This is a genomic window from Prolixibacter denitrificans (assembly GCF_003014495.1).
In the GTDB taxonomy this organism is placed as follows: domain Bacteria; phylum Bacteroidota; class Bacteroidia; order Bacteroidales; family Prolixibacteraceae; genus Prolixibacter; species Prolixibacter denitrificans.
Window position 1 is genome coordinate 57,672 of record NZ_PYGC01000013.1, and the last position, 52,389, is coordinate 110,060.

General features: G+C 45.8%; 53 protein-coding genes (1 of these 53 cut by a window edge). 29 read left to right on the top strand and 24 right to left on the bottom strand.

What is annotated here, in order from left to right:
* The 4 genes in view from CLV93_RS18035 to CLV93_RS18050 are tightly spaced (at most 21 nt apart) and all read right to left on the bottom strand, a layout consistent with a single transcriptional unit that may run on beyond the window.
* On the bottom strand, positions 1-24 hold the 5' portion of the coding sequence (locus CLV93_RS18035) for a hydrogenase iron-sulfur subunit (protein WP_106543623.1). It extends 372 nt beyond the left edge of the window; only the first 24 of its 396 coding nucleotides appear in the window; the start codon lies at positions 22-24; its stop codon lies off the left edge, out of view.
* A gap of 21 nt (positions 25-45) precedes the next feature.
* Positions 46-297 carry a sulfurtransferase TusA family protein gene (locus CLV93_RS18040; protein ID WP_106543624.1) on the bottom strand — a complete coding sequence of 84 codons (252 nt, stop codon included), beginning with the start codon at positions 295-297 and terminating at the stop codon, positions 46-48.
* Between the two features lie 16 nt (positions 298-313).
* A complete protein-coding gene (locus CLV93_RS18045) occupies positions 314-862 on the bottom strand; it encodes a DsrE/DsrF/DrsH-like family protein (RefSeq protein ID WP_106543625.1) in 549 nt (182 codons plus the stop codon).
* A 3-nt stretch (positions 863-865) separates the two neighbouring features.
* Entirely contained in the window at positions 866-1,288 is a 423-nt protein-coding gene (locus tag CLV93_RS18050; RefSeq protein WP_106543626.1) for a DsrE family protein, read from the bottom strand.
* Between the two features lie 176 nt (positions 1,289-1,464).
* Between CLV93_RS18050 and CLV93_RS18055 the strand changes: the two genes are divergently transcribed.
* The 3 genes from CLV93_RS18055 (at position 1,465) to CLV93_RS18065 (ending at position 3,915) form a co-directional block, all read left to right on the top strand.
* Positions 1,465-2,145 (top strand): Crp/Fnr family transcriptional regulator, encoded by a 681-nt coding sequence (locus CLV93_RS18055; RefSeq protein WP_106543627.1) that lies wholly within the window; start codon positions 1,465-1,467, stop codon positions 2,143-2,145.
* Positions 2,146-2,340: 195 nt separating this feature from the next.
* A complete protein-coding gene (locus tag CLV93_RS18060) occupies positions 2,341-2,976 on the top strand; it encodes a Spy/CpxP family protein refolding chaperone (protein ID WP_146142074.1) in 636 nt (211 codons plus the stop codon).
* A gap of 162 nt (positions 2,977-3,138) precedes the next feature.
* Positions 3,139-3,915, top strand: coding sequence for a glycoside hydrolase family 16 protein (locus tag CLV93_RS18065; RefSeq protein ID WP_170108993.1), 777 nt, complete (start codon positions 3,139-3,141; stop codon positions 3,913-3,915).
* Between the two features lie 5 nt (positions 3,916-3,920).
* On the opposite strand, the gene CLV93_RS18070 is transcribed toward CLV93_RS18065, so the two are convergent.
* The 10 genes from CLV93_RS18070 to CLV93_RS18115 all read right to left on the bottom strand — a co-directional run bounded on the left by CLV93_RS18070 (position 3,921) and on the right by CLV93_RS18115 (position 16,467).
* Complete coding sequence (locus tag CLV93_RS18070) at positions 3,921-5,060, bottom strand: M48 family metallopeptidase (protein ID WP_246187241.1); 1,140 nt, start codon at positions 5,058-5,060, stop codon at positions 3,921-3,923.
* Between the two features lie 155 nt (positions 5,061-5,215).
* Entirely contained in the window at positions 5,216-6,217 is a 1,002-nt protein-coding gene (locus CLV93_RS18075; RefSeq protein ID WP_146142075.1) for a DUF6340 family protein, read from the bottom strand.
* Positions 6,217-7,251, bottom strand: a complete 1,035-nt coding sequence (locus CLV93_RS18080; protein ID WP_146142076.1) for a DUF6340 family protein — start codon at positions 7,249-7,251, stop codon at positions 6,217-6,219. The genes CLV93_RS18075 and CLV93_RS18080 overlap by 1 nt, the downstream gene beginning before the upstream one ends.
* Positions 7,252-7,304: 53 nt before the next feature.
* Positions 7,305-8,372, bottom strand: coding sequence for a DUF6340 family protein (locus CLV93_RS18085; protein WP_106543633.1), 1,068 nt, complete (start codon positions 8,370-8,372; stop codon positions 7,305-7,307).
* A 127-nt stretch (positions 8,373-8,499) separates the two neighbouring features.
* Positions 8,500-10,581: a hypothetical protein gene (locus CLV93_RS18090; RefSeq protein WP_146142077.1), complete on the bottom strand. Its 2,082-nt coding sequence runs from the start codon at positions 10,579-10,581 to the stop codon at positions 8,500-8,502.
* A 128-nt stretch (positions 10,582-10,709) separates the two neighbouring features.
* Positions 10,710-11,840: a universal stress protein gene (locus CLV93_RS18095; protein WP_106543635.1), complete on the bottom strand. Its 1,131-nt coding sequence runs from the start codon at positions 11,838-11,840 to the stop codon at positions 10,710-10,712.
* A gap of 512 nt (positions 11,841-12,352) precedes the next feature.
* Entirely contained in the window at positions 12,353-13,015 is a 663-nt protein-coding gene (locus tag CLV93_RS18100; protein WP_106543636.1) for a DUF2490 domain-containing protein, read from the bottom strand.
* Positions 13,016-13,026: 11 nt separating this feature from the next.
* The gene (locus CLV93_RS18105) at positions 13,027-13,704 is read right to left on the bottom strand and encodes a DUF4956 domain-containing protein (protein ID WP_211297903.1); all 678 of its coding nucleotides are present in this window, start codon (positions 13,702-13,704) and stop codon (positions 13,027-13,029) included.
* Positions 13,701-14,489: a polyphosphate polymerase domain-containing protein gene (locus CLV93_RS18110; protein ID WP_146142078.1), complete on the bottom strand. Its 789-nt coding sequence runs from the start codon at positions 14,487-14,489 to the stop codon at positions 13,701-13,703. Before CLV93_RS18110 ends, CLV93_RS18105 begins: the two co-directional genes overlap by 4 nt.
* Positions 14,490-15,003: 514 nt before the next feature.
* The gene (locus CLV93_RS18115) at positions 15,004-16,467 is read right to left on the bottom strand and encodes an aminoacyl-histidine dipeptidase (protein WP_106543638.1); all 1,464 of its coding nucleotides are present in this window, start codon (positions 16,465-16,467) and stop codon (positions 15,004-15,006) included.
* A 169-nt stretch (positions 16,468-16,636) separates the two neighbouring features.
* Between CLV93_RS18115 and CLV93_RS18120 the strand changes: the two genes are divergently transcribed.
* A complete protein-coding gene (locus tag CLV93_RS18120; protein ID WP_106543639.1) occupies positions 16,637-17,332 on the top strand; it encodes a porin family protein in 696 nt (231 codons plus the stop codon).
* Between the two features lie 143 nt (positions 17,333-17,475).
* Positions 17,476-19,257 carry an SLC13 family permease gene (locus CLV93_RS18125; RefSeq protein WP_246187240.1) on the top strand — a complete coding sequence of 594 codons (1,782 nt, stop codon included), beginning with the start codon at positions 17,476-17,478 and terminating at the stop codon, positions 19,255-19,257.
* Here CLV93_RS18125 and CLV93_RS18130 read toward each other — a convergent pair whose 3' ends face one another.
* The 5 genes from CLV93_RS18130 to CLV93_RS18155 all read right to left on the bottom strand — a co-directional run bounded on the left by CLV93_RS18130 (position 19,258) and on the right by CLV93_RS18155 (position 25,142).
* Positions 19,258-21,165, bottom strand: a complete 1,908-nt coding sequence (locus CLV93_RS18130) for a SpoIIE family protein phosphatase (RefSeq protein ID WP_106543641.1) — start codon at positions 21,163-21,165, stop codon at positions 19,258-19,260. It lies immediately after the preceding gene.
* A gap of 58 nt (positions 21,166-21,223) precedes the next feature.
* Positions 21,224-22,078: a PfkB family carbohydrate kinase gene (locus CLV93_RS18135; RefSeq protein ID WP_106543642.1), complete on the bottom strand. Its 855-nt coding sequence runs from the start codon at positions 22,076-22,078 to the stop codon at positions 21,224-21,226.
* A 252-nt stretch (positions 22,079-22,330) separates the two neighbouring features.
* Entirely contained in the window at positions 22,331-23,077 is a 747-nt protein-coding gene (gene fabG / locus CLV93_RS18140) for a 3-oxoacyl-[acyl-carrier-protein] reductase (protein WP_106543643.1), read from the bottom strand.
* Between the two features lie 205 nt (positions 23,078-23,282).
* Positions 23,283-24,035 carry an SIR2 family NAD-dependent protein deacylase gene (locus CLV93_RS18150; RefSeq protein WP_106543645.1) on the bottom strand — a complete coding sequence of 251 codons (753 nt, stop codon included), beginning with the start codon at positions 24,033-24,035 and terminating at the stop codon, positions 23,283-23,285.
* Positions 24,036-24,059: 24 nt separating this feature from the next.
* Positions 24,060-25,142 carry a mechanosensitive ion channel family protein gene (locus CLV93_RS18155; RefSeq protein WP_106543646.1) on the bottom strand — a complete coding sequence of 361 codons (1,083 nt, stop codon included), beginning with the start codon at positions 25,140-25,142 and terminating at the stop codon, positions 24,060-24,062.
* 165 nt (positions 25,143-25,307) lie between these two features.
* Here CLV93_RS18155 and CLV93_RS18160 point away from each other — a divergent pair, with 165 nt between their 5' ends.
* The 15 genes from CLV93_RS18160 (at position 25,308) to mnmE (ending at position 36,686) form a co-directional block, all read left to right on the top strand.
* Positions 25,308-25,619 (top strand): ArsR/SmtB family transcription factor, encoded by a 312-nt coding sequence (locus CLV93_RS18160; RefSeq protein WP_211297904.1) that lies wholly within the window; start codon positions 25,308-25,310, stop codon positions 25,617-25,619.
* A 75-nt stretch (positions 25,620-25,694) separates the two neighbouring features.
* A complete protein-coding gene (locus tag CLV93_RS18165) occupies positions 25,695-25,934 on the top strand; it encodes a thioredoxin family protein (protein WP_106543677.1) in 240 nt (79 codons plus the stop codon).
* A gap of 2 nt (positions 25,935-25,936) precedes the next feature.
* Positions 25,937-26,335, top strand: coding sequence for a nitrophenyl compound nitroreductase subunit ArsF family protein (locus CLV93_RS18170; protein WP_106543647.1), 399 nt, complete (start codon positions 25,937-25,939; stop codon positions 26,333-26,335).
* 2 nt (positions 26,336-26,337) lie between these two features.
* On the top strand, positions 26,338-27,039 hold the full coding sequence (locus tag CLV93_RS18175) for an aromatic aminobenezylarsenical efflux permease ArsG family transporter (RefSeq protein ID WP_106543648.1): 702 nt from the start codon (positions 26,338-26,340) through the stop codon (positions 27,037-27,039).
* A 4-nt stretch (positions 27,040-27,043) separates the two neighbouring features.
* Complete coding sequence (locus CLV93_RS18180) at positions 27,044-27,265, top strand: (2Fe-2S)-binding protein (RefSeq protein WP_106543678.1); 222 nt, start codon at positions 27,044-27,046, stop codon at positions 27,263-27,265.
* A gap of 34 nt (positions 27,266-27,299) precedes the next feature.
* Positions 27,300-28,343: a permease gene (locus CLV93_RS18185; protein WP_106543649.1), complete on the top strand. Its 1,044-nt coding sequence runs from the start codon at positions 27,300-27,302 to the stop codon at positions 28,341-28,343.
* A gap of 282 nt (positions 28,344-28,625) precedes the next feature.
* The gene (locus CLV93_RS18190) at positions 28,626-29,216 is read left to right on the top strand and encodes a TetR/AcrR family transcriptional regulator (protein ID WP_146142079.1); all 591 of its coding nucleotides are present in this window, start codon (positions 28,626-28,628) and stop codon (positions 29,214-29,216) included.
* Between the two features lie 48 nt (positions 29,217-29,264).
* Positions 29,265-30,017 (top strand): sulfite exporter TauE/SafE family protein, encoded by a 753-nt coding sequence (locus CLV93_RS18195; protein ID WP_106543651.1) that lies wholly within the window; start codon positions 29,265-29,267, stop codon positions 30,015-30,017.
* Positions 30,018-30,030: 13 nt separating this feature from the next.
* Positions 30,031-31,020 (top strand): porin, encoded by a 990-nt coding sequence (locus CLV93_RS18200; RefSeq protein WP_170108994.1) that lies wholly within the window; start codon positions 30,031-30,033, stop codon positions 31,018-31,020.
* A 47-nt stretch (positions 31,021-31,067) separates the two neighbouring features.
* The gene (locus CLV93_RS18205) at positions 31,068-31,670 is read left to right on the top strand and encodes an FmdE family protein (protein WP_106543653.1); all 603 of its coding nucleotides are present in this window, start codon (positions 31,068-31,070) and stop codon (positions 31,668-31,670) included.
* Between the two features lie 215 nt (positions 31,671-31,885).
* Entirely contained in the window at positions 31,886-32,218 is a 333-nt protein-coding gene (locus CLV93_RS18210; protein ID WP_106543654.1) for an ArsR/SmtB family transcription factor, read from the top strand.
* Positions 32,219-32,257: 39 nt separating this feature from the next.
* Positions 32,258-32,683 carry an arsenate reductase ArsC gene (locus tag CLV93_RS18215; RefSeq protein WP_106543655.1) on the top strand — a complete coding sequence of 142 codons (426 nt, stop codon included), beginning with the start codon at positions 32,258-32,260 and terminating at the stop codon, positions 32,681-32,683.
* 6 nt (positions 32,684-32,689) lie between these two features.
* The gene (locus tag CLV93_RS18220; RefSeq protein WP_106543656.1) at positions 32,690-33,499 is read left to right on the top strand and encodes an arsenite methyltransferase; all 810 of its coding nucleotides are present in this window, start codon (positions 32,690-32,692) and stop codon (positions 33,497-33,499) included.
* A gap of 9 nt (positions 33,500-33,508) precedes the next feature.
* Entirely contained in the window at positions 33,509-34,540 is a 1,032-nt protein-coding gene (arsB, locus tag CLV93_RS18225; RefSeq protein ID WP_106543657.1) for an ACR3 family arsenite efflux transporter, read from the top strand.
* Between the two features lie 745 nt (positions 34,541-35,285).
* Positions 35,286-36,686: a tRNA uridine-5-carboxymethylaminomethyl(34) synthesis GTPase MnmE gene (gene mnmE / locus CLV93_RS18230; RefSeq protein ID WP_106543658.1), complete on the top strand. Its 1,401-nt coding sequence runs from the start codon at positions 35,286-35,288 to the stop codon at positions 36,684-36,686.
* Positions 36,687-36,743: 57 nt separating this feature from the next.
* Here mnmE and lplA read toward each other — a convergent pair whose 3' ends face one another.
* The 4 genes from lplA to CLV93_RS18250 all read right to left on the bottom strand — a co-directional run bounded on the left by lplA (position 36,744) and on the right by CLV93_RS18250 (position 41,963).
* On the bottom strand, positions 36,744-37,730 hold the full coding sequence (gene lplA, locus CLV93_RS18235) for a lipoate--protein ligase (protein WP_106543659.1): 987 nt from the start codon (positions 37,728-37,730) through the stop codon (positions 36,744-36,746).
* 206 nt (positions 37,731-37,936) lie between these two features.
* Positions 37,937-39,214, bottom strand: a complete 1,278-nt coding sequence (locus CLV93_RS18240; protein WP_146142080.1) for a hypothetical protein — start codon at positions 39,212-39,214, stop codon at positions 37,937-37,939.
* A gap of 240 nt (positions 39,215-39,454) precedes the next feature.
* Positions 39,455-40,165, bottom strand: a complete 711-nt coding sequence (locus tag CLV93_RS18245) for a hypothetical protein (protein ID WP_106543661.1) — start codon at positions 40,163-40,165, stop codon at positions 39,455-39,457.
* Positions 40,155-41,963 carry a hypothetical protein gene (locus CLV93_RS18250; RefSeq protein WP_106543662.1) on the bottom strand — a complete coding sequence of 603 codons (1,809 nt, stop codon included), beginning with the start codon at positions 41,961-41,963 and terminating at the stop codon, positions 40,155-40,157. The genes CLV93_RS18245 and CLV93_RS18250 overlap by 11 nt, the downstream gene beginning before the upstream one ends.
* A gap of 207 nt (positions 41,964-42,170) precedes the next feature.
* Here CLV93_RS18250 and CLV93_RS18255 point away from each other — a divergent pair, with 207 nt between their 5' ends.
* Together CLV93_RS18255 and fabF are read left to right on the top strand one after the other, a co-directional pair.
* Positions 42,171-42,761 carry a TetR/AcrR family transcriptional regulator gene (locus tag CLV93_RS18255; protein ID WP_170108995.1) on the top strand — a complete coding sequence of 197 codons (591 nt, stop codon included), beginning with the start codon at positions 42,171-42,173 and terminating at the stop codon, positions 42,759-42,761.
* Between the two features lie 73 nt (positions 42,762-42,834).
* A complete protein-coding gene (gene fabF / locus CLV93_RS18260; RefSeq protein ID WP_106543664.1) occupies positions 42,835-44,073 on the top strand; it encodes a beta-ketoacyl-ACP synthase II in 1,239 nt (412 codons plus the stop codon).
* An 81-nt stretch (positions 44,074-44,154) separates the two neighbouring features.
* Here the strand turns inward: fabF and CLV93_RS18265 are convergent, their stop codons facing one another.
* Positions 44,155-45,141 carry a GlxA family transcriptional regulator gene (locus tag CLV93_RS18265; RefSeq protein ID WP_106543665.1) on the bottom strand — a complete coding sequence of 329 codons (987 nt, stop codon included), beginning with the start codon at positions 45,139-45,141 and terminating at the stop codon, positions 44,155-44,157.
* A 176-nt stretch (positions 45,142-45,317) separates the two neighbouring features.
* Here CLV93_RS18265 and CLV93_RS18270 point away from each other — a divergent pair, with 176 nt between their 5' ends.
* From CLV93_RS18270 to CLV93_RS18305, 7 genes are all read left to right on the top strand, one after another.
* Positions 45,318-45,758 carry an SRPBCC family protein gene (locus tag CLV93_RS18270; RefSeq protein ID WP_106543666.1) on the top strand — a complete coding sequence of 147 codons (441 nt, stop codon included), beginning with the start codon at positions 45,318-45,320 and terminating at the stop codon, positions 45,756-45,758.
* Between the two features lie 114 nt (positions 45,759-45,872).
* On the top strand, positions 45,873-46,316 hold the full coding sequence (locus CLV93_RS18275) for a VOC family protein (RefSeq protein WP_106543667.1): 444 nt from the start codon (positions 45,873-45,875) through the stop codon (positions 46,314-46,316).
* A 6-nt stretch (positions 46,317-46,322) separates the two neighbouring features.
* Positions 46,323-46,883, top strand: a complete 561-nt coding sequence (locus tag CLV93_RS18280; RefSeq protein WP_106543668.1) for a dihydrofolate reductase family protein — start codon at positions 46,323-46,325, stop codon at positions 46,881-46,883.
* Between the two features lie 17 nt (positions 46,884-46,900).
* The gene (locus CLV93_RS18285; protein WP_106543669.1) at positions 46,901-47,371 is read left to right on the top strand and encodes a VOC family protein; all 471 of its coding nucleotides are present in this window, start codon (positions 46,901-46,903) and stop codon (positions 47,369-47,371) included.
* Between the two features lie 751 nt (positions 47,372-48,122).
* Positions 48,123-48,605 carry a Fur family transcriptional regulator gene (locus CLV93_RS18295; protein ID WP_246187239.1) on the top strand — a complete coding sequence of 161 codons (483 nt, stop codon included), beginning with the start codon at positions 48,123-48,125 and terminating at the stop codon, positions 48,603-48,605.
* Between the two features lie 102 nt (positions 48,606-48,707).
* Positions 48,708-50,792: a heavy metal translocating P-type ATPase gene (locus CLV93_RS18300; protein WP_106543671.1), complete on the top strand. Its 2,085-nt coding sequence runs from the start codon at positions 48,708-48,710 to the stop codon at positions 50,790-50,792.
* A gap of 1,318 nt (positions 50,793-52,110) precedes the next feature.
* Positions 52,111-52,389 (top strand): hypothetical protein (locus tag CLV93_RS18305; RefSeq protein WP_146142081.1); only part of this gene is annotated, 279 nt, incomplete at its 3' end.

Genomic DNA, 52,389 nt, shown 5'->3' on the forward strand with positions numbered 1-52,389 from the left:
AATTTTAGGAGCTTTATTCGCCATTTTAGTTTTTCGTTTTAAAGCTTACGCTTTGCGCAGATAAATTTTGAAAAAGCCTGATTCTTCAACGGTGCCCATGTATTCATGGTTTTTCTTGGTAGCCCATTTAGGAATATCCTTCTTGGTACCTTCGTCAGCTGATAATACTTCCATTACCTGACCTGAAGTGATTTCAGCGATGGCTTTTTTAGCAGCCAACAGCGGTCCGGGACAAGCAGTACCACGAGCATCAACAACTTTGTCTGCCTGAATGGCAACTAATTCTTCCTGTGACATAACTTTGAGTTTTTTATTATATGAATAACTGAATAGCACTCTCTTCCGCGTCAGCGAGATAGGTTCCAACCCCGCAGTAATTCAGGTCCGGATAATCAATCATCTCATCCTTACTGAGTCCCATCAGGTCCATCGACATCTCACAAATGTTGATCTCGACACCTAACTCTCCCGCGGTTTTTAGTAAATCATCCAGAGAGGCTACATTCTTTTTCTTCATTAATGATTTGAGCATAGATAATCCGGCTCCGGCCATGTTCATTTTCGAAAGCTTCACATCAGAAGTTCCCTTGGGAAGCATGGCTCCGAACATTTTCGACGTCAACTCTTTCTTCTTTGCCCTTTTCTCTTTATCACGCAAAGCAGAAATGGCCCAGAAGGTGAAGAAAAGCTTGACTTCCATATCCATGGCTGTTGCACCGGTGGCAATAATCATCGCAGCCAAAAGCTTGTCGAGTTCACCTGAAAAGACAACCATCGAAAGCTGGTCCTTCTTCTTGGTGGCTTCGAGCTGTTTAATCCGACGCTCCAGTTCCAGTATTTTCTCTTCTGCAACTAATTCCATCTCTTATATAAATAAGTGTACGTCTGATTCCTGGGCAGCGGTGATGTATTCACTGATACCCACGATATCGTCGACTAATTCATTAAAATCCTCCATTTTCTCAGCTCCCCAGATTTTTCCGGCCAAACCGCAAACATGAATTTTCACGTTTGTTAGTTCTTTGGCTTCCCGGAAAAACTCCAGCCAGGGATTGACATTCAGCTTCTTCAGCGAATCCAGGAATTCCTGTTTCAGCTGAGGATTTTCAGCCATTTCCAGTTTTGTTGCGTCTGCAGCTACATCTTTTCTGAAGGCACGCGCTCCCTGTAGAAGCACGTAAATATCGACATCCATGTCATCGGCTGCTGCACCCGTCAGTACCACACCAGCTGCAGTGAGCTTATCGATACTTCCGGAAAAAAGCGCCATGGTCATTCTTTTAGGCATGATTCTCTTGCTTTAATAATTATGTAAACATTGACATATTAACAGGGGTAAAAGTATAGACATACGAAGTAGGGTGAAAAGAAATCGGTGTGAGGTTTATTTTGTTTCGGTGTGACATCGATCACATTTTTTGCTAAATTTGGCATCAATAAGGTTTAGCAATAGTATTTATTACCATGAGTCAGTGTCTGTGCCTGAATTGTAAAGTACGTTCGGCGGCAGCAAACCACCTTTCGATAGATGAGCTTGATCTGCTGGGAAAACGAAGTGTCGAAGTCGAGTTTGACAAAGATGAAGTCATTTTTAAGCAGGATGCATTTGCCAGTAATATTGTTTACCTGCGCGAAGGAATTGTCAAGCTGGTCATGCGCGGACACAACCGCGAGCAAATCTTGAAAGTAGTGAAAGCTCCTACCTACCTGGGCATTCCAACCACCATCGGCGACAAGATAAATAACTACTCAGCTGTTGCTCTTACGCCGGTATCGTGTTGTTTTATCGATCGGGCGACCTTCAAAAATTTTGTGGAATCCAACGGCAAGTTTGCCTACGAAATCCTGGCAACTATCAGCAAGATAGAACTCAGACAATTCCAGAACTGCGTCAACCATATTCAAACACAGGTGACCGGCCGTGTTGCCGGCATGCTACTCGATTTTTCCAAAAATCTTTACGGAAGTAACCATTTTCAGTTAACCCTAACCCGCAATGACATGGCCGATTTGTTGGGAACCTCCAGGGAAACCGTTAGTCGTATTTTGACCGATTTCGTAACCGAAAAACTGATTGAGGTACACGGAAAAGACATTACCATATTGAATGACGAAAGGCTGGAGAAAATCAATCTCGCCGGTTAATTCCCACCCATCTTTTTGTCGATTACGACATAAATTCCTTCAAAAGAGTCCTCTAATTAACGCAGCTTAACAAAATATAGCAAGCTTTAAGACTTCTGCGTCCGTCATTTTTATACCCCACTTGTTCAATATAGCAAAACACAATGCCTTTGTGGGCAGAATCTAATTTTGATGGACTCATAAAATTCAGATATCATGAAAAAGAACGTCTTAACGCTTCTCGTCATGCTCATTATCATGACGTTTGGCACTTCTGCGATAGCAAGCACAAGCACGATTAAAAGAGCGCAAAAAGATACGCTTTCCACAATGATGTACCCGCCTCATATGCTGGGCCCCGGAGTAATGCAGCCTGATATGATGCGCGCCCGCCAAATGATGAATCACGGCCGGGGGATGATGATGTCCCGGTACAACGGACCATCCTACCCGAAGGTTATGAAACCGTACATGTTCATCGTGAACCAAATACCGGAGTTGAGAATGGAGCTTTCTCTTTCCGATAAGCAATATGAAGAACTGGTGGACCTGCGAACGGAGTACCTGCAGAAAAAGGATGGACTGGAAGGCGAACTCAGTAAAATGAATCAGTTGTTACACAACGAATTATTGAACAATACAGCCAATAAAGCCGTGAAAGAGCAACTCAGCTCAATAACTGAAACGAAAGCCAGTGTGATGATGGCTGCCTATTCGACGGTTCAAAAAATGAGAAACGTGATGAAACCTGAGCAACAGAAAAAGCTCGACCATATGATTTCCAAAATGCTAAACGAAAGAAAAGCAAATCGCAATGACCCCAAGTTTTATCAGAGGCCAAACTATGAATGAATTTATACAATGATTCCGGCCACTGGTTGTACATCCCGGCAGTATGTTTCTCGTAGAAGCATCTGTCGGGATTTTAATTTTCCCAAAAGAAAACCTCTATATAACTAAATATTAATCAAGCAAATCACTATTTTTGGATAAATCCAAATGAAACCAATCCTCATGAAATGCTTCCTTGCTTTACTCCTATGCTTCTTTCCATTGATTATCAACGCACAAGAACTACAATTAGTCTGGTCGGACGAATTTGACTACGAAGGACTTCCCGACTCCACCAAGTGGAATTATGAAACAGGGTTGGTTCGAAACAACGAATCACAGTATTACACAGACCATAGACTGGAGAATGCGCGCGTAGAAGACGGGAAACTAATTATAACAGCAAGGAAGGAACCCTATGAAGGTGCTGAATACACTTCGGCCAGTTTAAACACGAAGAAAACTTTCAACTTTACTTACGGAAGAATTGAAGTACGGGCCCGTCTTCCGAAAGGACGAGGAGTTTGGCCTGCCATCTGGACACTTGGAAGTAATATCGATAGTGTGGGCTGGCCAGCCTGCGGTGAAATCGACATCATGGAATACGTCGGTTCCAACCCCGACACCATTTACGCCAATGTTCATACCCGCGATTATAACCACAATCTGGGAACCGGAAGAGGTGACAAAATCCGTCATGAACACGCCTCAGATGAGTTTCACGTATTTGCCGTTGACTGGTACCACGACCAACTCATCTTCTCAATAGAAGGAGTGCCCTACTTTGCCTGCAAAGACAACGGCGAAGGAGAAGGTGCCTGGCCTTTCACTAAACCACAATTCCTGCTCATCAATCTGGCCATCGGCGGTTCTTGGGGCGGTCAGCAAGGCATCGACGATTCAGTTTTCCCTGTCGAGTATCAGATCGATTACGTTCGGATTTACCAGTGGAAAGAATAAACCGGCTATTTTTTCAAATTCTTCAGCCTTGCCAACAACGGCGGATGTGAATAATGGAAAAACACGTAGGCTTTATGGGGAGTAAGATTGCTCAGGTTTTTCACCGAAAGCTTTTTCAACGAATTCCCCAACGCTTCAGCCAGTCCATAACTGGCAGCGAAACTATCGGCCTGGTACTCATTTTTCCGGGAAAAGACGTTCATCCCCATCCCGATAAGGAAAGAAAGCGGCGTATACAAGATTCCGAAAGCAACCAAACCTACATGAAAGCTCGCCTGGTGAGCACCTAACGCTAACGCAGGTTCCGGTCGACCGACAACTAGAGAGAAAATATACAGCATGACCGCCGTGTTCAGCAACGACAACAAGAGGCCGGAAACAATGTGTTTCTTCTTGTAGTGACCAATTTCGTGAGCTAAAACAGCAACAATCTCTTCGTTTTCCATTTCATCCATCAACGTATCGTAAAGTACAATGCGTTTTTTCGCACCAAAACCGGTGAAATAAGCATTGGCTTTCGTCGAGCGTTTGGAACCATCGATAACAAAAATGTTGTCCAGTTTGAATCCGGCTCTTTCAGAAAAGCGTTGAATAGCATTACGTAACTCACCGTCTTTCAGTGGTTTCTGTTTATTGAAAAGTGGAACTATCAATGTCGAATAGAACATGGTCATAAACAGCGAGAAAGCCGTAATGACGATTAAAGTATAGACCCAGAACATTCCCTGCGTCTGCTCATATATCCAAATCACCAGAGCCAATAAACCACCACCGATCACTGCCGCAAGCAACAAACTTTTGATGTGATCGAAAATGAAAGTCTTCACGGTAGTTTTATTAAAACCGAACCGTTCCTCGATAACAAAGGTGCTGTACCAACCAAATGGCAAAGTAAGGATGTCGGAAGCCAAGCCAATAACGCCGAAAAACAACAGTCCCAGCCAGATTGGATTATTGGTCCATTCGCGTAAATAATTATCGAGCCAGCCAAAACCACCCAGGGCAAACATTAAGATAATAACCAGAAAACTCAGGGAGGCAGTAATCAGTGAAAAGCGACTTTTTACCTTTTCATATTCCTGCGAACGGGCATATTGCTCTTCATTGTAAATTCCTTTCAGTTGATCGGGAAGTTGAACCGACAAGGAATTTGAATTTAAATATTCGAGATAACGTTCAAATAGGAAATCCAGAACAATGATTATCAATATGATGTAATAGACAGAGTTATGCATCGGTCGCGAGAATTAATTTGTGCGGAGCGAATGTACAAAATATCGACTTCCACCGCAACCAGACATCAACCGCCAAACTGTTTTTTCAGCTTTCGCTCCTGTTGCAGCCTTGTGGCGAGAATGTTAATATAATCCATGCACTTCTGTTTGTGGTCCTCATTGTCGTACACGTGATATGATTTGGAAACCCACTCGAGTGCCAGCTCAATGTGTCCCAGCATTTCACAAGCCAATGCCATATTGAAAGTTGCTTTCGCCCGGATATTTTTATTGTCACTCTTCGACATTTTAGTCCAGATTTCAGCAGCTTCTTTCCACTGATTTTTCGTTGCCAGAGTATCAGCCTTCTTCATTTCATCGTTTCCCGAATAATAAATCAACCGGTCAGTCCATTTCCAGGAAGGTACAAACAGCATTGCGACCCTGGCACCGTTGTTTTCACCGTAAGTATCAAGTACTTCCACAAAGGTCTTTGGATACCGGTTATTTTTCTCATAAGCAATCGACTCAGTCCGGTTGGGAATCCAAAGCATGGTATCCGTATAGATTTTCCAATAGGTCTTTGAATCTCCAAGAGCGTTGAAGAAACCCCAGCGGGAGCCGAGAACAACCTTTTTTACCAACTGAGTCTTTTTACTGTTATCGCTTAACCAAACAGTATCAAGTGCAACCAAAGTCTGAACTCCCAGCGAATCAGCAAGGGCCGACAACTTATGACGCAACACGGAATCGGGAAACAACAGGCCTTTCGGCATAAAGTCGAGTCCGTTGGAAACTACTTCAACACGGTTAAAATACTGAACACTGTCTGTCTGTGATTTAAATCCTTTTAAGGTTTCTGCAGCATATCGGTCTACAATGCTGTCTGCATTCGTTTTGAGGTCAGTTTCATCTGCTTTCTGAGTTCGGTGAAAGTCGACAATAGCCAGATTCACAATACTGTCAGGCAAGGAAACTGTAGCCGGTTCCATCACCTGCATGTCGACAAAACCAAAATTATTTGTGGTATAACATCCCGAAAGAGAAAATAGAATCAACAGACTAGTTAGTAGACTTTTAGTGGTCATTATTTTATTTGTTGGTTTAGTCTTGAAATTTGTTTTTGGCGAGCCATCAAAATCGCCAGATATTGTCCGGCAACTGGGCCGTACCGCTTGCCGTCCATCAATTTCACTGCCTTTGATGCCCAGCTAACCGCCAAATCAATTTGGTTCAGCATCTCAGCTGCAACTGCCAGATTAAGCTCCGCGATACCGCTATTCCTATTATTGGGAACCGAAGCCAGCTTATTCCAAATGACAGCCGCTTCCTCCCATTGGTTATGCTGCGCCATTTGCGTCGCTTTCCTCCATTCATCGCCCGAAGGTGTAACAATCGTACGGTTCGCTGTCGCCCAGAAAGGTCCCATATGACGGGCATATTGTTCTCCGGCAATTTGGGCAGCCATTTCTACTGCCGCTGTTCGGTCAGGGTTTTTCTTACTCAAATCAAGAACGCCGTCCTGGTTGTAACGGTCCCAAACCAATTGATCCGTATAACGAAAATGGTCGACAGGTTTTTCTTTTCCTGGTAGGTAAAGAGCCCAAAGTGCGTTGATTTTCACAGAGGATTCGCCCGAATCATCCCTCATGCCGGGTGTTGTTTTCGAATAAAAGTAACTAAGCATTTCTAACGCTACCAAGCCGTCAACGTGGCTTTCCTCGCATACTTTGGTAACGAAACCGGGAGAGAGCGGCAAAACATGCTTACCGCGATGTGGTCGAATTGCATTGAAAGGGTAAGTCACAATCGTATCGTAGCGACCGGTTGCCAGCAATTTCTTCTGAAGGCTGCTCAATGCCGACTGAACAGCCAGACTATCCAGCCCTTCATTCTCCTTTTCAGGTGCTTTTTTTAGCTTATAATTGTAGCTGAAGTAATTCCCTAGTGTATCGACCTCATATTTAAAATTTCGGGCTAAAAACGCCAAATTCCGCTTTTGGGCAGGCAAGTTAACCTTACCTGATTTCAACACTTCAATAGGAACCGATTGCGTGGTAGTGCATGAAGCAAAAATCAGCGCACTGGCCATTATCGCCAAAATAAACCGACATGTTTTCATGATTCAAGGTATTTATTTTGACCGGCGAGATGAGCCCCCTACCTGACCGACAACTAATCGGTCTCCTTCTCTTCGTCGATCTTGTTCAGTAATTTTCTTCGTTTATCGAGTATTCTCAGGTATTCGTCAGTTTGATGGCGGTAATAAGTCTTGTAAGACTTAACTCCCCACTCGATTGCTTTTTCGATATGGCCGTTCATTTCGTTAGCCAACGCGAGGTTAAACTCCACTTTACTCCTCCTGCTCCTCGCCCCCTCATCAGCATACTGCTCCCAGATCTTTTGAGCGGCTTCCCAATCTCCCTTCTCAGCCAAAGGAATGGCCTTGTCGATATCTTTCTTCCCGGTAGCAAACAAGCGCCTTCGGGCATCTTTCCACTGCGGTGCAATTTTGCGAGCAAGATCTTGTCCCGTCACCACACCTCCTTCTATCAGGGCTTCCTTGATGGACGGTAGCTTGTAATACATCTCCTCGGCAGTATATCCGTATGAGTCCCAGAAAATCGTATCCGTGACGTTAAAAGTCCTGATCTTTTCGCGGTGTCTCGGATCATAAAGTCTCCACCGGGAGTGATAAGTGAGGTCCAAAGCTCCGTAATAGGTCTCGACCATGTTTCCCGAAAAATCCTGCTCATAACCACTATCAAAATCCGTGTTGACTTCCTCGTTAAAGCTTTCCAACACCAAAAGCGCATCGGTATTGAAGTTCTCGCACATCGTCGTCACGAAATTCCAATCCAGGGGTTCCGGACTAATCGTCGCCGGAAGGTAATTCGTCAGGTTACTCTCTTTGGGAATCACCACGTCGAACCGGCCTGAATTGAACAGCTGATGCGCTGCGACCTGAATCACTGTATCAGCCGCAATACTGTCACGAAGGGTCGTGTCCAGTTCCAAATGGCGATCGGCCAGTAATTGCTCCAGCGAATCGCGATCCCAGTTCTTAAAGTCGGGCGTCATGCTCCGGTTGAAAACCGTCAGGCTCTGAATAGAATCAGAAACAAAAGTGGGAGGCGGCTGCAGCAACTGGATATTGACCGTGCGAACTGCCGAACAACCACCAAGCAGAGAAATACCTGCCAGCATGACAAGAAAATAAAATACAATGCGGATTCTATTCATTTGCAACCTATTCGAGAATTCTTAAAATTTTAAATATTTTATATTCAATTAAAATACAACGCGTTTAGCCAAATTAACAAAACAACTAGTTCAATATATTTATCACCTGATGAAAACTGCTTTTTCATCAATAGCTGCCCCAATAACGACGCAAAAACCATTCAACAGCCAAAAGTGCGATTAAAAGAAACAGAACAAACTCATAGCGGATAGCATCCATCATCACCACCTCCTCGGTTTGCTCACTTCTGCTCTGCAGGAGTTTTTTTAAATCCGGGAACAACTGGTCCAATTGATTAGCAAAATATACTTTTCCTCCCGAATATTGCGCTACAGCTGTCATTATCTGCTGATTGGCCCGTGTCTCCAGCATTTCGGTCCGGGCAGCCATTACCTCAAAATCACCGGATTCTTTCAACGAGTCAGCTCCGACCTTCGCGGTAGCGGAAAAATGATAGCTTCCCGGTGGCAAATGACCGGCATTCAACTCGTAACCATCATTATCTTCCGTGAATACATAGTGAAACAGCTTTCCGGAAGCATTTGTCAAATCCAAAGTAACCGCTGAATTATGAACCGGTTCATATATGGCATTAAACAAAGTAGCCGAAAAATGAACCGCTTCATTGGCTTGCACCATCCGGTTAAAGTGAACATTGAACTGATCTTCATTTCGCTTTAACGCCAGGTACCGCGCCGTGTTAACAATCCAATCATTAAAAAGAGCTTTATCTCCGTCGACTGACCGGGCCGAGATACGCCATCTCCAGATTCCTTCTCCATCAAAAACAGCTTTTTTAACACCACTCTGCTCACCCATGATCAAGGCCGGTTTCTCCTCTCCACTTCCCGACTGATAAAACAACGTCTCCATAAAAGGCTCTGTTTCTACCTTCCCTTCCGGAATAACCAGAGGCGTTTGTGCCCCCAACCAATCGTTCAGTCGTATATCGGGATGAAACAACCCAAAGCCGGGATTAACCTTCATCTGGACATCAGCCAGCTGTTTATTTTCACTAACAATTTTCATACCACCATTCAACTTATTAAAAGCCGAAATACTGCTCTGTGTCCCCAGAAAATACCAGCGGGAAGTTCTGGAATCGATAAATTTCTTTAAATCAGATATGCCAACATCCTTTGATTCAGGAACCTGATAAAATATAAGTAAATTAAATTTCTCCGGAGAATAATCACCAAAATGGCCAAACGGTGCGACCACAACCTTGAACTGGGGATCCGACTCCAACGCCTCTGTGAGCGCACCGATATCGGGATGAGGCGCCCCAGCCAATATCAATATTTTTCGCTGGCTGTTCAATACATCAACCGTAAGTACACGAGTGTTGTTAGCGGTGTTCTGCTCTCCTGAAACAGGGCTTAACTGAATTTGATAATGTTGCAATCCCGGCTTTTCACTTTTCAACCGAAAGGATTCCCGACGAAAAACAGAGCTTCCCGCAATCGGAACGATCCGTTGTTCAACCACCTTTCCATCGTGGGTAATAGAAATACGGGTTTGCCCCGATTTCAATCCGTTTCCGGCTATCTCTACCTCTACCGGGAATGCTTTTCCCGGAAAGGCCGTTGTATTGGCCCGTACCTGGCTGATGCGAATATCGCTGTGCACAGTTGTATCACCTTCGATAACCGAATAAACAGGATATCCCAGTGTTCTTACGGTGTTCACCGGGTTTTGTCCAGCGTTGTAAATTCCGTCACCAACAATCAGCATAGCAACCGGCTTTTCGTAGGCATGCTGCGCTGCAACCGACTGAATCGCATCCGAGTAATCAGACAAATTACCTTTGTAATCAGGAGCAGTCCCCTCCTGAACAGAATCGGCAAACAGGTACCATTTCAAATCGGCTAAGCCCGAAAGATTAGAAGCAACCCGTCTTTTCAGTGAATCCAGCGTAGAACGAATCTTCAGCGAATCGGGATGATTGAGCATGGAAGAGGAATTATCCTGCAGCACCAAAACTACTGGTTTGTTCTTTGTCTTTTTCTTCAGCTTAACAACAGGCGAAAGTAGCAACACGGTCATCAGGAAAAGCACAGCAAACCGCAAGCCCTTTAATGTCCACAATTGCCAACGACCCAGATTTTCAAAAGCAGAAGCATGGCGGTAGAGCAGACGCATCAGGAACCAGGCAAAAGCCAGGCAAAGAAGGATGAATATTTCGGGATATGCTGTAGAGAAAATCACACCTGTCAATCATTCGTTAAGACACAAAAATAACAACAAACCATCATTCCAAACATAAAAAAGGGCCACAATCTCCGCAGCCCTTAAGTATCAATTCAAATCAAACATGCAATTTACTATATTTCAATTCAATCCTTTGAGTGAAAAACCAAAAGCGGAATCGTTGTATGAAACAGCAATTCACGAGCCACACTGGGCTTCAGGATGGATGTAATCAAATTCCGCTTGTGCGTGGTAAGTGAAATAATATCGATCTCTTTGTCCTTGATATATTGCTCGATTCCCTTCACCTGGTTGTCATTCTTAATCATGTCGAAATCCATCGGGACGTCTTCGGGAATCCCGGCATATTTCTCTTTGAAATGATTTAAATCGTAATTGGCAAATGGATTCTCACCGGACGTATCGATATGCACCACGTGAACATGAACATCGAGTGGGCGGGCAATATTCAGCAACATCCGTATCGCAGGACCATCTGATTTGTCGAAGTTGGTCGCATACATGATGCGCTTGAACATCTCATCCTTGTAAGTTGATTTTTCCGGAATAGCCAAAACCGGAATTTTGGCTTTCTGAATAATCTTGGCGGTTACACTACCGTACCAATAGTCGGACCGTGATTTTCCTTTGGCCCCCAGAATGATCAGATCGAAGTTCTCGCTGTCAGCCAGCTCCAAAATGGTCTCTTCAGCAATTCCTCCTACCAGCCTTGTGGTCAGGGTGATGTCCAACAAGTCTTTTTCTTCCATGTAGGCCCGGAGGTCACTCACGAATTTGGTCATTCCGCGGGTAGCATGCTCCTCAATTTCATGGAGTGCATCGGTCACACTACTCGGATAGATATATGTATTGTCGTATCCCCACGGACTAACAATCGGGTTGAAGAAGGCATGAACCAACACCAACTCAGCTTTCTTTTGTTTGGCAACATGAACGGCATATTTTGCAGCATTGAGCGCGAAAGAGGAAAAATCTATCGGCACCAGAATCCTCCGGATGGCAGAAACCATATCATCGGGTTCCTGAAACTCGGGCCCGTACTTTTCGTTTACCTGGTCGATGATTTCCAAAGCTTTCTCCACATCGCCTTCTCTTACCTGAAGTTCAACCCGGTTCTGGGCTTCGGAACGGATAGCATATCGTAATCCCTGGTTCAGGATGCAGCTTTCGATACCGGCCGAATCGAGCCAACCTTTCATCAGGTAAGCGCGGTGCAGATAGCTAAAACGGGCAACGGTAACTAACTTATCAGTCATAGCTTTAGAATTTAGAGTTTACGAACTTGAATGGCCGCAACTGGCTTTCGACAAAAGTGAAGAACGTTGTTTTTGGCTTTGCCTTGCGGCTACTATAAATTTAACAAAATACATTATGAAAATCAACTGAAAACGAAGAAAGAAAACATGCTTTATTCATTTCAATCCTTTGATTTTTCAGGTTGTTCAGTTTACCATAGCACGTCGACAACCAGAAGTCTTCCCGGTAAACATTTGTTTTCCCAACCTTCTATTTTCTAAACGAAAACCGACTAAATCTGGTTGAAAATCAACGCTATATTTAACAATATTTAGCTTGCCCCCAAACCAGCTCAACGAAATCAGAACAACAAACATGTTATGACATATCTTATTACATGTCATCAACTTAAAATGGTTACATAAATAAGAGAATTAATAACTGAAGATTCAAAAAGGGACGGCATCAATCCGCCCTGAACATGATGCTGTTGAGAATTTTCACGCCGAAAAACGGTTCTTGTCCTGAAAATTTACAAACGGTAGGTGTACGCCAAACCAGTAATGAAATCACGGTCGGGTTTAGACACATTGATTCCGTGCTGCAACCTGAAAAACAGACCAAACTGACTCCTTTTATTCAGGGAGAATTTGGTTCCCAGGGTGTATCTTGCTTTGTTGAATTTACCGGCCTTCTCATCTGGCAATTGATAATATATCTCTCCCGAGAAATACGGGTCCCAGGCACTATTCCGGATGTGATATTCCGCCTTGACTTTCTGCCGCAAAAACGAACTGGCATCGTTGCCACCTGCTATAAAATCATCCTCGTTGGTAAAACGCACACGGTATGAGAATTCCATCCGCTTAACATCCTTGCTGGCTTCAGCATCTATAATAAAGCGATGAAGCGTTCGCCAGTCATTGTTTTTATCGCGATCCCGGGCAAACCGATACCCCGCTCCCAGGCTAAACCAGTCTGAAACATCGTATCCGGCACCAATCTCGGTAAAATAGCGCCCCAGACTCGGAGTTTCATCCGAAAATCGAAACTCCTCGTTCAATTCAAATTTCCATTTGTGAAAATCTTTACGGATGCCAGCACTGGTCCACACACCATAATTATCGGCTGCAACCACTGGCCTTACACCAAACAGGAAAAGAATCATTCCTGCGAAAGCAATCATCTTTTTCATATTACAAGTACTTAGGGCTTTCGGGAAGCTTTTTCCTGATAAGGATGGTAAAAGATGGTAATTTCAGCCGTATCGCGAAGGAAGTTAATATCGCCAACTTCAATTCGATTGATTTTTAAACCTGTTCGTTCTTCCAGGTCGGCCAATAAAGCACCGTAGTTTTCGGGCTTGATCAGTTCAATCCGTTCGTATATAATCTTCTTCTGTGTTTCCTGCCGGTACGACCATAAACGCTCCATTGCCCAGGTTACAAGGACGATGGCAACGTTAGTCATAAATAACTCTCCATAGCTGATTTCCGCTCCGGCAAGGGCATTAATAACCGAAATAGCGATAATCACAAAGAGGAAAGTCATTTCTTTGATTGGGATGGTATCGGTACGGTAACGGAGAATCCCAAAAACAGCAAACAAGCCCAGTGCAAAACCAATTTCCAGCTTTACACTTTCCAGCAGAAACGAGATGAAGAATACCGTTGTACCGATGAGGATGTAAGTGAAATAGTACTCTTTCCGCCGCGAAATCCGGTAGTAAAGATACCGGCCAATAATCGTTATTACGAGCAGGTTGAACAGAAACCTGAGTATTAACTCCAGCGTATCCGGTCCGTTCAACCACTCAATGCCGAACATGCCGGTGACGAACGAAACCAAAGGAATGGATGTAAGTAAATGCGCAATGGTAGTCATGATAGGTGTTTAGTTAGTTTATTCAGTAACAGAATCTTCTGTTTCATTCGATTGATTTTCGTGTCGGGATATAACATCGAAACACCGATGCAATATTTTGAAAAGCCAACAGGCCTGATTCCGTGTTTTCGCAAAATACTGGTAAAACCAGCATGCCGGCTGAACTGTTCCTGCTTTAGTTCAATAACCGACACATCGCCCAGTGCTTTCCACTCTTCCTTATCGAGTGAAAAATAGATGTCCGTATCAATCGTAATTCGCTCGTTTACTGTTTTATGAACCAACGAAATTCGATTAAACTTATTGTAGAGTTTCGTTTCCAGATCTTCCCGATTATAAGGCGTTTGTTCCGACACAAATTGATCTTCCACCTCATTTTCTTCCGGAATTCGTTCTTGTCGCGAAATGCGTTTTTTAATGGTCCGGCCGCGGTTCAGTTTGAACTTCGATTCCAGAAAACGCATTCCCGTCAGGGGATATTCCCGGAAACGGACTTTGTAACGATTTAATTTACCGTTGACATGCGCTTTAAACATGGCAAAATCGGGCGTATCGAGGTATTTTGTCCGGTAAGGCAAATTTCGGACTCCATCGATACTAAGCACCTGGTAATCCGACCATATTTCCGACAGGATCTCTTCCAGTTTATCTACAGAAACCACAAACTTCGAATCCACACGATTCATCAAACGCGCTTTGTCTGCATCATTCAAACTAATCGGCTCAAAATGATTAAGTAATTGCTGCAAATCAACTGACATTCCTGACCATTTTTTATCACTCAAAGATGCCTGATTTATTTAACATCAGGAAAAATATTGAGGAAAATGTAATAAGAAAGAAAAGAAATCAAACCGAAAAATGATTCTTCACATAATTCGCGGATACTACCTGCCCGGATTATAAAAAAATCACCGCGAACCGCTCTATCCTCTGGTTTTATGCATGTAAAACATGGCGATATTTATAAAAGTTGTTTTTGAACATAAAAGGATTGGGTGGCTGCCTTTGAAAACTTTACTATTTTGCGCACTCAAATCTAGAAGCTGTTTTACTGTTCGGGATAACCGGAAGCATTATAAATAATAATTATCGGTTATCTTTTCATAATTCAGATTATTACCATAACTTAGTTAAAGTATTGGTAAGTCGAAAATATTCAACATTGTTTCTTAATGATGGCTGTACCAACCAGACAGCCGTCGGTTTTTATGCTTTGGTGTTTTTAGTTTATGATTAGGACAAGAAAGGGGACTGAATAACTTCAGCCCCCTTTTCGTTTTACTGCAATCAAGCTTTTTATTTCGCTTCCGGAATTTTAGTCAATACTTCGACCAGCAAATCCCAGAACTTAGTCACCGTTTCGATTTCAATCTTCTCGTCTGGCGAATGCGCTCCCCGAATGGTAGGCCCAAATGAAATCATATCCAACGACGGGTACTTCTCCAGGAATAATCCGCATTCGAGTCCGGCATGAATCGACCGTACAATGGGCTCTTGCGTAAAGAGTTTGCTGTAAGCAGTACGGGTAATCTCCATGATTTCGGAGTCCGGATTGGGAGTCCAGCCCGGGTAACCTTCGCTGTGGCGAACTTCGGCACCAGCCAACTGGAAAACCGATTTAACCATGGCGGCTGCATCCTCTTTGCCACTGTTCAGGTCGCTGCGCTGGCTGGTTGTTATCTCGATTTGATTTCCTTCCGTGAACTTCACCGAAGCCAGGTTGGTGGATGTTTCTACCATTCCCGGCATCCGGAAACTCATTCCCAACACACCATGCGGACAAGCATACAACGCAAGCAGCAACTTTTGCTGCGTTTCTTCGTCCATTACAGTCGGCGGAGCCTCTGTACTTTCCAGATCCAGTTTCAGTTTGGGTTCGGTAATCGATAACTCGTTCTGCACAGCGGTGCGGAAAACATTAAAGTCAGCCGTCAACTGTTCTTTTTTGTCGGAAGGTACCAGGATAACACCAAACGCTTCGCGTGCAATCGCGTTACGCAAATTTCCACCATCGAACGACGCCAGACGTGCTCCGTATTTCTGCGTAGCATCCCAAATAAAGCGGTTCAGAATTTTGTTGGCATTTCCCCTGCCCTTGTGAATATCATCACCCGAATGACCGCCTAACAATCCGGTTACCGATAATTTAACGGCAAACATCCCGGCAGGAGAAGCTTCCGGTTGATAATTGAACGTAGCAACGGTATCGACGCCACCGGCACAACCAATGAACAACTCCCCTTCGTCTTCCGAATCAAGGTTCAAAAGAATCGAGCCGCTCAAAAAGCCGGGTTGCAATGCAAACGCGCCCGTCAGTCCCGTCTCTTCATCTACAGTGAAAAGGCTTTCGATGGGGCCATGCTCGAAATCGTTGGCCGTCAGAACCGCCATGGCAGCGGCCATACCAATTCCACAGTCCGCACCAAGTGTCGTACCTTCGGCCGTCACCCATTCCCCATCGACATATGCTTTGATGGGATCTTTCTCGAAATCATGCTGGGTATCTGAATTCTTTTCGCACACCATATCAATATGCGACTGTAGAATCACCGTTTTCACTTTTTCCTTTCCGGGAGTAGCCGGTTTGGAGATTAAAACATTTCCTGCCTCATCCGTTTTGGCATCCAAATTATGTTTTGCAGCAAATTCCAGCAGGAACTGAATAATCTGCTCCTCCTTTTTTGATGGCCTGGGAACCTGGCAAATATCTTCAAAATAGTCCCATACAGGCTGCGGAGAGAGCTTATTTAACTTTCTCATGGAAGTAGTATTTTTATTTTCGTTATGCAACGAAAGTACAAATTCGCCGGGGAATGACGGGAATCAATCGTTAAAATTGTTAAATTGGCCAACGAAAATAAGACAAGACACAAAACAATAGCATGTATTGTTTATTCGTTTATCTCTACAAACATTAATTTTTAATCTTATGAAACGACTACTTCTGTCATTCGCATTGGTGGCTCTGACCACCTCACTGTTTGCTCAACTCCCGATTAGCCTTGGTATCAAGGGAAGTATTAACTCTACAAAAATTACAACCGACAATGCCATTGCCGGTGCATCAAGCTACACCCTCAATGACCTGAAGGCAGACGCAGCTAACGGCTTCAATGTTGGTGCATTTCTGCGACTGAAACACAATAAGGTTTTTCTTCAGCCTGAATTGCTGTACAGTGTGCAAAAAGGAAAAACAACTTACACCATTCCTACCTCTACGACGCAAAGTGGTTTGGAAGGAGCTGTCACACAGCACATGGATGTAAAGTCCGTTCAGATACCGTTGTTGTTTGGTGTTAAAGTACTCGACCTGAAAGTTGCTTCCGTCAACCTGATGACTGGTCCTGCCATGTCGTTTATCCTCGATGGAAGTGAGATTACACTGAATAAAACAGATGGTGTTGCAGTTGACCCAAGCCTGTACGACCCGAACAACTTCAAAAATAATACCTGGGACTGGCAGGCAGGAGTCGGTGTCGATGTAGCTATGTTGTCTCTTGACGTACGTTACGCATGGGGATTGACTAACGTATCAGAAGGTGTCTCCAACAATGACCCGACAGTTATTGGCTTTAAAAACAAAGGCAATTCACTGATCTTATCGCTGGGCATCAGATTGTTCTAAGAAAACATTTCATACTATTGATATAACGGCCGGATTGATTCCGGCCGTTTTCTTTGTAATCCTTACGGAAAAAGGTTTTCCGGTAATCACATATTGTTAAAATATTATATCTTCACATTTCGAAGATCAACTGAACCTGGATTTTGAATTTCGAAGTACTCATAGTATTTGTTGTCCTGGCATTCATACTGGTATCCCTTTACTTTGAGATACTGGGGCCATCCTTTACGTTCGTAATTGCCATCTCGGTTCTGGGCGTTTCACGCATTCTCACCCCTGCTGAAATCCTGAGCGGCTTTGCCAATGTGCAGTTGGTCGTCATTTTGCTACTGCTGCTGCTTGGCGATATTTTCCGGCAAACGCCCATCATGGAAATGCTCTTCGATAAAGTCTTCAAAGGAGCGAGAACCTACAAAGGCTTCATGCTTCGAATGATGACACTGGTGGCCGGTTTTTCGGCTTTTTTGAACAATACTCCGTTGGTAGCCATCATGATGCCCTATGTGCACAACTGGAGCAAGCGAAACAACACTTCCCCGTCCAAATTATTAATACCGCTGTCTTACGCAGCCATTCTCGGTGGTTGTGCCACACTGATTGGTACATCAACTAACCTGATTGTGAACGGCATGGTGCTGGATCAGGAAATCATTCCCGGATTACCTTCGCTCGACATGTTTGATTTCTTCCCGGTAGGTGCAGCCATGGCGGTTATCGGAATAGCCTACATGCTTTTGTTTAGCAAGAAATTACTTCCCGAAAGGAAAGATGCCATGTCGCAGTTCCGGTCACGTAACCGCGAATATATTCTGCAAACACAGATCAATGAAGGTTCTCCCCTTGCGGGAAAAGATATCCGGAACGAAAGCCTCGACCGGTTGAAAGGTTTGTACCTGGTAGAAGTGATTCGTGATAACGAACGAATCCCTGCCATCTCGCTCACCACACAGCTTCGCGTTAACGACCAGCTGGTGTTTGCCGGTGACACCGAAACTATTGCAGATATCATTACCCAAACGGACTCAGGACTCTCCTTTCCCACATTAGGCTCACTACAGGAAAGTAAAAACAGCGAGGTGGTGGAGGTGGTCATTTCGCATAACTCGTCCCTTATCGGGAAGACCGTTATGGAAGCCAATTTCCGTGGACGCTACGATGCGGCCATTATTGCCATCCACCGTAATGGAGAACGTATTTCGGGTAAAATCACTTTCCAGAAACTAAAAGCTGGTGACGTTCTGTTGCTCTTTGTGGGTAAAAGTTTCGAAAGTCGTTCAGCCGGAACGCTCGATTTCTACTACATTTCTAAGGTAAAGGCACACAGAAAACTGGCCAACTGGCAATACTTTGTTCTTTTCGGAGGGACCGGACTGGCCATTCTGCTTTCAGCCCTGCGGCTCGTGCCGCTGTTCACGTCACTGCTGGTGCTTATCATCCTCATCAACATGCTCAAGATCTATCCGCCAAAGGACATTCCGAAGAGTATTGATTATGAATTGGCCATGGTGATTGCTTTGTCGCTGGCGTTGGGGACTGCCATGTTGAAAACAGGAGTTGCTGAAATGCTGGCAAATAGTCTTATCTCTATCTTTTTACCTTTCGGGAAAGTAGCTCTTTTGGCGGGCATATTCCTGATAACGTCGTTATTAGCGAACCTCATAACCAACAAGGCCGCTGTTGCACTAATATTTCCCATTTCGCTAACGATGGCCTCCAACCTGAGTCTGCCGCCACAACCGTTTATTTTGGTTGTAGCATTTGCCGCTGCCGCCAACTTCATGACGCCCATCGGCTACCAGACCAACCTGATGGTTTATGGTCCGGGCGGTTATTCATTCCGCGATTTCTTTAAGATTGGATTTCCGTTGACGATACTTTACATGGCAGCGACGGTAACCATTCTGGGACTTACTTACCTTCGGTAATTACTCTTCCTGTCCGATATTTCCAAAGTACTTAACAGCAAACAACGTGGTATCGTCTCGTTGCTCGAGGCGACCACGGAAACTAAGTAGAGAGTCCAGAATGCCTTCCACCATGGCTTCCGGTTCAACCTGTCCCACCTGGGCAATTTCATAGCGAAGTCGATCCTGACCGAACATCTTACCACTCTCGTTTTGCTCTTCGGTTACTCCATCCGTATACGTAATCAACATTTCGCCCGGTTTAAAGACCATCTTCGTTTCATCAAATGTCTGACGAGGCATCACACCTACCGGGATTCCGTGTGAATGTTGCAGCTCCTCTACAGCGCCATCACGCCGGAGCAGATATGGATGTGGGTGACCAGCGTTGCAATAGGTAAAGGTACCGGTCGATATTTCGAGCACGGAAAGGAAAACCGTAACAAACATATCCGATTCGGCATCAGAACACAGCTCTTCGTTCAGACGCTCCATGATACTGCCCACCTGTATATTGGCCGTGGCAATTCCGCGCATCAACGTACGGGTCATAACCGAGAACATGGCCGCCGGAATGCCTTTTCCCAGCGTATCACAAATAGAAATACATAGTTTATCTTCATCCAGGAAAAAGACGTCGAACAAGTCGCCTCCAACCGAGCGGGCCGGAATAAGCTTTCCGAAGCAATCGAACTCTTTCCTATCGGGAAAAATCGGGAAACGCGAAGGCACAATACTCATCTCAATCGAACGGGCCAAATCAAGCTCCCGGTCCAACTCTTCCTGATCCCGCCGGCTCTGAACCCACCGGGCATGGTAGTTCTCCATCCGCTGCTTCATGTGCGCCAGACCTCCGGCCAGCACCTCAAACTCATTTCCGACAACTTCCAGCGGCTCCCCTTCCTCTTCCATAATTCGGCGCGCTTCGTCTGCCAACTGCGTGATGGGAGTTGTTACCGAGCGGGAAAGCAGAATAGTTACCGATACCATCACTCCGGTTCCTATTAAAACAAGAAACATTACCAGTATAATTACCTTCCGCAACTCTCCCAATAATTCGGAATAAGGAACCAGCACCATCATCAACCAACCGTTCTCGGTTACCGGCCAATAAACGGCCGTGGCACGTCTTCCGCCGTAGCAGGCAGGATTCAACAACGTTTTTCCACCCACTCCACGGGAAATAATTCTTTTTATCTTACTCAGATCGCCCAGAGAAAAACAGTGGCTCAGTGTATCAACATTCTCATTCAGAAAAGCCGGCTGCGGATGATAAACCACTTTTCCCTTCGAAGAAAAAAGAATGGGAAATCCGCTCTTGTATATCTGAATTCCTGATAACTCGTTGTAGACATCCTTCAACGACATCACCGAACAAGCAATGGCCGGTACTTCCTTCCCGTTTTTCTTCACATGAAACGGAATAGCATAGGCAATACATTGTGTTTTATGCCCCTCCACCCAGAATGGGTCGGACCAACCTGCCTTACCGGAAACAAAAACCTGATGATACCAGTCCTGCAACTGGGTACACATCGGCAAGTCACTATCCGAGCCGATGATGGTTGAGTCTTTCCGGTAAAAAAAATGGTCAACTTCTTCTGAACTATTGAGATTTTCTTTCAGCTGGACAGCTTCCAGATGAGGATTTGACTTTAAAACGAGCTGCAGCAGATCTTCCATCTCCTGCGCACTATTCATCTGCTTAGTGCCTGATTCAATGATTTCTGCAGATTTACGTGCATGTACAACTGCATCGTTTACTAAGAGCGAAGCCGTGTGTGTGACAGTCTGGGCACGGTCGGCCAGTCCGTCTAGAATGGTGTCACGGGTAAAGCGGTAACCGATGGCCACAATCAGCATGGTTAGCGTAAACCCTGCCAGTAAGAGATAGAAGCTTAGGTGAAAAGCTATATTTTGATTTTTCATAGAAATCGAATTGACTTTTCTAAAATTATGAAAATCAAAATTAACTTCAAATTATAAATTACTGCATCCAGACCCGGGTACCGGCAAACTGGCAGGAATGTGCTGCAATTTTAGCTGCTTTTTCTAGTGCAGGCACAAAATCGTGCAGACGATGAAGGTAGTAAGCAAATGCACCATGAAAAATATCTCCGGCCCCTAACGTATCGACGGGTTCCACTTCAGGAACGGGAAGTTCCACTACATCAAAGCCATCTTTGTACAAAATAGGCTTTCCTCCCCGGGTAATAGCCACGTGGTGAATTCCTTTCTCGGAAAGGTAACGGAACAGCTCTTCTTTATTGTTACACCACGGCGGCATAAATTTTTCGGAGCAGATGGCATAATTTACATGCGGAAGCAGTCGTTCCAAACCATCTTTCCAACTTCCACCATCCAAAATAACAGGGATATCACGTCTCCGGGCTTCGCAGGCAACTTCGATCGCCTTCTGAATGTAAAAGCCATCGAGAAGAACAAAATCGAACTGGTTTTCCTCCATCAAGCCACGGCTGTCGAAACTGACATCATAGTCGGCCGGATGGTTGGTAAAAATTGTTCGATCACCATTATCCGACGTGGTGACCACTGAAGCAATCACAGGCTTTTCCTCGCGCTGAGCGGCCAAATCGTGATGTTCTATGTTGAACTTACGCAGATCTTCTTGTAAAAAAGAATAGAAAGCATTTTGACCGAAAGCGGAAACCAGATGAGCTCTTCCTCCCAGGTGAGAATAAGTGACAGCCGCATTGGTAGCAGGGCCACCTACCAGAATATCGGGTGCATCGGGCGATTTAACTTTATTGTCAGGCGTAGGAAACTGATCAATAATGTGATGAATATCTATCGTGGTCAAGCCTAAGAATAAGCCTTTCATGATGTAACAAAAATGATACAATTAAAATTCAGCCGCGAATATAGAAAATAAAAAGGCCGCCAATCATGACGACCTTCCGAAACTGCATCAAAAACATATTTTTTAACAACAGGCCAATCTATTTATAGATATTTAAATGTTGGCAAACGCATTCAACTAGCGTATTGCCCGGAACCAAACCGGTTTATCCGAACAAAAAAGGGCCGCCCAACGGCAGCCCTGATTCATATAGAATGTAATTTAATTTCGGTATCAGGTATTCATTCCACCGCAAACATTTACCACCTGTCCGGTTACGTAAGATGAGAGATCGGACGCCAGGAAAACGCAGGTATTGGCTACATCTTCCGGAGTTCCGCCCCGACGCATCGGGATTTGAGCTTCCCATGCTTTTTTCACGTCTTCCGGAAGTACACCGGTCATTTCGGTGATGATGAATCCTGGAGCAACCGCATTGTGGCGAATACCCCGTAAGCCCATCTCTTTGGCAGCTGACTTGGTGAAACCGATGATTCCTGCTTTCGATGCAGAATAGTTACACTGATTTGCATTTCCCGAAACGCCAACCACCGAGCTCATGTTGATAACGCTACCTGAAGCTTGTTTCCACATGACCGGCTGAACAGCTTTGGTGAAATTGAAAACTGATTTCAGGTTCACGGCGATTACCGCATCCCACTGATCTTCAGTCATTCTTTTCAATGCACCGTCTTTGGTGATTCCGGCATTGTTGACCAAAATATCGATGCGACCAAAATCTTCAGCGATTTGCTTTACAACCGTCTGAGTTTCCTCGTAATTGGCAGCGTTGGATGCGTAGCCTTTTGCTTTTACACCCAAAGCAGCAATCTCTTTCTCGGTTGCTTCAGCCGCTTCGTTAATTACCAGATCGGTAAAAGCAATGTTGCAACCCTCTTGCGCAAAACGCAGTGCAATGGCTTTACCGATTCCTCTGGCAGCACCGGTAACAATGGCAGTTTTTCCTTCTAAAAGTTTCATGTGTTCTATAGTTTACTTTAATGGTCATCAAGAAATGCCCACATTTCTTTCCGGAAAATAACCGGAAGGATTTTGTTAACGAAAAACAAAAATATAAATCTTTCCCAAGGATAAATTTCCAAGTGGTCATTTCTCGGGATAAATTCATCCATATTGCATCCAAAATTGTCTTTCGCGGTAAAATTCGAACTTACGCGTTGAAAATTCAATCGACCGGAAGTTGTCTTACACGGGCCAACAATTCAGGAAGTACCTCACCTGCTTTTCCTTCCAGGAAAATGTGTGTAATCTGGTTGGTAAAAGGCGTCGTTTCCGGATTGATCTCAATAATGGTCGCTCCACTTCGGGCCGCTTCGTAAGGAACCATCGAAGCTGGCATCACTTCGCCGGTAGTGCCGATAACCAGCATGACTTCCGCTTTGCGGGCAGCTGCGAATGATTGATCATACGCTTCGCGTGGAATTCCTTCTCCAAAGAAAATGAAATCCGGTTTCAACACCGAACCGTCTTCGTGACAACGCGGAGGAAGCTCGCTCATATCAATCTCGGTAGCAAAGTGCCGGGCTCCACAACGCGGACACACCACCCATTGCGAATTACCATGAAACTCCCATACTGTTTGACTGCCCGCCTCCTGGTGGAGGTTATCGATGTTTTGTGTTATCAGACTTTTTAGCCAACCTTTTTGCTCCAGTCCGGCCAAAGCGATGTGTCCGGGATTGGGCTGGGCCTTCCCGAAGAAGTCGTAAAATATCTCTTTGATTTTCACCCACGAATCATGCGGATTCGAATAAAAATAGTCCAAATCAAGTACTTTGGGATCGTAACGGCTCCAGAGGCCGCTTCTTCCCCGAAAGGGAGGAATTCCGCTTTCGACGGAAATCCCGGCTCCTGTAAATGCGACGGTATAACCTGACTCTCTGATGAGCCGGGCTGCTTTATCCAGATAATCAATCATATTTAAAATATTCAAGAGGTTAAATCAAGACTTCTCTTCCCTGTGTTCCGTTTGTACTTGCTCCGGATTGTTTGTCTGTTCCGGAAAGAGAACTCGTGTTTGCGGAAGATATTCAGGATAGTTCTTTTGTACAAATTCCACCAGCTTTTCCCTGACCAATACACGCAAATCCCAGGCAGTCGGCGAATCGACAGCACTCACCAGGGCACGCAATTCAAGCGTTCGTTCGTTTGCACCCGTTACCTGAAGCACATTCACCTGCCCGTCCCACAAATCGGTATCTTCCAGAATTTCGGTCAACGCCTCCCGCATTTTATCAACGGGAAAACGATAATCGACATAAATGAAAACCGTACCCAGAATTTCAGCTGTCGTTCGCGTCCAGTTCTGAAACGGCTTCTCGATGAAGTAGGTAATCGGCAGGATCAACCGCCGTTTATCCCAGATGCGAACCACTACATAGGTCAGTGTAATCTCCTCAATCCAGCCCCACTCATTTTCGACAATCACGACGTCCTCGAGACGGATGGGTTGTGTAATGGCAATCTGAAAACCAGCCAAAATGAGACCAATACTTTTCTGTGCAGCAAAACCGATAATAATACCGGCTATCCCGGCGGAAGCCAGTAAACTAACCCCCAGCTTATGAATTTTATCGAAACTCATCAGTGCGATTCCAATAGCAATAACCAACACCATGGCGATGAGAATACGTTCGAAAACCCGGAGCTGTGTATGCATTTTTCGCGCCTTCAGGTTGTCCTTCGTGTCCAGGTTATAGCGGCGAAGCAATATCGAGCGAATACTTCGGATGGCGTTGATGATAAGCCACGTAACCAGAAATATGGTAAGTAACGTGTAGAGATGCTGTAAATCGAAGGGTAACTTCTTACCTGTATCCATCAGGGGCTGAATAGAAAGCAACACCAGCAGAGCAGCCAGAAAGGTCAGCGGTCGGGTGATACGGGTCAGCGTTTGAATCCATCCCGCGTCTTTCTTCTCGTGTAAACGATGTTTTATCAGGCGGATAATGAGATGAGCTCCCAAAAAGCCAACTACCAAACCGGCAATCAACACCAATGCATTCAGGTAATTATTATCGAACATAAGAATTCAGGTTTTTTACTAAAATAAACAATCCACACCGATAATGTTTTGATACAGCTCCGCGAAAACGAATAGTTTAAGAAATATTTACATGCAGTCCGAGATTCGGTTTTTAAATATTCGTCTTTGTCCGTATTTTTACGAACAAGTAGCTATTTCACTATTATGATGAAAGAGAACATGATCAAAGATACATTTACCGAAGATCAGCATCGGTTAGCCCGAATCGCCAAAGCGATGGGACATCCTATTCGTATTTATATCCTGGGCTTGCTATCGCGTCAGTCCTGTTGTTACAGCGGCGACCTTTCCGAAGAACTTCCCATCGCCAAGTCTACCCTCTCCCAGCATCTGAAGGAACTGAAAGATGCCGGACTCATCCAGGGAGAAATTGAAGCACCCAAGATTAAATACTGTCTGAACCGCGAAAAATGGTCCGAAGCAAAAATCCTGTTTGAAAAGTTTTGGAATGAATAATTCTGTTCGTATTTTTACGAACAACGAATTAAAACCAAAAAATCAATGGATTTTCAAAATGTAAAGCCCATTCACATGGATATCAGAGTCCTGGGAACGGGTTGCCCAAAATGCCGGGCACTGGAAAAAGCAACCAACGAGGCCGTAGCAGAGGCCGGATTGGATGCTACGGTCTCCAAGGTGGAAGACATCTTGGAGATCATGAAAATGGGCGTGATGACAACACCGGCGCTGGTGGTTGATGGAAAAGTGGTTGTAAAAGGAAAAGTACCGTCGGTTAAGGAACTGAAAAAGCTACTAACCCAAAATCAATAACCATGAAATCACCAAAAACGGCTTTTCTTGCTTTGATTCTATTCATGGCAGGCACCTTCACCTTTTCCCAAACGTCAGCTAAAACATCGGAAAAACAAGCCAGGGTAAATGTCTACTATTTCCATTTCAACACGCGCTGTGCAACCTGTCGTGCGGTCGAATCGGAAGCACAGGCTGATGTGAAGGAACTGTTTGGCAATGACGTCAGTTTTGCCTCTTATAACCTGGATGAAAAAGCTGGTGAAGCAAAAGGTAAAGAGCTGGGTATTTCAGGACAGACACTTCTAATTGTAAAAGGAAACCAGCAATTCAATATCACGACCGAAGGCTTTATGTATGCCCGAACCAATCCGAAAAAGTTCAGGCAGATTATCGAAGAGAAGATTAAACCGTTGCTCTGACGATGGAAGAATTTCTGAGCAGCCTTTTGGATAGTAGCTCACTTCCGGTTGTAACGGCATTAGTCCTGGGATTGATGACGGCCATCAGCCCCTGCCCACTGGCCACCAATATTACCGCCATCGGGTTTATTGGCAAGGATTTGGAGAACCGGAACCGGGTATTCTACAATGGACTGATCTATACGCTAGGCAGGGCCATCGGTTACACCGGACTGGCTTTCATCATCTTTTTAGGCGCTGACCAATTTGCCCTTTCGGGAACCTTTCAGCGCTACGGTGAGAAAATAATTGGCCCGCTGCTGATTCTGATCGGTTTGTTCATGCTGGATATCCTGAAAATTAAATTTCCCGGAATGGAAATGCTGACCCGGCGTTTCGAGGGAAAAAGCAACAAAAACTATTGGGATGTTCTCCTCCTCGGCGTTGTGTTCGCTTTGGCTTTCTGTCCGTATAGTGGTGTATTGTACTTTGGTATGCTCATCCCGTTGACCATTAGCAGTGCTTCCGGACTTTATCTGCCCGTTGTTTTTGCTATTGCCACCGGCATTCCTGTCATCATCTTTGCCTGGCTCATAGCCTTTGCCATTTCGGGAGTCGGCACCTTGTATAATAGGCTAAAGGTTTTCGAAATTTGGTTTCGGCGGGTTATTTCGGTCATATTTATCGGGGTCGGTTTCTACTATGTTTTTACCGTTTACTTTTAAGGATATGGAAAAGATGATTTGCTACTGCCAGCAGGTAACGGAAAGAGAAATTAAGGATGCGATGGCCAATGGAGCCAAAACATTAAAAGACATACAGGAAGCGACCGGAGCCTGTACGGGAAACAAATGTTCCGAACTAAATCCTACCGGGAAATGCTGTTCCGGAGACATCAATGCCCTGTTAAAAGCCAGTGATGGTCCTGCAACCTGCTGTTGTTGCAACTAAAAATTTTCGAATACAATTTTTGTCTGACTGAGAAATGAGAGATAAAGTAATTGCACTGAACCGAAATATGCATGGTTGGTTGTTTCCGGCGCTCCTTTTACCCCTGTGGATTGTTCTCTACTGGCAACTACAGCACGTAGCCGATTTTTTCATCGATGATGTGTTTGGAATGGCAACCGGTAAGCATCTGACAGAAACCCTTCGTTTCTTCATCTTCGAGGTGCCCAAGGTGCTGTTATTACTTGTACTCATCATCTTTGTAGTTGGCATTCTTAGAACGTATTTCACACCGGAGAAAACAAGAAAAATACTGGAGGGAAAATCCTTGTTTACCGGTAACATCCTGGCTTCACTGCTGGGAATTGTTACTCCTTTTTGCTCCTGCTCCGCGATTCCGCTGTTTCTGGGCTTTGTAGAAGCGGGTGTTCCACTGGGCGTCACCTTCTCATTCCTCATTGCCGCCCCAATGATTAACGAAGTAGCACTCGTACTGTTGATTGGAATGTTTGGCTGGAAAGTAGCACTCATCTACGTGGGAACCGGCCTTATCATTGCCATCCTGGCGGGTTGGATATTAGGAAAACTGGGATTGGAAAAATATGTGGCTGAATGGGTTTATGAAGTAAAAGCCGGCCACAACGAAGATGCCGAAGGACGGGTACATTTTCAGGAAAGAATACAATCGGGGTACGACGCAGTTAAGGAGATTGTGGGGAAAATATGGATTTATATCCTCATCGGTATTGCGGTTGGAGCCGGTGCTCATGGTTATGTCCCGGAAAACTTTCTCGGTTCTCTGTTGGGCAATCAGAACTGGTACGGCGTTCCGGTCGCCATTTTGCTTGGCGTTCCCATGTATTCCAATGCGGCCGGAATTATTCCTATTGTTAGTGTGCTTTTGGAGAAAGGTGTCTCGCTCGGTACCGCGCTTGCTTTTATGATGTCCGTCATCGCCCTTTCCTTACCGGAGATCATCATTCTGAAGAAAGTGCTCAAATGGCAATTGATTTCGGTTTTTGTCGGTATCGTTACCATCGGTATACTCATCGTCGGGTTCGTCTTCAACCATGTGATGTAGAAGAGCGGAAGAACTAAGACAAGAGACAAAAGACGGTTTCAGGTTGCGCTGCGAGGTTTCTGTAGTTGACATTGTTACTGTCGTTACTGTTGTTAGGAAAAGACTTCAGACTCGAGACTACAGACTGGACTCCGCTGCATCCACTCTCCTCTTCTCATCTTCAGAGCTTCAGTTCCCTTTCTTGCAGCGAAAAAAAATTCAATCACACAAAAAATAATCCGATAAATGTTTGCTTTTCACATAAAAGAATTAACTTTGTAAGTGATTACTTACATCAAGGTCATGGAACGGCAAAATAGCGAAACACGGCAAGGCCAAATCAAACAGGCAGTACTCGACATCATTTACACCGATGGTCTTAAGAACCTGTCGACCCGCAATCTGGCCAAACGCATTGGCATGAGCGAAGGGGCCATCTTCCGCCACTTTGCTACCAAGCAGGACATCATCCTGGCTATTATTCAGGATGTGCAGACCGATTTCATCGGGCAGTTGCGAAAGATTGCCACTTCTTCGCTGGAACCGAAAGAGCGCTTGCAAAAGTTCATTTGCTCAACCGTTCAGTATCTCACCGACAACAAAGGAATCACCATGCTTCTCTTTTCTGAAGCATCACATAATAATGACGAACAACTGAAATCGACGCTTCGTCAAATCTTCAATAACCAGAAATCACTGGTTAGTAAAATCTTTCTTGACGGAATTGCTGAAGGAACCTGGGATGAAGAGATACCCGTTGAGAATCTCGCCATGCTGTACATGGGCATTCCGGTATCATTAAACATTGAACTGATACTCAACAGAGGAGAGTCTCAGAACGACAATTTCTGCAAGAAAATGTTGAGTCTTATGCTCAAATTACTGAAGCGATAATTTTTTTTGCATCTAATGTAAGTAAATACTTACTTAAACTTTTTAGTCATGTTGTACGGAATCGTTTTTTTCATCATCGCGGTAGCATCATTCATCTTTGCCATGCTGGGCCTTGGCGGAGGAATGGTGTACGTACCGGTCCTGAACTGGGCTGGTTTTGATATGGTTTCCGTGGCCATACCACTCGGTCTCCTATTGAATGGCTTAAACACCGGTTTGGTTCTTATTCCGTTTGCACGGAAAAAAATGGTTGACTGGAAGGGAGGCGCTGTTATGGCGGTGACAGCACTTGTTGCCTCTCCCATTGGAGCCATGACCAGCGACAAAGTTCCGGTAGCTACGTTAAAAATCCTGTTTGCCATCATGGTTGTCGCGGCTGCTATTCGCATGATATACGCCTCCAAGATGGCTGAGCCGGACGAGATGATGTCCATGAAGAAGCGAAGCATCATCGGGTTCTTTGTCGGAGGTTTTGCCGGTTTCGTTGGCGGAATGCTCGGACTGGGCGGCGGATTCATCATTGCCCCTATCCTCATGATGATGGGCTACAAAACAAAAGAAGCGGCAGCTACCACTGCTTTTGTCGTCACGTTCTCTTCCATTTCGGGGTACCTGGGCCACGTTTCGCAGGGACACATGAACTGGCCATTGACCATCATTGTCGTCATTGCTGTTATTATCGGCTCTCAATTAGGAGGCCGGTATATGACACAAAAGGCCAAATCGAAACAGGTAAAAGTGATTTACGCCATCGTCTTGCTGGTAATTGCTGCCAAAATGGTGTACGGCGTCATCCATTAATATGCATCGTGTCATGAAAAGATTGAGATTATTGACGCTGCTCCTATTCATTGCTGCATCCGTTCAGGCGCAGGAAAACAAAGGTCCGCAGCTAAACGGCTACATCCAAACCCGGTTTTCGAGCAATCTGAATACCACTTCGGAATTCATGGTTCGACGGGCCAAACTGTGGCTTAAGGGCGAGGTACCGACTGCCAATTTCATTAGCTATAAGATGCAGGTTGTTTACCGCTCGTACAAGGACCAGAATTTCATTTTTCAGGATGCGCTGGCGGATATACATCTGAAAGGAAACGGGTTGTTCCGGCTCGGACGGTTTGTGCCGGACTTTATGATGCAACGCATGCAACCCGATTACCGGATTCCGGTTTTGGAGCGGGCATCTGTCATCAATAAACTGAATATGAATCCGAAGTACGGCGCCCGGATGATTGGACTCGAGTACTTATACAGCCAGTCAGGCCAACCATGGCATGCCAGTGTGGGGCTGTTCAACGGAAACACGGACCAACCCGGTCATAATAACAACTCTCCGTTGATAACATCGCGGTTAAACCGGAAATTCCGTTTCGATCAGCAGTCCGATATTACCCTTGGAGGTTCGGTAGCGTACCGGAACATCACGCAAATGAGCCTGCCAACAATTTATGCCGCTGACTCACTCCTTTCGGGAGACGATTTTCACTGGGGCGCCGAAGCTTTGCTTCACTGTAATCATTTCCATTTGCAGGCCGAATATATTCAGGCACTGCTGAACAATCACAAAGCAGATGGTTACTACCTGCTGGGTTGGTACGATTTCAATACCCATTACCAACTCACCGCTTTCACCGAAAAATACACGGACCTGAATTCCGCGACAACGGATCAGCCCTGGTATGGATTAGGGTTCAACTATCTCATTACAGAAAAAACAAAATTAATGGCCGATTTTAAATGCAGCGATCTGAATCAGAATCCGGTTTATTCGGCCAATATCCAACTGCAGTTACTCTTTCGGTAGAGGGAGAACTGTATAATAACGAATTGTCAAACTTAAAAATCAACATCATGATCAATCCACAAGAATGGCTCGAATTCGGGCAAAAGTTTCACGGACACAAATGTCCGGCTATGCCTATGGGACTGCGCGTTGGTGCAGCTGCCATGAACGCACTGGGTGTTGAACGCGCCCGCGACGGACAACTCATCGCTTTTGTTGACCTGGGCGATGACCATTGTGCTACCTGCTTTGCCGATGGTTTGCAGGTGATTATGGGAACCACTTTCGGCAAGGGAAACATTAAAAAAACACACAAAGGTAAATGGGCTGTTATTGTTGTCGACAAAGCCAGTGGCAAAGCTGTGCGGGTGACTCCCCGGGCTGAGGCCATGCTTGCCAACAAACAGACCTCCTTCTTCAAAGACTACCGTGAAAAAGGAATTCCGGCCAGTAAAGTTCCTGATGAAACGGTTGAACCACTCGTTAAAAACGTGATGAATGCTCCTGCCGATAAAATCCTGATCGTGTCGGAGGTATTTGATTACGATTTGAAAGAGCATCCCCACAGCTTCAACAGCTTTGTTTGTGAAGAATGTGGCGAAATGACAGTAATGGAATATGGTCGCGTAAAGGGCGATAAAAAGGTTTGCATGGACTGTGCAGCTAAATAAAGATTACTGCTTTTCATAATTTTCTGTTATACTTGGCCACCCGGTATATTGCATGGGAATATCTCCTAACAAATACCGGGTTTCTTTGTACCTAAACTTTTTCACCTTCTCTTCTCCTCTCCTTTCCTGCTAAAGTAAAAAAAAAATGCATTTTTATGACGTATAATTACGTCATGTTAATATTTGACGTATATTTGCGTCAAAAGAAATACAAGATGGTACAAAGTAAAACCGAACTATTCGAGCAGGAGCTCATTGAGAAGGCAACACTTTTCAAGGCTCTGGCTCATCCGGCCCGGCTGCATATCCTCCGGTTCCTGGCTGCCACGCAATCGTGCATAACAGGTGATATTTCCGATGAGCTGCCCCTGGGACGAACCACCGTCAATCAACATCTGAAAGAGTTGAAAGAGGTAGGGCTGATCACCGGGCACATCGAAGGCGTTAAAACCAAATACTGTCTGGACATGGACAATGTGAAACGCCTTCAGAAAGAACTGGGCGGTTTTATTGACGACTTGCATATCGAAGATTATTGCTGCGAATAAACAGCAACATCATTCATACACTTAAATCCTCCATATCAAATGAACGTACTTATTTTATGCACCGGAAACTCCTGCCGCAGTCAAATGGCTCACGGTTTCCTGCAATCATTCGATAAACGCATCAACGTGCAATCGGCCGGCACCGAAGCCTCAGGCAAGCTGAATGAAAAGGCGGTAGCAGCCATGAAGGAAATTGGCATCGATATCAGTCACCATACCTCCGACCCGGTCGACAAATACCTGAACGACGAATGGGACTATGTAATCACTGTTTGTGGTGGTGCGAACGAGACCTGCCCGGCTTTCATGGGAAAAGTCAAGCACCGTCTTCACATCGGATTCGATGATCCGTCGCATGCTACCGGAACGGACGAATTCATTTGGAGTGAATTTATCCGCGTACGCGATGAAATAAAAGCGGCTTTTTACCAGCTGTATACAAATGATATTAAACCTCAAATATAATCCGCTATGCAAGTAAAACCCGAAGATTTAAAACTGCTCGTGCAGGAAAAGTATGGTGAGATTGCCTCACAAAGTAAGGAAGTAAACCAATCATCGTGCTGTGGCGGAACCAGTTGCTGCGGTGATTCCACTTACACCATTTTCAGCGACGACTACACCATGCTGAAAGGTTACAATGCTGACGCCGATCTGGGGCTGGGTTGTGGTTTGCCCACCGAATTTGCTCGCATTTCAAAGGGTGACCATGTACTCGATTTGGGAAGCGGTGCCGGAAACGACTGCTTCGTGGCTCGTGCCATCACCGGCGAAACCGGGAAAGTGACCGGCCTCGATTTTACCGATGCCATGCTCGAAAAAGCCCGGAAAAATCTGGAGAAGACCGGCTTCACGAATGTCGAATTTGTGAAAGGCGACATCGAAGAGATGCCGTTGCCGGAAAATACCTTCGATGTGGTCATCAGCAACTGCGTGCTCAACCTGGTTCCCGATAAGGAAAAAGCCTTTAGCGGTATTTTCAGGGTACTGAAACCCGGAGGACACTTTTGTATCTCCGACGTGGTGCTGGACGGTGTTCTGCCGGAAGGCTTAATCAAAGAAGCCGAAATGTATGCCGGATGTGTATCGGGCGCGATTCAGCGTGAGCAATATCTTTCCATTATCGAAGAGAAAGGCTTTTCCGATATAAAGGTCGAAAAGAACAAAGCCATCACCATCCCGGATGATATCCTGAGCAATTACCTGTCGGAGCAGGAAATGGAAGAGTACAAGACTTCCGGAACCGGCATTTTCAGTATTACCGTTACTGCGAACAAATAATTTTAAGCGATGGATCAACAAAAAAAGCATATCGGTTTCTTTGAGAAATACCTTACGTTGTGGGTAGCCCTGTGCATTGCGGGGGGAATCGCTATCGGCCGCTTTGCCGGTGATAGCATTCAATTTTTGAGCAAAATGGAGCTGTTTCATGTCAATATCCCGGTGGCTGTGCTCATCTGGTTGATGATTTACCCCATGATGTTGCAAATTGACTTTTCCAGCCTCAAAAAAGTTGGGAAACGTCCCAAGGGATTAATCCTCACGCTGGTTGTCAATTGGCTGATCAAGCCTTTCACAATGGCTTTCTTTGCCTGGATTTTCTTTTCCAAGCTTTACTCAGCGTTCATTAATCCGGATATGGCCGGTGAATATATTGCCGGTGCCATTTTGTTGGGGGCAGCGCCTTGTACGGCAATGGTATTTGTATGGAGTTACCTCACTGACGGAGATCCTAACTATACACTCGTACAGGTTTCGATAAATGACCTTATTATTTTGGTTGCCTTTGTGCCTATTGTAGGGCTGTTGCTGGGTATTACCAATGTCCACATTCCTTATAATACACTCATCGCCAGCATTCTGATTTTTGTAGTCATTCCTCTGGCAGCCGGATACACCACAAATAAGCGACTCATTCGCCGCAAAGGCGAAGAGTGGTTTAAGACTGTATTTCTTCCCCGGTTTAAACCAGTTTCCATTGTCGCGTTGCTTAGCACACTGGTACTATTATTTGCCTTCCAGGGAACGAATATCACCCACAATCCGCTCATCATTTTATTGGTAGCTATACCACTGATCATCCAGACCTATTTCATCTTTTTTATTACCTGGCTTGGTGGCCGACGACTAAAATTGCCACATACTGTTTGCGCTCCGGCTGCAATGATTGGCGCCAGTAACTTCTTCGAACTGGCAGTGGCTGTAGCTATTTCCCTGTTTGGATTACAATCCCCGGCTGCGTTGGTGACTGTTGTGGGTGTATTGGTAGAAGTACCGGTTATGCTCTCTCTTGTGCGTCTCGCGAATCGCTGGAAATACTGATAAGATAATCTGAAGACAGTGATTGGTCTGCAGGTGAAAGTGCCAGTGATGATAGCATTGGTGAATGTGGCTTTTCGGTTGAAGAAAGCGTATTTTGTGAGATAGCGAGTAGTTGTTTACAAGGGACAGTACGATAATATTGGGGATAAGGATTACGCTAATTTTTGCTAATTACACGAAACGAAGTTCGACGAAGTCAATTGCTTCGATGCTGTGTACAAGCAGGCCTGAAGGGCCGCAAGCTCATAGCCCGGGGCAAGGAGGCACGACGCCGCCCCGGGTAACGATACCCCAGTAAACAGCGGCACACGTTCTATTGTGGATTGGAATGGTGACGATCTTGCGCCGCACATGCCGGCATTGCTATGAAATGCCAAAAGCCCTTTCATGTTCTGAATTCGGGAGGGACAGCGCAGCCTGAAACCGGGTTAGTGCGCGGCCACGATGTATCGTGGCCCTACCAGGTCGGCATCCATTTTGAATGGTTTAGCTCACCCTCTATTCAGATAATGCCATTGTGAAATTTGTGCTTTCTTTGTGTTCATTGTGGTTTATTTTTTTTAACACAAAGGACACAAGGCTTTACCGCCAGGAACACAAAGACGACGCGTACATCGAAGCCGAACAACAGGAACAAGAGTAACCATAGGAACAACAGTAACCGCGCAGCCTAACCTGTAAGCGTCTATCGTCTGTTCTCTTCAGATTTTGTATCTTTGTTTCCCTTAAAAAGGAGACCAGAAAGATGATCGATCAATCAACCATATGCGCCATTTCCACCCCACCGGGCGTGGGTGGCATCGCGGTAATTCGCCTTTCAGGCCAGAAGGCCATTGCCATTACCGACCAAGTTTTCATTTCTCCCAACACGAGCAAAAACATGGCCGACCAACCGGCCAATACCCTCCATTTCGGTACCATTCGCAGCGGCGAGAAGATTATCGACGAGGTGGTGGTGAGCCTGTTTCGTGCCCCTCATTCCTTTACCGGTGAGGATGTGGTCGAGATTTCGTGCCATGGGTCGCAATATATCCAGCAAGCGATTCTCGAACTGCTGTTATCGAAAGGAGCCCGCATGGCCGGTCCGGGAGAGTTTACTCAAAGGGCGTTCCTGAACGGGAAGATGGACCTCTCGCAGGCTGAAGCCGTGGCCGACCTGATTGCCTCTACCTCGGCCGCATCGCACAAACTGGCCCTGAACCAGATGCGCGGAGGCTTCTCACAGGAACTGATTAAGCTGCGCGGAGAATTGCTCAGCTTTGTGTCACTCATTGAGCTGGAGCTTGATTTTAGTGAGGAAGATGTGGAATTTGCCGACCGGACCCAATTGCTCGAACTGGCTACCCGCATCGAGGAAATGATTGGCAAGCTGGCCGACTCGTTCAAGCTGGGAAATGTCATCAAAAACGGTATTCCGGTCACCATTGCCGGCGAAACCAACGTGGGCAAATCGACCTTGTTGAACGCCCTGCTGAATGACGAACGCGCCATCGTATCGGAGATTGCAGGAACCACACGCGACGTTATTGAAGACGTTATCAATATTCGGGGCGTCAGCTTCCGGTTCATCGACACGGCCGGTATCCGTACCACTGCCGACAAAATAGAAAGTATGGGTATCGAGCGGACATATCAGAAAATCAAACAGGCCAGCATTGTGCTGCTGCTTCTCGACCTCACCCGGGAACCCGAAAAATACCTTCAGAACCTGGAAGATGTGCGCCAGCATATCAACCAACAGAACCTGATCATCGTAGGGAACAAAGCCGACCAGGTGGACGAAGGCGTTGTCCGAAAGATGCTAATGGACATTACCCTGGCCGATAATGAAGATATGGTCTTCATCTCCGCCAAGATGGGCCATAACATCGACAGCTTGAAAAGCCTGTTACTGGAAACAGTGAACCTGTCGCGTTTAGACAGCGAAGAAGATGTGATTGTGACCAACGCCCGTCACTATGAAGCGCTCACCCAGGCCCGCGAATCCATTCAGCGCGTGCTGGATGGTATCGAAAATGGCATTACCGGTGATTTTCTGTCGCAGGATATCCGCGAATGTATGCACTATCTCGGTCTTATCACCGGTGAGATCAGCACGGACGAGGTGCTGGGGAATATTTTCCGGAATTTTTGTATCGGAAAGTAACGAAAAACTTCAGATTCAAGCGACGATTTCGATGCTATCAGTATATTGCTAGAATACTCACTGAAACAACTCCAGAATTTCCTCCAGAATTACCTTTCCAAAGTAGTCGGTCAGATTGACCGTTGAAAGGATTTGCCGGAGGTTTTCGGTTTCGTGCGGCACACCGACGAGCTTTTCTTCGAGCTCTTCGATGGGTTGCGATGCAAAGAAATCGCCGAAAATCTTCACGTCCTGAATGACACCCTTCTTCACATCCATGTGCAGTTCGATGAAACCGGCGGGTACTTTAATGGCTTTGTTGAAATCGTAGCTGGGTGAACCACCAAAATTCCAGTCCCAGGTACTGTACTTTTCCGCGGCCAGTTGCTCTATTTTCGCCACTTCATCCGATCTTAACTGATGAATGGTTGTATTCTCTCCGTTCTCCTTGACGATTTGTCCGATAAGCAGCTCCTTAAATTTGTCGACGGTAATGCCTCCCGGGAAATAGTCAATCAGGTTCGTTACGCGGGCCCGGGCCGACTTCACCGCTTTGTCCCGGAATTTCAATGGATTAATTTTCAACGCCTCACTCAATACCTTCATCTCGGAATCCAGCAAAATGGTACCGTGTTGAATGAGCTTTCCGTTGCGTGCCAGCTTAGCGTTACCGCTGAATTTCTTGCCATCGATCACCAAATCATTCCGTCCTTCGAGTTTAGCCGGCACATCCAGGTTGTTCAGCAAATCGACCACCGGCTGGGTGAATTTCGAGAAATCGGAAAAATCGTCGTCGCCCAGGGGCGTATGGAACGAGAAGTTTAGATTCCCCAGGTCGTGGTAAACGGCACCACCGCCCGACATGCGGCGAACTACCTTTATCTTGTTTTCCGTGACATAATCGAGGTTGATTTCCGCCAGCGTATTCTGGAACCGTCCCACAATGATGGAAGGCGCATTTACGTATAGCAAGAAGATCTCGTCGTTCGGATATGTATTCAGCAAATACTCTTCGGAAGCGATATTGAAATAAGCGTTATTTGAGGGCGAATCGATAATCAGCATGAATAAATTTTTTTGCAAAAATAGGAAGTTTTTGGTTGTCAGAGTCACGAATCAAAAGGAATACAAAACATTAAGACTTTCAGTCTCCACATCGTTTTTAACCGATTAATGTGCTTGATTATAAGCTATCTAAATGAAAAATCCCGGCCAAATTGAACCGGGATTGTTTCTATTCAGCCCCCAAAAAAATGCCATCAAGTATTGTGTTAATTCTGTACCAGGTATTGCAGCCAGTATGCAATTTCCGATGCTGTAAAGTTGCAGTGCCCGTACCGGTCTGGAATGACGACAGGAGTCAGGTAATTTGATGATGGCGGGTTGAAATAGGCTTTCTCGTAATAGTCCACCTCCTGCTGAACCAACGCTATGTGATCATACTGACCATGAATAGTAATTAGTGGAAGATCCAGAATTCCAGACGTTTCAAAATGATTATTGAGAGTTTGCACGGCTTTGCCCCAATCCGGCGTTTTAATGCGCTCAACGGTCAGGTTCAGTTTTCGATCATTATCCGAACCTTCATAAATCCTGCGGGGAAATTTGTTGTTAAAAGGATTCCCGTGTAACCGATCAACGGCGTCATTCGTCGCTTTAATGGCAAACCGCATGACATCAAGAATATTCCTAATGACCATTTGTGGATTAGTGCGGTCCGCAGGTATTCCGGAACAGTCCAAAAACTGATTTATCTTATTCCCGTTGTTATTCAAGTAATCATCGGACAAAACTTCAATGATGGCAGCCGGTAAGGTTCCGTTGTTCCATTCCTGAATGGTCCTTTTGGGAACAAATCTGGGACTTCCCAGGTAAATACCTTTAATGCTCGGTCCGAAAAAGTATTTGAACAGTACATGGGCATCGCCGTAATACTGTAGCTGGTCATAAAAATTTCCAATCGGACAGCATGTCGCAACAGCAGCTGAAAACAATTCAGGATAATCTTCGACGGTTAGCACCGTGATTAAACCACCTTCTGAAGGCCCAACGAGAACAATACCATTCGGCGGATCATAGGTAGTGGCATTCGTAATGAAAAATTCGGCAATTGTTGTTCGCAGTAACAAAATATCCTGCTTTGCCTCCGGAACTATCAGACCATTGTCACGATAACTTGTCGTCGCATACCCCATCTCCAACGCATTGGTCACGAAATAGGAAATTGGAATATAGCCGCCGGCACCATTGGGAATTGAGTCATCAGGTAAAGCCACAGGTTTGTCAAAATCGACATAACCATGGGCGTAAACCAATAAGATTTTAGGATTCGTTGAATTATTCCATGACGCAGGAAGTTGAATGTCGTAGAGGGCTCCAGAGGAAAGGGTACCGTTAGCTGGGGTAACACCCACCCCATTTTTCAATGTGCTGGTCTCCACATTTTCAGGTTCAAAAATTTCATCCTGACACCCGGGAATGAAAAATAAGGCCATCATTCCCAGAAAAATCAGGATAAATTTTTGTCGAAAATAAAGAGCTTTTTTCATGGTAACTTGGTTTTTAGGTTCACCATTCAAGTTACGGTTTATATTGCTGAATTTCAATATATTGATGTTATCATAACGATTGTCTTTATTCAATAGCTGCCAGGTAACATTTGCCTGAAAATAAATTGAAAAGAACTCCTGATTTGCAAAAAAGAAGGCCGCCCAACACATTCCGGGCAGCCTTCTTTCTTAGAAATTTTAATAGCCAACTCTCCTTCTTCAGATCATCCGAAAAGTTTCTTATAAATTATTCATGGGAATCGTCACATAGATACCAATCCGGGCCCCCGACCAATCCTGCCTAACCGGACCATTCTCGCCGACCAGATAATGTAGAACATTCTCCTTCGTTTCTATTTTGCTTTTCGCATTATATTCATAACCGGCATAAATACCAAAAGAGATGTCGGTAAAAAAGTAGCGACTCATCCTGACCTGCGGCATCATCCACCAGTTGTGGCTTTCGAACTGATATGTTTCGTCAAACCCCTGACTGGGAATGACTAATTTTTCAGCTATATCAATATTAGCAAGCTTAATTCCGGAAGACAACTCCAGTCCCAAAAACAGGTTGCTCCCAACTTCTTGTTTATACGAAACGATTCCACCAAAATTCACGGCCCGGGCTTTAATATCCATCCTATACGAACCCGAATAATCGGCATAGCTGTTTCGTGCACCGGTGGAATAATAACCGGTAGTGGCCCCGAAACCGAACGATGGATTCAAATAGTACAACACGTCGGCTCCGAAATTAGCATAGCCCGGAAACGCTTTCATACTTTTCACATTCACCCCTATATCGGGAATGGCGTACTGCTGAAAATCTTTAAAATCAGCCATCGCATACGTACCCCAACCAATGGCCGGACGAAATTCAAACCCCTGCCCTTTCAGACCTATACTAATGAAACAAAGGAAAACGAGCGGTATAATTCTTTTAATGGACATAATCTGTGATTGCCAGGTGATAACCTGAATTAAAAAAGATATAGTTATTTAAGAGGCGGAAATCCCATGGATTGGCATGATGATTAAGCTCTAACTTGACCACGTCATTGTCATAGTCGTACACGAAAATCTTTTTTTGCGAATAGGAAACCAACAATAAATTGTTTGTCACGGGATCGAAATTGATGGGATTCGCCACAAACTGATTCAGATTACGAATGGTTTGCCCGGTCGAACAATCCATCACGTAAATACCATCCATTGCATTTACCAACAACTCATTGGGCTTTCGGGGATTAAAAAGACAACTGATATCATTCCCTGAATCTTCGTACTGCACAATTATTTGCTGGTTGTCGACCTCTTCGCAAATGTGCAACCCAAGATCATTACAAAAGGCTGCATAATGACCGTCAGAGGATATGGCAAACCGGTAATACCTGTTTCCGCGGATAGAGCCCAAAGGTCCTGAATCAGAAATAATACTGTCGTTTTGAATATTCAACAAACAAAAACGGCCGTCATAACCAACCAGGAAGATAGTATCGTTCAGGTTCTTCATTACCTGAATCGTTGCATTATCGCCCAATCCATTAGGAAGTTCCTCCAATACCTTCATATCGGAAGTACTAAACCGCATCCGTTTCTGGTTCACAATAGCATACAGGCTTTGATTATCTTTCGAGAATGTCAGTGTGGGATTATTATTATAGTCGTACGGAAAATCATAGTTACCGGCAGTTTTTAAATTTTCATCCACTTCCCTGACAAACATGGGGTCTTTCAAAAAGTAGGAATGCATATCGGGCTTGTATAGCATATCGGTGAACTGCAGCCCATCTTCAGTTCCCAACGTATGCCTTTCATAAAGGTAATGAGTCGCTTTTCCCCAAATCGTTGATTTCAATGGTTCAAAATCAATCCGATGAAGAAGTGGCTCTCCAAGTCCGGTCGCCGGAATTGTATAGGAATTACCCGATGGCACCAGAACTTTTGAAATAGTATCTCCCAGGCTATAGTAGGTTTGACACTGAAATGGATTTGGCGTCCAGCTGATAGTCAGACTATCCAGGTTTTCGGCAAACTGAATATCGACAGGGTAATCATAAGTGTAGTTGACTACGGCTGTATGGATATCTCTGTTCAGATCATAAAACTCGGTTGTTAGTGTCACATTAATCTGCCCACCTACATATAAAGAGTCGATAAATGAAGTACTCTCGGAACTATAAAGCGCAACAGAATACCGGTCGTTGATACCTTTGTTATCGATCGACAACTTGTAGGCGTGGAAAAATGAGGAGTTAAACTTATCCCATGAGAATTTGATAAACCCGTTTTCAATGGAGGAAGTTAGTTTCAGGTTCGGTGCCTTTGGATTTTCAAATACAACAACCCACTCTTTGGTAAATAGGAATCCTTCATTCCCTGTTACATCAGCCAGGCTCCCTGTACCGGAAGTAGTATATACTTTCATCTCCATCGGATACATACCCTCATGAAAGCTGGCCGGATCAATATCTATGTAGCCACTTGTTTTGTCGTAAACATGCTGCTCTTCGTTCAGCGTAATTATAACACCCACAATCGGCTGATTGTCCGAAACCAAATTGAAATTATAACGGGATTTCGTCCACACATGGAGTGTATCATCATTCAAATCGAGTGTGAGGTTTTGAACCTGCGGTGGAGTAGTGTTTTGATCGACTTCGACAAAATTCTCCCCTACCGGAGAATACGTACACGAGTAAATCAGTGGAATCAATCCAATGAGAATAGAAAATACAAGCTTTTTCAATCTTTTGTTAGTTAGTTAACCAATCTGGTTTGTCTGTCTGCGTCACAAATGTAACATAAAACGCTATCAAGAAATCTGTTTTTTTATATGAATATTCTCATGATAGCAATAAAACAAACACACTTGTTCGGCACTATCTTTTTCCTTGAACAAAGAAACCTTCCATATTTTTGTTTTTATACCAATTGGTATATATTTGTAAGAGGTATGAAGAAATCGGAAAGGACAAAGCAGTTCATTATTGCGCAGACCGCTGCCATTTTCAACAAGAAAGGGTTTGCCGGTACGTCCATGGCCGATATTACCGGAGCAACGGGCCTCACCAAAGGAGCCATCTACGGAAACTTTGCCAACAAGGATGCAGTGGCACTGGCTGCTTTTGCTTTCAACTACGGACAGATACGAAAAACGGTTCATACCGGGCTGCAGCAGGCCAAAAATACGCGCGAGAAGCTGATGGCTTACGTTTCGTTTTACAAAGAGTACTACCCCACCATCTTTGAATGGGGAGGCTGCCCGATTTTGAATGCTGCTTCCGATTCCGACGATGCCCACCCTGCACTTTTCGAAAAGGCAAGTTCGGCGCTGGAAAGCTGGCGTAACAATCTTATATCCATTATCGAGGAGGGTCTGGACAACGGGCAGGTAAAACCAGATGTCGAACCCGAAGCTTTCGCCGATGTATTCATATCGCTGGTGGAAGGAGGCATCTTGATTGCGAAAACGCTGGGCACCGAAAAGCCCTTACTATCGAACCTGGAACAGTTGAAAACACAGATAGAACAAATAGTAATCTGAATAAATAAATTTTTTTAATCATGAATATACCAATTGGTATAAACATATTAAAGAAACAAAAACCAATATCCTTATGAAGAGAGTAGTTATTACCGGACTGGGAGCGGTAACCCCACTAGGCAATAATATTCAGGACTTCTGGCAAAATGCCGTTGCCGGGAAAAGTGCGGCCGCCACCATCACCCGCTTCGACCCGACGAAATTTAAAACGCGGTTTGCCTGCGAAGTAAAGGATTTCAATCCGGCAGAATACCTCGAACGCAACGAAATCAAGCGCAGTGATCTTTTCACTCAATATGCATTGTACGCCGCCGCCCAGGCCATGGAAGATTCCGGTCTGGATTTATCGAAAATGGATCCGTTCGATGTCGGCGTTATCTGGGGGTCCGGACAAGGCGGAATGGGAACATTTGAAGAAGAGGTAACCAAGTATGTGCAGAATGGCTTTGAACCCCGTTTCAGTCCGTTCTTCGTGCCCAAACTGATCGTCAACATGGCATCGGGAATGATTTCGATGAAATACGGATTACAGGGGATGAATTATACCACGGTCTCGGCGTGTGCTACTTCCAATACTTCCATCATGGATGCTTTCAATTACATCCGGATGGGAAAAGCCAAAGCATTCGTAACCGGTGGTTCAGAAGCACCGATTACTCCGGCATCGATGGGCGGATTCAGTGCCCTGAAGGCGATGTCGACCAACAACGATCATCCCGAAGCAGCCAGTCGTCCGTTCGATGTGGACCGCGACGGCTTTGTGATGGGCGAAGGAGCCGGTGCGTTGATTCTCGAAGAATACGAGCACGCCAAAGCACGCGGAGCTCACATTTATGCCGAGATGGTCGGTGCAGCTATGACGGCCGACGCTTTCCATATGACCGCTACGCACCCGGAAGGAATCGGAGCCATAAAAGCGATGGAGCTGGCGCTGGAAGAGGCACAACTCAATCCCGATAAGGTGAATTACCTGAACGTGCACGCCACCTCCACACCGGTAGGTGACCCGAGTGAGGTAACAGCTGTACAGAAGGTATTTGGCGAAAAACCGCTGTTAAACATCAGTGCGACCAAATCGATGACCGGACACTTGCTGGGAGCAGCCGGTGCAGCCGAGTCGATTTTGTGCATCAAAGCCATCACTGATAACATCGTACCGCCCACCATCAATACGGTGAACCTCGACCCGGCCATCCCGAAAGATGTACGCATCATTACCGGCGAAAGCATCGATGCCCAGGTGGATGTCGCCATGACCAATAGCTTCGGCTTTGGCGGGCACAACGCAACGCTGATTTTCAAAAAAATCTGATAATAATAAAACATTAGAAATGAGAGATGAACTTTACTCCCATTGTTCATTTCTCATTTTTTATGAATAAAACAGAAACAACTACCCTTCCGCCGGCACCACCATCTTATTATACCGGTTCCGGTACTCGACCGGTGTCAGGCCGGTTATCTTCCGGAAGGTATTTCGAAAAGCCTTGCTATCGGTATAACCTACTTCGAACATCACCTCGCCAATATTCTTTCGACTGGTTTCGAAGTTGCGTTTGGCTACTTCCATCTTCACCCGCTGAATGTATTCCAGCACCGAATTATTCGTGGCCCTTTTGAACCGCCGCTCAAAACTGCGCCGGCCGACCGATAGCTTATCAGCCAGCTCATCTACAGTTATCCGGCCGTCGATGTTCTGTTCAATATAATTCTGCGCTCTCCTGACCAAATCATCGTCGTGCTTTTTCTGTCCTTTGAACATGGCAAACGGCGACTGACTGTTCCGACCGATATCGATGGCAAAATACTTCGACGTGAGGATGGCCATTTCCCTGCCGGCAAACTTCTCCACCAAATGAAGCAACAGGTTCCAGTACGAGTTAGCCCCGCCGCTGGAATAAATCCCGTTTTCCTCCGTCACAATCAAACCATCCTGCACATCCACCATAGGAAACAACTCGCGAAACAATCCGGTGAAGCCCCAGTGAGTAGAGCATTTCTTTCCATTCAGCAATCCCGTAGAGGCCAGCAGGAAGGCTCCCACACACAGGGACGCCACCTCGGCCCCATCATTGTATTGATCGATAATCCAGGGTATCATTTCCCGATTGGCAGCTATCGCTTTTTCCATATCACCAAACAGGGCCGGAATAATGATCAAATCGGGTTGGCCGGCTTCTGGCAGCAACTTGTCAGGATGAACAGAGAAATGACCGTTTCCCAGTTGAACTTCGCTCTTCACTCCTACCAACTCTACCTGGAACAGCGGTTCTTTTCCCGCTTCTTTATAGAACTGGTTCACCGCACTGAAACAATACTGCGGGTCGGCAATGGCCTGCAAAACGGAGCTTTCGGGAACAAGGATGGCTATTTTCTTCATATCAGTCTGTTTTGTGTATCCATGAAAAAGCTAACTGCGTATAACATCAAATATAAGACGTTCTTGTCGGAAATAGACTTTCATTTGTCGCTTTCGTACATCTCAGCTGCCGGTTGAACGCCGTAAGTTTGTACAAAGCGACAGGATGATAACACAATAAACTAAATAATAACATCATGGAAACAAAAGCAAAGACCATCATTACCGTTCAGGCCATCATCGACGCACCGGTTGACAAGGTGTGGGATGCATGGACCAACCCAAAGCACATTGTTCAGTGGAACGCAGCATCGGATGACTGGCACACACCCAAAGCGGAGAACGATTTACGCCCGGGTGGAAGATTCACCTCACGCATGGAAGCCAAAGACGGCAGCATCGGCTTCGATTTCGAAGGCGTATACGACGAGGTGAAAAATAACCAATTCATCTCTTACACCATGGAAGACGGCAGGAAAGTAGAGGTATCCTTCGAATCCGGAGGTGGTGCGACCAGTGTCATTGAACGCTTCGAAGCAGAAAACACAAACACTATCGAACAGCAACAGTTTGGCTGGCAATCGATTCTTAATAATTTTAAGAAGTACGTGGAAGGAAATCACCCCTACCCGCGATGATTATCGGGGCCCTAAAGGGGACTTGAAACTGCCCTTCCAGATAATATTTCGAGGGATAAAACAAAAAGTAAAAAGCTTACAAAAGAGCCATTTTAACCAATAAAATTCATAGCCATGTCAAAAGTGAGTACATACCTTAATTTTCTTCGGGATACGGAGAAAGCTTTCAATTTCTACAAAGAAATCTTCGCCACCGAGTTGACCGAACCCGGATTCATGCGTTACGGCGACATTCCCGTTCATGAAGGAATGATTCCTATTCCGGAAGATGAAAAGAACCTGATCATGCACGTGGAGCTACCGATTCTCGGTGGTCATGTGATAATGGGAACCGATGTCCCTAAGTCCATGCAATCGCAGATAACCATGGGCAATAACGTATACATCATGCTGCAACCCGATACCCGCAAGGAAACCCGGAAGCTGTTCGATGCCCTTTCTGAAGGCGGAATCATACGAGAGGAACTGCAGGATATGTTTTGGGGTGACTACTACGGCAGCTGCACCGATAAATTCGGCGTGCACTGGATGTTCGACTGTACAGAGAAAGCCAGCTAGCGTATTATGGGAAAACTGCACTCATTTCAGTTCATTACACTGAACGGATTTCTGAACGATCCCAACGGGGACATCAGCTGGCACCGGCATGGCACCGAAGAAAACCAATTCGCCAACAACAGCATGCAGTCTGGCACTACCTTACTGTTTGGACGGAAAACCTACGAAATGATGGCTTCCTACTGGCCTACACCTCTGGCCGCGGAAAACAGTCCGGAAGTAGCCCAAAAGATGAACATCGCCAAGAAGATCGTTTTTTCACGCACCCTGAAACAGGCCGGATGGGAAAACACGTTGATAGCTAATGATGCCGTGGAGGAGATGAAACGGTTGAAGGAAACATCGGATGGCAACTTTACCTTGCTGGGGAGTGGCACCATCCTGACACTGTTTGCTGCAGCCGGCTTGATTGACCAGTACATGGTGATGATTGACCCGGTAGCCATCGGTGCCGGCTCAGCCGTTTTCGGTGGCATACCGCAACCACTGAACCTGGAACTCACCAACGTCCAATCCTTTAAAAGCGGTGTGGTATTGCTTAGCTACCGGCCGTTACAGGAAGTTTAACCATCAATAGAAAAACAATGAAAGATCAGATAACACCCTGCCTCTGGTTCGACCACCAGGCAGAAGAGGCAGCCCGTTTTTATACTTCCGTTTTCCGGAATTCGAAGATTGACAACATCTCCTATTATGGAAGCGAAGGACAGGAAATACACGGACAAAAAGAGGGAACGGTCCTCACCGTCAATTTTCAAATCAACGGGCAAAAGTTCATGGCGCTGAATGGCGGGCCTGTCTTCCAAATCAGCGAGGCCGTTTCGTTTATGGTGAATTGTGATACCCAGGAAGAGATTGACTACTACTGGGAAAAGCTGTCGGATGTACCCGAAGCAGAGCAATGCGGCTGGCTGAAGGATAAATACGGCGTTTCGTGGCAAATCATTCCAACCGTCCTGGGCGAACTGATGAGCGATGCCGAACGCGCTCCCCGTGTAATGAAAGCGTTTCTGCAAATGAAGAAATTTGATATTGAGAAGCTGAAACAGGCGTAGCCCGGCTTCGCCCACCCCGGATTCAGATAGTGCAATGGATAAGCGGCGTACATTCTAACGCGGATGAGTGAACTTTCGTTGCTGCGCCGCACGTACAGGCATTAAACCAAGATTCTTTTATACCAGTCCTTTTACCTTGATGCAAAAGGACGAAAAGATCAAGTCAAAGTAATCCTTCCACCCGCGTCACTGTTTTTTCTTTCCTACCCACTACCCGGAATCCCCACCAAAAACCGCTCCCGCCTTCTCCTGCCCGGGCTATCCCGATGTACATCGGGAACGGGCCCGCACACTTTTCGCCTATCGGCGAAGATGGGGATTATCACCGAACCGTTCTTAAAACAATTAGTAATGAAAAATGAACAATCGAAAGACCGTTCTATATCGTCTAAGGTTGAGCAAAGCGAAATCCCGACCGTGCGTCGGGGTCTAATGTCTATTGTCTTTTTTCCAACAACAGTAACCGCGAAGCTGAACAACAGAAACGACAATAACAATTAGTAATGAAAAATGAATAATGAACAATCGAAAGACCATTCTATATCGTCTAAGGTTGAGCAAAGCGAAATCCCGACCGTGCGTCGGGGTCTAATGTCTATTGTCTTTTTTCCAACAACAGTAACCGCGAAGCTGAACAACAGAAACCACAGAAACAAAAGTAACCATAGAAACGGCGAAGCCCAACCTGAAACTTGAAACCTGAAATCATTTAACGGTCTTCTTAACACATAACACTTAAAACTTCTCCCTCTTGAAACCTTTCCAAAATATTTCAGTTTATTTAGGTGTGGAAGAAAACAACGTCATAAAGGAACAACACCCCATGCAGGAAACGCTCGATCAACGGTTGACAGAACGGAATATCAAACCCACAGCGGTGCGGTTGCTGGTATTGAAGGCGTTTATGGCACAGGAGGCGGCGATTGGCCTGGCGGATTTGGAGAACCGGTTCGACCATGCCGACAAGACCACCCTGTACCGTACCCTGAAAACCTTCGAAGAGCACAAGCTCATCCACAGCATCGACGATGGTACCGGCGCCCTGAAATACGCTTTGTGCCAGGAAACCTGCGATTGTACCCCGGAAGATTTGCATGTCCATTTCCTCTGCACGGTCTGCAACAAAACATTCTGCCTGAACGACACACCCATCCCTCAAATTAACCTGCCGACCGATTTTAGCCTCGACAGCGTCAACATGGTGGTGAAAGGCCTCTGCTCCGACTGCCGATAAATCCCCTCATTTTCATTACACTTTACAATCGCTGTGCACTTTTGCAACCCGGTTGCATAGGCTCCCGCCCTATCTTTGTGTCCATAAGAAGAGGATACAACCATGAAAAAATATCAGCTGAAGAATCTCGATTGTGCCAACTGCGCCGCTAAAATAGAAGATGGCGTGGGCAAACTCAGCGAAGTACAATTTGTGAATGTCAACTTTGCCAACCTGTCGATGACCATCGAAACCGACGACATCGATCGGGTGCGGCAGAAGATTCGCGAGCTCGAGCCCGACGTCGAAGTAACCGATAACGACGACACCCCGCAACTGATTGCCAAAAGCGAACTGGCCGAGAACCGGGGAACGCTTGTCAAGGCAGGAATCGCTACGGCGTTGTTGGTTTTGGGAATCATATTCAAGGACGTGTTAGCTCAAACGCCCTATCACCTGGCAGAATATGCCGTATTTGTCGCGGCCTGGCTCATCAGCGGCTGGAAAGTGATTGCCGGCGCTATCCGTAACATCGTCAAAGGACGTGTTTTCGACGAGCAGTTTTTGATGACCGTCGCCACGCTGGGCGCGTTTGCCATTGGCGAGATGCCCGAGGCCGTTGCCGTTATGCTCTTCTACGTAGTGGGCGAACTGTTCCAGGACATTGCTGTAGGCCGTTCCCGGAAATCCATCAAAGCCTTGCTGGAAATCAAACCCGAATTTGCCAACGTGAAACAAGGAGCAGAGATTCAGAAAGTGTCGCCCGAAGAGGTACAGGTGGGCGATGTGATTGTGGTGAAAGCCGGTGAGAAAGTCCCGCTCGACGGAACGGTGCTCGAAGGGAGTTCGTTTGTCGATACGGCAACGCTGACGGGCGAGAGCGTTCCCCGCAAGGTAAACGCCAACGACGAAATTATGGCCGGCATGATCAACCAATCGGGACTGCTGACCATACAGGTGAACAAAACCTTCAGTGAATCATCCATCTCGAAGATACTGGAGCTGGTCGAAAATGCGACGGCCCGGAAAGCCCGAACCGAAAAGTTCATCACCACCTTTGCCAAATACTACACGCCGGTGGTGGTTATCGGTGCCCTGTTGCTGGCCGTGTTGCCGCCGCTGTTCATCGCCGGAGCCACCTTCAGCGAATGGATTTACCGCGCGCTGGTCGTGCTGGTTATCTCCTGCCCCTGTGCCCTGGTCATCAGCATTCCGCTGGGCTACTTTGGCGGCGTGGGCCGTGCCTCCAAACACGGTATCCTGGTGAAAGGCTCGAACTTCCTCGACGCTCTGACGCAGGTAAGAACGGTAGTCTTCGACAAAACCGGAACACTGACCCAAGGCGAATTCAAGGTTACCCATGTCGTTACCGTGAATGGCTACAACGAGCAACAACTGCTGGAATATGCCGCCATCGCCGAGTCGGGCTCGAACCACCCCATCGCGCAATCCATCCTCGACGCCTGGGGAAAGCCGGTCGATGCAGCCCATATTTCAACAGTGAAGGAAATATCCGGGCATGGTGTGGTGGCTACCGCGAATGGAAACACCATCCTGGCCGGAAACGACAAGTTGCTGCACCGCGAACTCATCGAACACGATAGCTGCGATGTGGAAGGAACGGTGGTGCATGTGGCCGTCGATAAGACGTATGCCGGCTACCTGGTGATTGCCGACCGCATCAAGGAGGATGCCGCGGAAGCCATCCGGAAACTGAAGAAGCGGGGCATGAAAACCGTGATGCTGACCGGTGACGAAACATCGGTAGCGCGGTCGGTGGCCGAGAAGCTGCAGCTCGACAGCTACTATGCCGAACTCCTTCCGGAAGACAAGGTACGGCACATCGAGGCATTGCTCGACGGCGAACACAAAGTAGCTTTTGTGGGCGACGGTATCAACGATGCGCCGGTGATTGCCCGTGCTGACGTGGGCATGGCGATGGGTGCGCTGGGTTCCGACGCCGCCATCGAAACCGCCGACGTGGTGCTGATGACAGACTCGCCGGCCAAAGTGGTCGATGCCATCGATGTGGCCGGGAAAACGCGCCGGATTGTCTGGCAGAACATCATATTCGCCCTGGGCGTGAAGTTCATCTTCATCCTCCTGGGAATTGCCGGCATTGCCAACATGTGGGAAGCGGTCTTCGGTGACATGGGCGTAGCGCTCCTGGCGGTGTTCAACTCGATTCGCGTCCTCCGGGAAAGTTAAAACGGTTACGCTTCGCGGTTTCTGTTGTTCCTATCGTTACTGTTGTTGGGCTTCGCGGTTCCTGTGGTTTCTGTTGTTCCTATGGTTTCTGTTGTTGAGCTTCGCAGTTACAGCATTTCAGGTTTCAGGTTGCGCCAGAGGTTGCAGTGAGCGATATTGTTACTGTTGTTCGAAGAGTTTTAAGTGTTATGTGTTAAGTTTTAAGAATGGTCGGTGATAATCCCCAGGTTCGCTGATAGGCGAAAAGTGTGTGGGCCCGTCAAAGTCGCCCGGGCAGGAGAAGGCGGGAGCGGTTTTTGGCGGGGATTCAGGGAAGTGGGTAGGAAAGAAAAAACTGTGACGCGGGTGGAAGGACTACTTTGACTTGTCCCGATGTATATCGGGATTGGTACTTTTGGGTCAAGCCAAAAGGACAATGTAGGAAGTGTTGTTCTGCTTCGATGGAGGACTTCTTTGTGTCCGTTGTGTAAACCTTAGCGTCCTTTGTGGTAAGTTTTAACCGCAAAGTGCACAAAGAAAGCACAAAGTACACAGTCTATCTTCGTGTTATGAGTGGTAAAAAAGGCTCCACGCTAAGACCGCAAAGATTTTCGCAAAGGGCGCAAAAACGTCCACCGATGACACGGCTAAAGAATGAAGGATAACCGCGGATAAGCTTCCGGTTATTTTCTGCAGCAAGTTAGCGGGCTGTCCCCCTTGGGAGGGGGAATCAAAGGGGGAGGAAAAATTTCTGATTGTCCATTTTCTGATTTTTCAATGAACAAATCCTCCTCCGGCCTTCGGCCACCTCCTCCGAAGGAGGACATTCGCGAACGACTGCACTTTAATGAAATGTCGCTGTTTAAGACCGGCTTAATCAACAGAAAGAAACTTCTTCGATTAAGATGCGCTTCTCACCTCCGAAAGATGAAGAAGTTTATCCGGCGAGATGAAGAACTTCGTACCGTGAGATGAAGAAGAAAATCCGGCGAGATGAGCTTCGCACGGTCGTGAGATAAAGAACTCACGGATGCGGGAAACGGTTCTCCTGCCGGCCGGAAACAGTGGATTTTCAGAAACCACGTCTGCTTTTACCCAAAACCTAACATGATCTGGTCCCAAACCATGTGTGTTTTTACCCCAAACCTAATGTGGTTTGAAGTGAAACCTGCGGTGGTTTCGCGCTACCGACGCCTTACTCCTTTTGGGGGTCCGCCGTGGAAAAAAGTATGTCCCCCGAACATATTTCAGGGTGTGCCGTGTGAAAAAGTATGTACCCGGAACATTTTTTGAGGTGCCTGTCTTGTCCTGAAATAGCTTGACGTAAAAAGTCAGGAAAATGAAGAAAGGAAAAGAGGCCATGTTAAGCGATCACATGGAAGGATTTCAGGAAAAACCGATTAATTACAATGCTTACGAAGTTAGTTTCAGGCGCTGGTTGGTCGGCCAGATAGATGCAGAAAAGATGAGTTTTCAGCAGGCACGCGACCGGTTTGATTTAGGTTCCCAGTACCGGCGCATTATCAGGAACTGGCAGGAACGTTATTCCGATGATATTCACTTATCTTTACAGGCGATGAGTGGAAAAGAAAGAACAGATGTAAAAGCGCTGGAGAAG

Bases quoted from the DNA above. Each gene is read 5' to 3' on its own strand.
- CLV93_RS18040 (WP_106543624.1), bottom strand. From the start codon at position 297: ATGTCACAGGAAGAATTAGTTGCCATTCAGGCAGACAAAGTTGTTGAT.
- CLV93_RS18045 (WP_106543625.1), bottom strand. From the start codon at position 862: ATGGAATTAGTTGCAGAAGAGAAAATACTGGAACTGGAGCGTCGGATT.
- CLV93_RS18050 (WP_106543626.1), bottom strand. From the start codon at position 1,288: ATGCCTAAAAGAATGACCATGGCGCTTTTTTCCGGAAGTATCGATAAG.
- CLV93_RS18055 (WP_106543627.1), top strand. From the start codon at position 1,465: ATGAGTCAGTGTCTGTGCCTGAATTGTAAAGTACGTTCGGCGGCAGCA.
- CLV93_RS18060 (WP_146142074.1), top strand. From the start codon at position 2,341: ATGAAAAAGAACGTCTTAACGCTTCTCGTCATGCTCATTATCATGACG.
- CLV93_RS18065 (WP_170108993.1), top strand. From the start codon at position 3,139: ATGAAATGCTTCCTTGCTTTACTCCTATGCTTCTTTCCATTGATTATC.
- CLV93_RS18075 (WP_146142075.1), bottom strand. From the start codon at position 6,217: ATGACCACTAAAAGTCTACTAACTAGTCTGTTGATTCTATTTTCTCTT.
- CLV93_RS18080 (WP_146142076.1), bottom strand. From the start codon at position 7,251: ATGAAAACATGTCGGTTTATTTTGGCGATAATGGCCAGTGCGCTGATT.
- CLV93_RS18085 (WP_106543633.1), bottom strand. From the start codon at position 8,372: ATGAATAGAATCCGCATTGTATTTTATTTTCTTGTCATGCTGGCAGGT.
- CLV93_RS18095 (WP_106543635.1), bottom strand. From the start codon at position 11,840: ATGACTGATAAGTTAGTTACCGTTGCCCGTTTTAGCTATCTGCACCGC.
- CLV93_RS18100 (WP_106543636.1), bottom strand. From the start codon at position 13,015: ATGAAAAAGATGATTGCTTTCGCAGGAATGATTCTTTTCCTGTTTGGT.
- CLV93_RS18105 (WP_211297903.1), bottom strand. From the start codon at position 13,704: ATGACTACCATTGCGCATTTACTTACATCCATTCCTTTGGTTTCGTTC.
- CLV93_RS18115 (WP_106543638.1), bottom strand. From the start codon at position 16,467: ATGAGAAAGTTAAATAAGCTCTCTCCGCAGCCTGTATGGGACTATTTT.
- CLV93_RS18120 (WP_106543639.1), top strand. From the start codon at position 16,637: ATGAAACGACTACTTCTGTCATTCGCATTGGTGGCTCTGACCACCTCA.
- CLV93_RS18130 (WP_106543641.1), bottom strand. From the start codon at position 21,165: ATGAAAAATCAAAATATAGCTTTTCACCTAAGCTTCTATCTCTTACTG.
- CLV93_RS18135 (WP_106543642.1), bottom strand. From the start codon at position 22,078: ATGAAAGGCTTATTCTTAGGCTTGACCACGATAGATATTCATCACATT.
- fabG (WP_106543643.1), bottom strand. From the start codon at position 23,077: ATGAAACTTTTAGAAGGAAAAACTGCCATTGTTACCGGTGCTGCCAGA.
- CLV93_RS18150 (WP_106543645.1), bottom strand. From the start codon at position 24,035: ATGATTGATTATCTGGATAAAGCAGCCCGGCTCATCAGAGAGTCAGGT.
- CLV93_RS18155 (WP_106543646.1), bottom strand. From the start codon at position 25,142: ATGTTCGATAATAATTACCTGAATGCATTGGTGTTGATTGCCGGTTTG.
- CLV93_RS18160 (WP_211297904.1), top strand. From the start codon at position 25,308: ATGATGAAAGAGAACATGATCAAAGATACATTTACCGAAGATCAGCAT.
- CLV93_RS18165 (WP_106543677.1), top strand. From the start codon at position 25,695: ATGGATATCAGAGTCCTGGGAACGGGTTGCCCAAAATGCCGGGCACTG.
- CLV93_RS18170 (WP_106543647.1), top strand. From the start codon at position 25,937: ATGAAATCACCAAAAACGGCTTTTCTTGCTTTGATTCTATTCATGGCA.
- CLV93_RS18175 (WP_106543648.1), top strand. From the start codon at position 26,338: ATGGAAGAATTTCTGAGCAGCCTTTTGGATAGTAGCTCACTTCCGGTT.
- CLV93_RS18180 (WP_106543678.1), top strand. From the start codon at position 27,044: ATGGAAAAGATGATTTGCTACTGCCAGCAGGTAACGGAAAGAGAAATT.
- CLV93_RS18185 (WP_106543649.1), top strand. From the start codon at position 27,300: ATGAGAGATAAAGTAATTGCACTGAACCGAAATATGCATGGTTGGTTG.
- CLV93_RS18190 (WP_146142079.1), top strand. From the start codon at position 28,626: ATGGAACGGCAAAATAGCGAAACACGGCAAGGCCAAATCAAACAGGCA.
- CLV93_RS18195 (WP_106543651.1), top strand. From the start codon at position 29,265: ATGTTGTACGGAATCGTTTTTTTCATCATCGCGGTAGCATCATTCATC.
- CLV93_RS18200 (WP_170108994.1), top strand. From the start codon at position 30,031: ATGAAAAGATTGAGATTATTGACGCTGCTCCTATTCATTGCTGCATCC.
- CLV93_RS18205 (WP_106543653.1), top strand. From the start codon at position 31,068: ATGATCAATCCACAAGAATGGCTCGAATTCGGGCAAAAGTTTCACGGA.
- CLV93_RS18210 (WP_106543654.1), top strand. From the start codon at position 31,886: ATGGTACAAAGTAAAACCGAACTATTCGAGCAGGAGCTCATTGAGAAG.
- CLV93_RS18215 (WP_106543655.1), top strand. From the start codon at position 32,258: ATGAACGTACTTATTTTATGCACCGGAAACTCCTGCCGCAGTCAAATG.
- CLV93_RS18220 (WP_106543656.1), top strand. From the start codon at position 32,690: ATGCAAGTAAAACCCGAAGATTTAAAACTGCTCGTGCAGGAAAAGTAT.
- arsB (WP_106543657.1), top strand. From the start codon at position 33,509: ATGGATCAACAAAAAAAGCATATCGGTTTCTTTGAGAAATACCTTACG.
- mnmE (WP_106543658.1), top strand. From the start codon at position 35,286: ATGATCGATCAATCAACCATATGCGCCATTTCCACCCCACCGGGCGTG.
- lplA (WP_106543659.1), bottom strand. From the start codon at position 37,730: ATGCTGATTATCGATTCGCCCTCAAATAACGCTTATTTCAATATCGCT.
- CLV93_RS18240 (WP_146142080.1), bottom strand. From the start codon at position 39,214: ATGAAAAAAGCTCTTTATTTTCGACAAAAATTTATCCTGATTTTTCTG.
- CLV93_RS18245 (WP_106543661.1), bottom strand. From the start codon at position 40,165: ATGTCCATTAAAAGAATTATACCGCTCGTTTTCCTTTGTTTCATTAGT.
- CLV93_RS18255 (WP_170108995.1), top strand. From the start codon at position 42,171: ATGAAGAAATCGGAAAGGACAAAGCAGTTCATTATTGCGCAGACCGCT.
- fabF (WP_106543664.1), top strand. From the start codon at position 42,835: ATGAAGAGAGTAGTTATTACCGGACTGGGAGCGGTAACCCCACTAGGC.
- CLV93_RS18265 (WP_106543665.1), bottom strand. From the start codon at position 45,141: ATGAAGAAAATAGCCATCCTTGTTCCCGAAAGCTCCGTTTTGCAGGCC.
- CLV93_RS18270 (WP_106543666.1), top strand. From the start codon at position 45,318: ATGGAAACAAAAGCAAAGACCATCATTACCGTTCAGGCCATCATCGAC.
- CLV93_RS18275 (WP_106543667.1), top strand. From the start codon at position 45,873: ATGTCAAAAGTGAGTACATACCTTAATTTTCTTCGGGATACGGAGAAA.
- CLV93_RS18280 (WP_106543668.1), top strand. From the start codon at position 46,323: ATGGGAAAACTGCACTCATTTCAGTTCATTACACTGAACGGATTTCTG.
- CLV93_RS18285 (WP_106543669.1), top strand. From the start codon at position 46,901: ATGAAAGATCAGATAACACCCTGCCTCTGGTTCGACCACCAGGCAGAA.
- CLV93_RS18300 (WP_106543671.1), top strand. From the start codon at position 48,708: ATGAAAAAATATCAGCTGAAGAATCTCGATTGTGCCAACTGCGCCGCT.